Raw genomic sequence first — 54,078 nt, forward strand, 5'->3', positions numbered from 1 at the left:
CTGCGGTCTTCAGTGAAGGGATGCGGTACTTGGCGGAACTGGCGGCTTTCGCCGACCTTGCGGTACTGCAAGCGCAACTGCAACGACTCGATCGCCGCCCGGCACTTGTTGTCGGATCAGGAATGAACGGCCATTATGCGCCTGCCGTCGCAGGAAGGGCAACGGCATCCGCGCGCATGGAAGGCAAAGCGCCCGCCCGCGCCAATCGCGCATCGCCCTCGCTGCATCAGTGCCCCTCGAAACGGCACACCGTGAACAGCGGCAGGCCGCTGCCCAAGAGTTGGCGCGAGCCGCCCAGCTCCGGCAGATCGACGATCGCCGCGCCCTCCACCACGATGGCGCCAAGCCGCTCCAGCAGCCGGCGCCCGGCCATCATGGTGCCGCCCGTGGCGATCAGGTCGTCGATCAGCAGCACGCGATCGCCCGGCTTGCAGGCATCGGCATGGATTTCCACGGTGGCGCTGCCGTACTCGAGCTCGTACTCCTCGGCAACGGTCTGGAAGGGCAGCTTGCCCTTCTTGCGGATCGGCACGAAACCCAGGTTCAGCTCGTAGGCAACGATGGCGCCGAGGATGAAGCCGCGCGCGTCGATGCCGGCCACCAGGTCCAGCCCCGCGTCCATATAGCGGTGCACGAATACGTCGATCAGCACCCGCAGCGTCTTCGGGTCCTGCAACAGCGGCGTGATGTCGCGAAACATCACCCCTGCCTGCGGCCAGTCGGGTACGGTGCGGATACGGTCGCGCAGATAGGTGGTGACATCGCCAAGCGGCGGCGAGGAGATGGTGTGGTCTGCCATGATCGTGCGGAGGTAGCGAAGGGCTGCGGGGATGGATAGCGTGCCGGATCGGCGCCAGGCCTGCAACAGGCGATCACGACGCGGCGCCGGCCCGGACGAAGGGCGGCACGATAGCACGACGCGCCCGGCAGCGGCACCCGGACCTACCTGAGGGCCAGCACGGCCTGCGACGCCAGCCGCCTCAGCGCTCGGTGATGCGGCGCTCGGCCGCCTCCAGCGCCTCGGGCGTGCCGCGCAGCACCACGATGTCGCCCGGCTCGAACACGGTTTCCGGCTGGGGATCGAAGGCGCGGATGCCGCGTCGCCGCACGGCCGTCACCTCGACGCCGATATGCTCCAGGCCAAGCGATCCAAGCCGCTGCCCGACCGCACTGGCATCGAGCGGCAGCGACACCGAATGCAGCCGCACGGTGTCGTGCTCGATCATGTCCTCTTCGTCGTCGCGGCCATGGAAGTAGCCACGCAGCAGGCTGTAGCGCGCATCGCGGGCCTGTTGCACGCCCCGCACCACGCGCCGCAGCGGCACCCCGAGCAGCACCAGCGCATGCGAGGCCAGCATCAGGCTGCCTTCGACGATTTCGGGCACCACTTCGGTGGCGCCAGCGCGCTGCAGCACATCGAGGTCCGCATCGTCGACGGTCCGCACGATCACCGGCAGCCCGGGCTCCAGTTCATGGACGTGGTGCAGCACCTTCAATGCCGAAGGCGTGTTGGCATAGGTGATGATCAGCGCCGCGGCCCGGTGGATGCCTGCGGCGATCAGCGCCTCGCGCCGGCCGCCATCGCCATAGACCACCGTATCGCCTGCCGCCGCGGCCTCGCGGACGCGGTCCGGGTCCAGGTCCAGCGCCACATAGCTGATCCCTTCCCGCTCCAGCATCCGCGCCAGGTTCTGCCCGTTGCGTCCGTAGCCACAGATGATCGCGTGCTTCTCGGTCTGCAGGCTCTGCGCGGCGATGCGTGTCATGTTCAGCGACTGCATCAGCCACTCGTTGGAGGCAAAGCGCAGCGAGATCGCCTCGCTGTACTGGATCAGGAAGGGCGCGGCCAGCATCGACAGCAGCATGGACGCCAGGATCACCTGGATCAGCACCGGATCGACCAGGCCCAGCGCGCCGATCTGGTTCAGCAGCACGAAACCGAACTCGCCGCCCTGGGCAAGGCCCAGGCCGGTGCGGATCGCCACGCCGGGACGCGAGCCGAACAGCCGCGCCAGCCCTGCCACCAGCAACAGCTTGAACAGCACCGGGACCACCAGCAGCAACAGCACCAGCCAGATGTGGTCGAACACCACCTGCACGTCCAGCAGCATGCCGATGGTGACGAAGAACAGCCCCAGCAGTACGTCCCGGAACGGCTTGATGTCTTCCTCCACCTGATGCCGGTACGGTGTCTCCGCGATCAGCATGCCGGCCATGAAGGCGCCCAGCGCCATCGACAGCCCCAGCCGCTCGGTCAGCGCCGCCATGCCGAGCGTGACCAGCAGCAGGTTCAGCATGAACAGTTCCTGCGAGCGGCGCGCCGCCACCACATGGAACCAGCGGCTGACCACCCGTTGCGCCAGCACGAAGATCAGCGTCAGCGCCGCGGCGATCTTGATCATCGCCAGGCCCAGCGCGGCCGGCAGTTCCGCCGGGTCGCGCGACAGCGCCGGAATCACGATCAGCAGCGGCACCACCGCGAGGTCCTGGAACAGCAGCACGCTGAAGATGTTGCGTCCGTGCTCGGTGGCCAGTTCCATCCGCTCCGACAGCATCTTGGAGACGATGGCCGTCGACGACATGGCGAAGACGCCGCCGAGCGCCAGCGACGCTTGCCAGGACAGCTCGAAGGCCCATCCCAGCAGCCAGCCGAAGGGAAGCCAGGCCAGCATGGTCAGAACCACCTGGCTGCCGCCGAGTCCGAATACCAGCCGGCGCATCGACCGCAATTTCGCCAGACTGAACTCCAGGCCGATCGTGAACATCAAAAACACGATGCCGAACTCGGCCAGGTACTTGGTCTGCTGGCTGTCCGTTGCCAGCCCCAGCGCGTGCGGGCCGATCAGGATGCCCACGGCCAGGTAGCCGAGCATCGGCGGCAGTTGCAGCATCCGGAACATCACCACGCCAAGCACGGCAGCGGCCAGCAGGACAAGAGCCAGATCGAGCGGAGAATGCATCGTGCGGTGACGGGAAAGCGGGGTGAGGGCCGGCCGAAGGCGTGAACGGCCAAGAAAAGAGCGGACCAGGGGCGCCACGGGACTGGCGCGCGGCAAGTGGCGGTACGGCGAGCGCGCCGCGCCTGGCCGATTGTCACTGGAACGCCGACGGGCCATGCAGGGTCCCGGACGCCACGGTGAATGCCACGCGGACGCCACGGCGGACGCGGCAGCGGGCCGAGGCGTCATCGCATTCATTGGTATACTTCGTCGCCATGATAGCTAATTTCAATGCCGATAGAGCACTCCAGCTCGCACGCGACACGCTTCAGATCGAAGCGCAGGCCGTCGCGTCGCTGTCGGACCGCCTGACCCAGGACTTCGCACGTGCGGTGCAGATCGTGCTGCAGTGCCGGGGCCGCGTGGTCGTGTCCGGCATCGGCAAGTCCGGCCACATCGCCCGCAAGGTCGCCGCGACGCTCGCCTCGACCGGCACGCCGGCGTTCTTCGTCCATCCGGCCGAAGCCAGCCACGGCGACCTCGGCATGGTGACGCGGGAAGATGTGGTGATTGCCTTCTCCAACTCCGGAGAGACCTCCGAGCTGCTGTCCATCATCCCGATCGTCAAGCGCATCGGCGCGCAGCTGATCTCGGTGACCGGCAATGCCGCCTCGAACCTTGCGCAGCTGGCCGACGTCCATCTGGACGCCGCCGTGGAAAAGGAAGCCTGCCCGCTGAACCTGGCGCCGACCGCCAGCACCACCGCCGCGCTGGCGCTGGGCGATGCGCTGGCCGTCGCGGTGCTCGATGCGCGCGGCTTCGGCGAGGAGGATTTCGCCCGCTCCCACCCGGGCGGCGCGCTGGGCCGCAAGCTGCTGACCCATGTGCGCGACGTCATGCGCACCGGCAACGCCGTCCCCGAGGTGCGCGAAAGCACGCCGCTGGCACAGGCGCTGATGGAAATCACCCGCAAGGGCATGGCCATGACGGCGGTGGTCGACGACGATGGGCGCGCCGTGGGCGTGTTCACGGACGGCGACCTGCGCCGCCTGCTCGAAACGCCGCGCGACTGGAAGACCGTGCCGATCGGCGAGGTCATGCATCGCGGCCCGCTGACCGTGGGGCCGGACCAGCTCGCGGTCGAGGCCGTGCAGATCATGGAGACCAACCGGATCAACCAGCTGCTGGTGACCGACGGCGAGTCGCGCCTGGTCGGCGCGCTGCACATCCACGACCTGACCCGTGCCAAGGTGATCTGACCCGCCATGCGCGATCTGATGTCCTCCCTGTCCCGCCTGGCGATGCGCCTGATGCCGCTGTTGCTGATGGCGCTGGTCGCCGGCAGCACCTTCTGGCTGGTGCAGATCAACACCCCGCGCGAGGTGTCCGACGGCGAGCGGGTCAAGCGCCACGTGCCCGACTACTACATGGACAGCTTCACCGCGACCGAGCTTGCCGAAGACGGCAGCACCAAGCTGCGCTTCACCGGCGACCGCATGGTCCACTACGAGGACGACCAGACCTACGAGGTGACGCGCCCTGCAATGCGCTCGTACGAGCCGGACCGCCCGCCGGTGACCGGTCACGCGGACGTCGGCAAGATGAACGCCGACGCCTCGGTGGTCGAGCTGTTCGGCAACGCCCGCATCATGCGCGTGCCGGGCGCCGATCCCTCCAAGGACCCGCAGATGACCGCCACGTCCAGCTACTTCCAGCTGCTGGTCAACGACGACATCGTCAAGACGAACAAGCCTGTCACGCTGACCCGGGGCCCCTCGGTGATGCACGCCAACGGGCTGGTCTTCAACAATGTCACCCGTGAGGTGGACCTGCTTGGCAACGTGCGCGGCACCATCGTGACGACGCCCCGCAACGGCGGCAACCAGTGACACCGCAGGCTGCGCGGCTCGCCCTGCCCCGGCTCGGGGCCCCGGCGCCGTTGCGCACCCCCTACTCGACCCCAGGTATTCGAACCCAGACCGCCACCGTGGCAACCATGACCTCAACATCGACGCTTCACGCTCGCCGACTGTTCACCGCCCTGCTCGCCCTGGCCAGCGGCGCCCTCGTGCTGCTTGGCTCGGCGCCCGCCCTTGCCGAGCAGGCCGACCGCGACAAGCCGCTGGTGCTGGAAGCGGACAACGCCAGCTATGACGACGTCAAGCAGGTCTACACGCTCACCGGCAACGTGGTGCTGACCAAGGGCACCATGCTGCTGAAGTCCGATGCCGCGCAGGTCCGTACCGATCCCGAGGGCTACCAGTACGCCGTTGCCACCTCCAAGGGCGAGCGGCAGGCCTATATCCGCCAGAAGCGCGACAACGTCGACGAGTACATCGACGGCTGGGGTGACCGCATCGAGTACGACGGCAAGCAGGAGATCGCCAAGCTGATCGGCAACGCCCGCATGGCGCGGCTGGCCGGTGGCAAGCAGGTGGACGAGATCCGCGGCGCGGTGCTGACCTACGACGCCCGCCACGAGTTCTATACGGCCGCCGGCGACAGCCGCAATGCGGCGCCGGGCACGCCATCCGGCCGGGTGCGCGCCGTGCTGTCGCCGCGCCAGAGCCAGGGCGGCGATGGCAACGCCAATGCGACGGGCGGCGGCGTCCAGCTGCGGCCGTCGCCGGCCCCCGCGCGCCAGTAGCCGCGCCCGTTCCTTGCTACAGCAGCATCGGGCCGTCCCGGCCCGTTTCCGTTCGACACGCCCGGCATCGACGCCCGCTCATCAGGACCGCCCCCAATATGTCCGTCGCAGACACCGTTAACGACAACGCCGCCAGCGCCACCAGCGCCGCCGTCCGCCCCGACAGCGTCCGGACCGACTCCAGCAACCTGGTGGTCCGGCACCTGAAGAAGCGCTATGGCTCGCGCACCGTGGTGCAGGATGTTTCCCTGGACGTGCGCAGCGGGGAAGTGGTCGGCCTGCTCGGCCCCAACGGCGCCGGCAAGACGACCTCCTTCTACATGATCGTCGGCCTGGTCGCGCTGGACGAAGGCGACATCATCCTGGACGACACCCACATCAGCGGACTGCCGATCCACGAGCGCGCGCGCATGGGGCTGTCATACCTGCCGCAGGAAGCCTCGGTGTTCCGCAAGCTGAACGTCGAGCAGAACGTGCGCGCCGTGCTGGAGCTGCAACGGGACCAGAACGGCAAGCCGCTGGGCAATGACGAGATCAAGCGGCGCCTGGACGGCCTGCTGGACGATCTGCAGATCAGCCACCTGCGCAACAATCCCGCGCTGTCGCTGTCGGGCGGCGAGCGGCGCCGGGTCGAAATCGCGCGTGCGCTCGCTTCCTCGCCGCGGTTCATCCTGCTGGACGAGCCGTTCGCCGGGGTGGACCCGATCGCGGTGGGTGAAATCCAGCGCATCGTCAGTTTCCTGAAGGCGCGCAATATCGGCGTGCTGATCACCGACCACAACGTGCGCGAGACGCTCGGCATCTGCGACCACGCCTACATCATCAGCGAGGGCGCGGTGCTGGCCGCGGGCGAGCCGAGGGAGATCATCGCCAACGAGTCCGTGCGCCGGGTGTACCTGGGCGAGAACTTCCGGATGTAGGTGCCGCGGGGAGAGGGGTTGGTCTTCCTCCCACCTCGCCCCGCTCACAGCCGAGCGCCCCCACCGCCACTTCGGCGCGCGGCGTAGGAAACATCTGATAGCAAACTCGTAGCAACTTCCGTTCCATCGCGGCCAAAAGTGGGCATAAAATAGGCTGCATGAAACCGTCGCTACAGCTTCGCCTATCCCAGCATCTGGCGCTGACGCCGCAACTGCAACAGTCGATCCGGCTGCTGCAGTTGTCCACCCTCGAACTGCAGCAGGAAGTCGAACAGGCCCTGACCGAGAACCCGCTGCTCGAACGCGAAAACGACTGGATCGAAAGTCCCCTGCGTGTCGCCGCGGACGGATCGGTCAATCTGCAGACCAGCACGTCCGCGGCCCCCGCGGACGCCCCGCCGAACGGCGAGAACCGCGCCGAGAACGGCGCCGACGAAGCCTATCCCGACAGCAATGGCGAGGACTACGGCGGCGACTGGAGCCTGGAAGATTTCGCCCGCCGCCCACAGGGCGACGAGGACGACAAGACCCCGCTGCAGTTGCGCGAGGCCGAGCCGACGCTGCGCGAGTTCCTGATGGAACAGCTGACGCCGCTGAAGATTTCCGCCCGGGACAAGGGCCTGGCCATCTTCCTGATCGAGTCGCTTGGCGACGACGGTTACCTCGGCTCCTCTCTGGAAGAAATTCTTGAGGAACTGCCGGAAGAACTGGAGTTCGAACTGGAAGAGTTGCAGGCGATCCTGACGCTGCTGCAGAGCTTCGACCCCCCCGGAGTCGGGGCGCGCAATGCGGCGGAATGCCTTACCCTGCAGTTGCGCCGGCTGCAGCATCCGCAACGCGAATTGGCGCTGACCATCGTCAACCATCATCTGGAATTGCTGGCTGCCCGCGACTACACCCGTCTGAAGAAGGCCTTGCAGGTCGAGGATATCGCCCTGAAGGCCGCCCACGACCTGATCCGATCGCTGGCGCCCTACCCGGGCCATGCATACAGCCGCCCGGAAGCGGATTTCGTCGTGCCCGACGTGTTCGTGCGCAAGGGCTCCAGCGGCTGGACCGCGCAACTGAATCCGGATGTGATGCCGAGGCTGCGTATCAACGATATGTACGCGCAGATCTTGCGCGGTGCGAAAGGCGATGCCAGTGCCGCCGGGCTGCAACAGAAGCTGCAGGAAGCGCGTTGGCTCATCAAGAATATCCAGCAGCGCTTCGACACGATCTTGCGCGTTGCACAAGCCATCGTGGAGCGGCAACGCAACTTTTTCACCCACGGGGAAATCGCCATGCGCCCCTTGGTTTTGCGGGAGATAGCCGATACACTGGGTCTACACGAGTCGACCATTTCTCGCGTGACGACCAATAAATACATGGCCACCCCCATGGGGACCTTCGAGCTGAAGTACTTCTTCGGCAGCCATGTTTCCACCGAAACCGGTGGTGCGGCCTCCTCCACAGCCATACGCGCGCTCATCAAGCAGTTCATTGGAGCCGAAGACCCCAGAAATCCGCTATCGGACAGCCGCATTGCCGAACTACTGGGGGAACAAGGCTTTGTCGTGGCACGGCGTACCGTTGCCAAATACCGTGAAGCCTTGAAGATCCCGGCCATGAACCTTCGCAGGTCTTTGTAGCCGAACCGCGTCGCCTGCCTGGTGCGGTTCTTTCAGAAGGAGAAGTGCTATGAATCTGAAGATCAGTGGACACCACCTCGACATCACGCCCCCTCTGCGTGAGTACGTGGAAACGAAACTGGAGCGCATCGTCAGGCATTTCGATCAGGTCACTGGCGTTACCGTGCTGCTGTCCCTCGATAATCAAAAGGAAAAGGACCGTCGCCAGCGCGCGGAGGTCATCCTGAGCCTCAAGGGCAAGGATATCTTCGTCGAAACGCAGCATGAGGACCTTTATGCGGCGATCGACATGGTGGTGGACAAGCTCGATCGTCAGGTCATCCGATACAAGGACAAGGTCCAGGGCCATGACCGCGAAGCGGTCAAGTACCAGATGGCCGCCGCACAGATGCAGCAATAGTCGCTTTAGTGACCAGGTCGGCCGATGCGTTGCGTAGCGGTCGGCCGCGCGAGCCGGCGTGGAAAACACAAGCCGGTGACCTTGGAAAGCCGTGCCAGCGTGCACGGCTTTTTGCTGTAGGGTTCCGCAACGCACCAATCGGGGTTTCGTCTCATACCGTTCCCGGTGTATGCTCTCTAATACATCTATGAGAATGCAAGTCTCGCGCCCCGGATGCGGGCGGGGATGGCGCATCGGGCAGGCAGGTTCAAACCCTGCACTATAATCGCCGCACGCTCATCGTCGGGGAGCGGCGGCGCAAACGGGTATCGCGACAGAACGCGGCGGGTCGGCCTGTACAGGACTCCAAGCCGCGCAGCGATGCCAGCAAAGGAATTCCGCGCATCTAAATGAACCGTTTGGCTAAACTGCTGCCGCCGGGCAATATTTCCCTTGACGTCAGCGTGACCAGCAAGAAGCGTGTTTTCGAGCAGGCGGGCCTGCTGTTCGAGAACAACCACGGCGTTGCGCGCGCTACGGTCACCGACAACCTGTTCGCCCGCGAGTCGCTCGGATCGACAGGTCTTGGCGCCGGTGTGGCGATTCCTCACGGGCGCATCAAGGGACTGAAGCAGCCGCTTGCCGCCTTCATGCGGCTGGCCGAACCCATTCCATTCGAGTCGCCCGACGGCAAGCCCGTCGCGCTGCTGATCTTCCTGCTGGTTCCCGAGCAGGCGACGCAGCAGCACCTCGAAATCCTGTCGGAAATTGCACAGCTCTTGTCCGATCGCGAGATGCGCGATGGGCTCACGACGCTTCCGACCCCCGACGCCGTCCACCAGTTGCTGGTGCAGTGGCATCCTTGATTCTTCGCCAGCATTGGGGCAGTCGCGTGCGCGCGATGGGCCCTGCAGGCCCCCGTACCTGACAGCATGGAACTGACCGGCGTTACCTCCCAGTCGATCTTCGACGACAACGCAGCCGACCTCAAACTCTCCTGGGTAGCGGGCCTGGAAGGGGCGGATCGCGCGTTCGATCTGGACTTCGCCCGCGAGGCGACTTCGGCGGCCGATCTCGTCGGTCACCTGAACCTGATCCACCCGAACCGTATCCAGGTTCTGGGCAAGCCCGAGATCACCTATTACCAGCGGCTCGACGACGAAACCCGCAAGCGGCAAATGGGCGAGCTGATCCTGCTGGAGCCGCCCTTCCTGGTGATCGCGGACGGCATGGAGCCGCCGCCCGATCTCGAGCTGCGGTGTACCCGTTCCTCGACACCGCTGTTCACCACGCCGGTGTCCTCCGCCGCGGTGATCGACCACCTGCGGCTGTATCTGTCGCGGATTTCGGCGCCGCGCGTCACCATGCACGGCGTCTTTCTGGACATCCTCGGCATGGGCGTGCTGATCATGGGCGAGTCGGGCCTGGGCAAGAGCGAACTGGGCCTGGAACTGATTTCCCGCGGCCACGGCCTTGTCGCCGACGATGCGGTCGACTTCGTGCGCCTGGGGCCGGACTTCGTCGAGGGCCGCTGCCCGCCGCTGCTGCAGAACCTGCTCGAAGTGCGGGGCCTGGGCCTGCTCGACATCAAGACGATCTTCGGCGAGACCGCGGTACGCCGCAAGATGAAGCTGAAGCTGGTGGTGCAGCTGGTGCGGCGCAACGACGGGGAGTTCGAGCGGCTCCCGCTGGATTCCCAGTATCTCGATGTGCTCGGCCTGCCCATCCACATGGTCAAGATCCAGGTGGCGGCCGGCCGCAACCTTGCCGTGCTGGTCGAGGCCGCGGTGCGCAACACGATACTGCGTCTGCGCGGGATCGATACCCTGCGCGACTTCATGGACCGCCAGCGCGCGGCGATGCAGGCCGATGCGGTGGCCCGGGGGCAGGGCCGGCTGCTGTAGGAGAAGCGACGATTTGCGCGGGGCGGTTTCCATGCGGTAATGGCACGCATGCGCCCCGGCCTTCACCTTGGCAAGGCCGATCGGCATCCAGCCAGGAGAAAGCCATGAAGCACACCATCGCGACCAGCCTGCTGCTCGGTACGCTGCTCGCTGCCAATGCCTTCGCACAGGATTCCAGCGGGCGCGGCCCCGGGAACGATCCGGAGCAGCGTCGCAGGCACTGCGAGGTCGAAGCGAAGATGATGCCGGCGGACGAGCGCGAGGTCTACATCAAGCAGTGCGTGGGACGCCAGGTCCCGGCCGTCGAGAACCAGCGCCAGATCAAACTGAAGGAATGCAGCCGCCGCGCCGAAGGCCGCAAGGGCGACGAGCGCGAGGCGTTCATGAAGAAATGCCAGGCCACGTGATTCGTCGCGGTTCGCCGCGCGGCAGGGGCCGGCGTTGCCGGCCAGCACGTTTTCGGGCGATTCGTCCTCGTTCCTGTCATGACGTGGCAATCACGCAATGCTATGCTTGTCCGTTATGCGGATCGTTCTTATCACCGGCATCTCCGGTTCCGGAAAATCGGTTGCGCTGAACGTGCTGGAAGACGCGGGCTACTACTGCGTCGATAACCTGCCGGCACAGTTCATCCCTGAGCTGGCCAGTTACCTGGCGCAAGAGGGTTACACGCACCTTGGCATCGCCACCGACATTCGCAGCCGCGAGTCGCTGGCGCGGCTGCCCGAGACCCTGCGCAGCCTGTCTGCGCAACACGAGGTACGGGTCGTCTTCCTGACCGCCAGTACTGACTGCCTGGTCCAGCGCTACTCGGAAACCCGTCGCCGTCACCCCCTGTCCGTGCGCACCACTGCCGGCGACAAGGGTGTGGCGCCGGGGCTGAACGATACGCCGCTGATCGAGGCGATCGAGATGGAGCGCGAGCTGCTCAGTCCGCTGGCGGAAACCGCGCATCGCATCGACACCAGCAACGTCCGCACCAACACGCTGCGCGCGTGGATCAAGGACTTCATCCGCGATGACACGCTCGAACTGACGCTGCTGTTCACGTCATTCGGCTTCAAGCACGGCGTGCCCAGCGACGCCGACATGGTCTTCGACGTCCGCTCGCTGCCCAATCCCTACTACGACCTGCAGTTGCGCGCGCTGACGGGCCGCGACACGCCTGTCATCGACTTCCTGCAGAGCCAGCCGATGGTGCTGGCAATGGCCGAGGATATCCGGGCCTATGTGGAGAAGTGGCTTCCAAGTTTCGTTGCGGACAACCGCAGCTATCTGACAGTGGCAATCGGTTGCACAGGCGGTCAGCATCGTTCGGTTTACATCGCGGAAAGACTTGCCAACTACTTCCGGGCGCATGGTAATGTGCTGGTCAGACACCGCGAGCTGGCGCCCGTGAGCTGAGCCTCGCCGGCGGCGGCATCCGGTACGGTGGACCGCGTCCACCGGCAGCGTAATCCCCCCAAGGATCGCATGTCGCTCAACGCCAACTCGCCCCACAACTCGACGCCGGCGCTGCCACCGCTGGAAAACCTGCCGCTATTTCCGCTGCACACCGTGCTGTTCCCCGGTGGCCGCCTGCCGTTGCGGATCTTCGAGCCGCGCTACGTCGACATGGTGCGCAACTGCCTGCGCGATCAATCGCCATTCGGCGTTTGCCTGATCGAGAGCGGCAACGAAGTGGCACGGCCGGGAGCGCCGACCGTACCGGAGCCCATCGGGTGCCTCGCCACCATCGTCGATTGCAACATGGAGCAGCTGGGCCTGCTGCTGATCGAGGCGCGCGGCGGCCAGCGATTTCATATCCTCGAGCACCATACGATGGATGACGGCCTGATGGTCGCCACTGCGGAGTTGCTGCCCGAGGATATTCCCGACTGCAAGCTGGAGCTGCTGGCCGAGTGCGTGTCGGCGCTGAGGCGGATCGTCGCCACGCTGCAGAAGGACCAGCATCAGCTGCCGTTCGCCGAGCCGCTGCGCTGGGACGACTCGTCATGGGTCGGCTACCGGCTTTGCGAAATGCTGCCGCTCCCGTTGAAGGCGCGACAGATGCTGATGGCGCTGCCCGACGCCGGCATGCGCATCGAGATCCTGCATCGCTTCATGCGGCAGAACCACATCCTCTGAACGGAGGCCGCCGGCCTGCGCGAGGTCAGAACAGCGCGGGCCGCGCCTGCGTTTGCAGCAGCGCCCGTACCGGCGCGGGCATACCCACCGCGTCCAGCGCATCGAGCGAAATCCAGCGCCATGGGCCGCCGCCGAGCACCGCGGGTTCCCCGTCCTGCAGCGAGCGCGCCGCCATGTCGACGCGGATCACGCGGATATGCAGCCGAAAATGCGTGAAGACATGGGTCAGCTCCGCCAGCATGGTGGCGTGCCCCGTCACGCCGAACGCGGCGGCGTTGGCCATTGCGTCGTCCTGCGCCGCCTCGTCATCGAACGGGATGCCGGACACCGGCATCTCCGGCAGGCTCCACAGTCCGCCCCAGATGCCTTGCTCCGGACGCTGGCGCAGCAGCACGTTGCGTCCGTGCCGGATCAGCAGCATCACGGTGCTGCGCTCCGGCAAGGGCGCGCGGGTGCGCGGCGTGGGCAGCCGCGCGGTAAGCCCGTCGCGCAGCGCCACGCAGCGATCGGCGAGCGGGCAGCGCGATGGATCCACCAGGCAGGCCGGCTTGCCGCGCGTGCAGACCGTCGCGCCGAGGTCCATCAGGCCCTGCGTGTAGGCGACCATGTCGTCGGCCTGGGCGGGCCCAGGCGCGGGCAGCACCTGCGCGGCGATGTCCCACATCCGGTTCTCGACCGCCTTCTCGCCGGGGTAGCCTTCGATGCCGAAGCAGCGGGCGAATACCCGCTTGACGTTGCCATCGAGGATCGGTGCCCGTACCCCCGCGCTGAAGGCGGCAATGGCGGCGGCGGTGGACCTGCCGATGCCGGGCAGCGTCGCCAGCAGCGCCGGATCCGAGGGAAAGACGCCGCCGTGCTGCTCGACCACGATGCGAGCGCAACGATGCAGGTTGCGCGCACGCGAGTAGTAGCCGAGGCCCGCCCACAACGCCATCACCCGCTCCGCCGGGGCGGCGGCCAGCGCCGCCACGTCGGGAAACTCGGCAACGAAGCGCTGGTAATAACCGATCACGGCCGCCACCTGCGTCTGCTGCAACATGATCTCCGACAGCCAGATGCGATAGGCATCGCGGGTGTTTTGCCAGGGCAGGTCATGACGCCCATGCGCGCGCTGCCAGCGGACGATGCGCTCGCCGAAGTCGGCCGGCAGCGTCGGCGCCTGCGGCGTGGCGGCGGGAGCGGGTAGCGTGGGGGAAGAGCTGCGGCGGGGCATGATGGACGGCAGACGGTCAGCGGCGCGAGGCGACGGGGGGCGCCATGATACTCCCCCGGCGAGCCGGCCCCTGGCGCCGACCTATCTCTGGCATTGCGGACAGTAGAAGGTGGAGCGCTGCCCCTGCACGATCTGGCGGATCGGCGTACCGCAGCGGCGGCACGGCTTGCCGGCGCGGTCATAGACGAAGCAGTCGAGCTGGAAGTAGCCGCTGGCGCCATCGCTGCCCACGAAATCGCGCAGGGTACTGCCGCCGCGCGCGATCGCCTCGGCCAGCGTTTCGCGCACGGCTTGCGCAAGACGCTCGCAGCGCTGCGCGGACAGCCGTCCCGCCGGCGTGGTGGGCCGGATACCGGCGCGGAACAGGCTCTCGGAGCAGTAGATATTGCCCACGCCCACCACGATATCGCCGGCCAGCAGCACGGTCTTGATGGCGGCGCTGCGGCCCCGCGTCTGGCGGTACAGCAGCTGGCCATCGAAGGCCGGATCGAACGGTTCGACGCCGAGCCCGCGCAGCAGCGGATGCCCGGCCAGCTCCGCTTCGCTCAAGGTGCTCCACAGCACCGCGCCGAAGCGGCGTGGGTCGCGGTAGCGCAGCGTGAGACGGTCCCCCGATGGGGACTGAAGGAGCAGGTCGACATGGTCATGCAGGCCGTAGGCAGGCGCCTCGCCTGCCTGCGCCGCATGCGGGTGCACGCGCAGCGTGCCGGTCATGCCCAGATGCACGATCAACCAGCCGGCGTCCAGCGGTTGCCCGCCCCCCGCCTCCTGCGCGCACTCCAGCAAAAGATACTTGCCCCGGCGCTCGACCCGGCGGATGGTGCGGCCGGCCAGGCAGCTTTCCAGGTCATCCGGTACCGGCCAGCGCAGCCCGCGATGGCGCACCGCGACGCCAACGATTCGCGCGCCTGTCACGTGTGGCACCAACCCCCGCCGGGTGACTTCCACCTCCGGCAATTCCGGCATCGAACCTCTCCCTGCTCCACGACTCCAAAAGGCAAGCCTGCCGTCCGGCCGATGACCGAGGGCGGCAACGAGCAGGGCATTGTAGCGGCACGCTACAATGCCTGTACTAGTCACATGGCCGCCAGGGGCCGGAGTTCATTTCATGCCGGACCATTTGGACCGCTCCCATCGTTCCGATCGCATCACCGACTGCCCGAGCCGCGAGCCGGCCGAACGCGCGACGCTGGCGCGCCGACTGCTGCCGCTGACGCTCGCGGCATGCATGGCGGCCATCCCGCTGAGCGCCTGCGCGGCAAGCCGCCCTGCGCAGCTGGCCCAGGCGGCCCCGGCAGGAGAGGCCGCCCAGTCCGACGAAGGCGCCGACACGCCGTCGTTCGTCACTGGCGCCGACACGGAACTGGAGCCGACGCCCGCCAGCCCGCTGCCGCCCAAGATGCCGCTGCCCGCGATCGCGCTGACCTCGGACATCATGTACCAGGTGCTGGCCGCCGAGGTGTCGACGCAGCGCGGCCTGCCGGGCGCGGCCTATCGCACCTACCTGAACCTGGCGCGCTCGACGCGCGATCCGCGTTTCGCCCAGCGCGCCACCGAGATCGCCTTCAATGCGCGGATCGCCCAGCAGTCGCTCGACGCCGCGCGGCTGTGGAGCGAGCTGGCGCCGACCTCGCCGGCCGCGCGCCAGGTCCTCTCGACACTGCTCGTGCTCAACGCGCGCTGGGACGAAGCGGAACCGCTGCTGGCCCTGCAGCTGAACGGCGTGCCGCCGAGCCATCGCCCCGAGGCGATCCTGCAGATGCAGCAGCAGCTCTCGCGCACCAGCGATCCGGCCGGCGCCGCCGCGCTGCTGCAGCGGCTGGTGGCCAACGACATGAAGTCGGCGGAAACGCGCCTTGCGCTGGCGCGCGCGCGGGAAACCGCGGGCGACATCCCGGGCGCCCTGGCCGAGCTGGACCAGGCGCTGCGCATTCGCCAGGACTACGAAGCGGCCGCGCTGATGGCTGCCGAACTGCGCGCCGACTCGGACCCGGAGCAGGCGATCGCGGGCCTGAGCAAGTTCCTCGAGCAGGCGCCGGCCTCGGTCAACGGTCGCATCACGCTGGCGCGCCTCTACCTGCAGCGCAACCAGATGGACGCGGCACGCCGCGAGTTCGAGGCCCTGCGCCAGGTCGCGCCCAACGATCCGCGCGTGCCGCTCGCTCTCGGGCTGACCGGCCTGCAGGCGCGGCGGCTGGACGAGGCCGAGCAGTATCTGCGCGAGTATCTGCGCCTGGCCGAGCAATCGCCGACCTCGAACCCCGACGTCGCCTACCAGTACCTGGCGCAGATCGCCGAAGAGCGCAAGGACTATCCTGCCGCGATCGAATGGCTGGATCGGATCGAGGACCAGCGCCTGGCCGCCGCGGCTGCGGTGCGCCGTGCGCAGATCCTCGCCCGGATGGGGCGTCTTGACGATGCCCAGGCGGTGTTCGGCGACATGCTGGCCGACGCCGAGGCAATCGACGACGCGACGCTGCGCGGCCAGCGCACCACCGCGATCCGCCAGGCGGAGATCGGCATGCTGATCGAGGTGCGGGCCTACGACCGCGCCCGCAAGCTGCTGGATGAGCGCCTGAAGGCCGAGCCCGGCAACGCCGAATGGCTGTACGAGCTGGCCATGCTCGATGAGCGCGAGAAGCGCTACGACAGCATGGAGAAGCGGCTGCGCCAGTTCATCGCGCTCAAGCCCGATCAGAAGCAGGGCTACAACGCGCTGGGCTATTCGCTGGCCGATCGCAACGTGCGGCTGCCCGAGGCGCTGCAGCTGCTGGAGAAGGCGACCGAACTGGGCCCTGACGACCCATACATCATGGACAGCCTGGGCTGGGTCAAATTCCGCCTGGGCGACCTGCAGCCGGCCGCGCAGCTGCTGCGCAACGCCTGGGCCCGCGCGCCCGAGGCCGAGATCGGCGCCCATCTGGGCGAGGTGCTGTGGAACCTGGGCGAGCGCGACGCCGCGCGCCAGACCTGGACCGAGGCATGGCGGGCCGATCCCGAGAACGAAACGCTGATCGACACGCTCAAGCGCTACAACGTACAGCCCTCGCGCTGAACCGGGCGGCCGGCGCGCCCGGCCGCTCCTTCCTGCAGAACGCATGATTCGACTACGACGTACCACCGCCCTGCTTTGCTTCGCGGCGCCGCTATGGCTGGCCGCCTGCGCGAGCGTGACGCCGTCGCGCTCTTTTGAAGACACCGCCGCCGACGCCCGCGTCAGCGAATACAGCGGGCGCTTTGCCGCCAACTACGTGCGCTACGGCCGCGAGGAAGGCGTGCAGGGCAGCTTTCACTGGCGCGAGCAGGGGCGCAACGTGCGACTGGACCTGATTTCTCCGCTCGGGCAGACCCTGGCCGTGGTGACGGCCACACCGTCGGGCGCCACGCTGGACCTGCCCAACGAAGCCCCCCGCAATGCGCCCGAGGTCGATGCGCTGCTGGAGCAAAGCCTTGGGTTTGCCCTGCCGGTGGCCGGCATGCGCGACTGGTTGCAGGCGCGCCCGGCCCCCGGCCGCCCCGCCACCGCGACCCGCGATGCGCAGGGGCGCCTGGCGACCCTGGCGCAGGACGGCTGGACCGTGCAGTACGCCGCCTGGCAGCCGGCGGCCGATGGCCGGGGCTCCCTGCCCCGCCGCATCGACCTGGCACGCGAGGAAGGCGGCAGCGGCCCGATGTCGGTCAAGCTGGTGATCGACCCGCCGGGCGCAAGCCGGTGAGCGCACGATGTCCCTCGCGTCTTCACCGGCCATCCTGCGCGACTGCCCCGCGCCGGCCAAGCTCAACCTGTTCCTGCACGTCAACGGCCGCCGCGACGATGGCTATCACCTGCTGCAGACCGCGTTCCAGCTGATCGACTGGAGCGACACGCTGCACTTCGAACGGCGCGACGACGGCCGCATCGTCAGGGCCAATGCCATCGAGGGCGTGCCCGAAGCATCGGATCTGACGGTGCGGGCGGCGCGCGCGCTGCAGCAGGCCACCGGCTCGCGCTGGGGCGTGCGGATCGAGATCGACAAGGTGCTGCCCATGGGCGGCGGCATCGGCGGCGGCTCCTCGGATGCGGCCACCACCCTGCTTGCGCTGAACCGCCTGTGGGAGCTGCATCTGCCCAGGGAGACGCTGATGCAGATCGGCCTGTCGCTGGGCGCCGATGTACCCGTCTTCATCTTTGGCGACAATGCGTTTGCCGAGGGCGTGGGCGAGCGCCTGACCCGTGTGGAACTGCCGGAAAGCTGGTTCGTGGTCATTCATCCGCGCCAGCATGTTCCAACAGCAACAATTTTTGCTGACCAACGCTTGACAAGGAATACGCCCGTCTCTATAGTTACGGACTTCGCTGCTTGCACAAACAAATTCGCTTTCGGTCGCAACGATCTGGAAGCGGTAGCGACAGCGAAGTTCGGCGAGGTTGCCCGAGCCCTTGAATGGCTGAGACAATACAGTCCCCATGCAAGGATGACCGGTTCCGGTGCCTGTGTGTTTGCCCGTTATGAAGACGAGCAAGCTGCGCAACAGGTGTTGGAGCGGTTGCCACCCGAATGGGATGGCAGGTGTGCGAGAAGTCTGGCGCGCCACCCGCTCGCAGCGTTCGCATAGCAAGTTATTGTTCGGCGTCGTGCCAGATGGCATGACGAAGAACACCCGGTTGTGTAGGGGAGTCGCCAAGTCGGTTAAGGCACCGGATTTTGATTCCGGCATTCGAGGGTTCGAATCCTTCCTCCCCTGCCATTACATTCCTTGCATATCTGCAAACTCCGTCGCCGGCAACGCGCCGGCGACCTTCCCCCCGCAGCAAACAGGTGCCCCTCATGAGTAGCGACGGCTTGATGGTATTCACCGGCAATGCCAACCCCAAACTCGCGGAGGGTGTCGTACAGCACCTCGGCATTCCGCTCGGCAAGGCACTGGTTGGCCGTTTCTCGGACGGCGAAGTCCAGGTCGAAATCCAGGAAAACGTTCGCGGCAAGCACGTCATCGTGCTGCAGTCCACCTGCCAGCCGACCAACGACAACCTGATGGAGCTGATGGTGATGGTCGATGCGCTCAAGCGCGCCTCGGCACGCAGCATCACCGCCGCCATGCCGTACTTCGGCTATGCCCGCCAGGACCGCCGCCCCCGCTCGGCCCGTGTCGCGATCTCCGCCAAGGTGGTTGCCAACATGCTGGAAGTGGCCGGGGTGGACCGCGTGCTGACGATGGACCTGCACGCCGACCAGATCCAGGGTTTCTTCGATATCCCGGTCGACAACATCTACGCCTCGCCGGTGCTGCTGGGCGATCTGCGCGAAAAGCAATACGAAAACCTGCTGGTGGTGTCGCCCGACGTCGGTGGCGTGGTGCGCGCCCGCGCGCTGGCCAAGCAGCTCGATTGCGACCTGGCGATCATCGACAAGCGCCGCCCGAAGGCCAACGTCTCCGAGGTGATGAACATCATCGGTGAAGTCGACGGCCGCAACTGCGTCATCATGGACGACATGATCGACACCGGCGGTACGCTGTGCAAGGCTGCCACGGTGCTGAAGGAACGCGGCGCGAAGCAGGTCTTCGCCTACTGTACCCACCCGGTGCTGTCCGGCGGCGCGGCTGCCCGCATCGCCGACTCGGAACTGGACGAAGTTGTCGTCTGCGATACGATTCCGCTGCGTGACGATGCCCGCCAGTCCGGCAAGATCCGCCAGCTGTCGACGGCCGGCCTGCTGGCCGAGACCTTCACCCGTATCGTCAAGGGCGACTCCATCATGTCGCTGTTTGCCGATTCCTGATAGAATTCAAGGCTTTGCCGCGGCGGGATAGTCACTATCGGCGCCGCGCATCTCCGGCGGCGCGCCTTGCGCCCCGGCCAATCGGGCTGTCTGGTCGCGGACAGCCTTCTTACTTTTTGGAGTCATCATGAAAGTTGTCGCTTTCGAGCGTAGCGTACAGGGAACGGGTGCGAGCCGCCGCCTGCGCAATGCCGGCAAGACCCCCGGTATCATTTACGGCGGCGCCGCCGAGCCGAAGATGATCGAACTCGATCACAACGCGCTCTTCCACGCGCTGAAGAAGGAAGTCTTCCACTCGTCGATCCTGGACATCGAAGTGGGCGGCCAGACCGAGAAGGCCCTGCTGCGCGCCTTCCAGATGCACCCGTTCAAGCCGCTGGTCCTGCACGTGGACTTCCAGCGCGTGTCGGCCACCGAGAAGATCCACACCAAGGTGCCCCTGCACTTCATGAACCAGGAAACCGCTCCTGGCGTGAAGCTGGGCCACGGCGTGATCAACCACATCCTGAACGAACTGGAAGTGTCGTGCCTTCCCGGCGACCTGCCTGAGTACATCGAAGTGGACATGGGCGCTGTCGAGCTGAACCAGACCGTCCACCTGGCCGACCTGAAGCTGCCCAAGGGCGTGACCGCGATCACCCACGGCGACGACAATCCGGCAGTGGCCGCGATCTCGCTGCCGGCTGGTGCCCAGTCGGAAGCCGCTGCCGAAGGCGGCGAAGGCGAAACCCCGGCTGCCTGAGCGGGATGACGCCATGCGGGGCCCGCGCGGCTCCGCTGCAAGAAAACCGCCGGCATGCCGGCGGTTTTTTTTCGTCCCCTGGCCGTGCAGGTGCACGCGCCCGCGCAGGCATGATCGCCGGGTTTTCACGTATCCTTGGCGGTTCCGGCACGCCCGCTGCCGGCAACGCGCCCTCCCCCGTTCCGACTTCTATGCTCAAACTGATCGTTGGCCTCGGCAACCCCGGGGCGGAATACGAGGCCACGCGCCACAATGCCGGCTTCTGGCTGGTGGATCAGCTCGCCCGCATGGGCGGGGCGAACCTGCGCGTCGAATCGCGCTTCCATGGCCTGGCGGCAAGGGCGCGGCTGTGGGACCAGGAGATCTGGCTGCTCAAGCCCTCGACCTTCATGAACCGCTCGGGCATCGCGGTCGTGTCGCTCGCGCGTTTCTACAAGATCCTGCCCGACGAAATCCTGGTCGCGCATGACGAGATGGACCTGCCGGCCGGCTCGGTCAAGCTCAAGCGCGGCGGGGGCTCCGGCGGCCACAACGGCTTGAAGGACATCTCGGCCCACCTCTCGACGCCGGACTACTGGCGCCTGCGCATCGGCGTGGGGCATCCGCGCAATGCCGGCGGTGCAGGCCAGCGCGAGGACGTGATCAATTTCGTGCTGAAGCCGCCGCGGCGAGAAGAGCAGGAAGCGATCGACGAGGCGATGGACCGTACGCTGACGCCGCTTTCGCTGCTGGCCAGGGGCGAATCGGAGCGGGCCATGATGACCCTGCACACCGGAAAATGATTGGGACGGCGGCCTGAGGATGGCCGCCGGGCAGGGATGGCTGGCGACGCCTATGCCGCCCTTATGCGACGCGCTGGGGCGCCTGCTTCGCGGCCGTCAGCAGCCGATAGCGCTGCATCAGCACTTCGCGGGTCTCGACACGATTGGGGTCGTGCGGGATGCAGGCCACGGGGCAGACCTGCTGGCATTGCGGCTCATCGAAATGACCGACGCACTCGGTGCACTTGTTGGGGTCGATCTCGTAAATCTCGGGCCCCATCGAAATGGCTTCGTTCGGGCACTCGGGTTCACAAACGTCGCAGTTGATGCAATCGTCGGTGATCATCAGCGCCATGATGTCGTTTCCTTGCTGCGGATATGCCCGCGCCCGACTGGCCGCGTCACGACATATCCCGAACCCGTTATTCTAGGCGCTTTGGCGATTTTCGTCCGGATCCGGAAAAGCGGCCCGACCGGCACAGGCCCAACTGCCTGGCTCAACTGCCCTTGCCGATCTTGTCCTTGAGCCAGCGCTCGACCGACGGAAAGACGAACTTGCTGACGTCCCCGCCCAGCACGGCGATTTCGCGCACGAAGGTACCGGAGATGAACTGGTACTGGTCGGAGGGCGTCAGGAACATGGTCTCGACATCCGGCAGCAGATAGCGGTTCATGCCGGCCATCTGGAACTCGTACTCGAAGTCCGACACCGCGCGCAGGCCACGCACGATCACTCGCGCGTTGTTCTTGCGCACGAAGTCCTTCAGCAGGCCGGAGAAGCCCTCGACGCGCACGTTCGGATAGTGGCTCAGCACTTCACGGGCGATGCCGATCCGCTCATCCAGCGAGAAGAACGGACGCTTGTTGGGGCTGTGTGCCACGCCGACCACGAGCTCGTCGAAGATGTTCGATGCCCGGCGCACCAGATCCTCGTGTCCCCGGGTCATTGGATCGAACGTACCAGGGTAGACCGCGACGACCATGCTTCCTCCTTGTTCTGCCCGCTTGCCGATAGCCGGCGCGCCGTGCCGGCGCCCGCCATCCTGTGTGGAAGGGCTGCCACGGCGCCGGCTGGCGAGTGTTGGCGACAGCGGCGTAGTGTAACGCCAAACTTCCCGGGCTGGCGGTGCGCGATGCCGCAGACGGCGCCCCGTGCGTCCGATCACCGGCCAGTTCCCGGTCATCGGTCCCCGGGCAGGATCGTGGATGGCGCTGGCGCGGTTATTCCGGCTGCGCGCCGCGATGGCGCAGCAAATGGAAATGCACCGCCCCGGCGCGCGCATGGCGGACGATCTCCAGCGCGGACGGCACCGGCGCATCGGCGCCAGTCAGCGGCGATTCGCTCTCCACATAGATCGCCCCGTCAGGGCGCACCAGCCGTCGGGCGTGCTCGAGCGCCGGCCCGAGCCAGTCCTGACCGAACGGGGGATCGAGAAAGATCACATCGAAGCTGGCCGCCGGCATCTGCGCGGCCACGGCAAAGGCGTCGCCCTGAAGAATGCGAATCTGACGTGCGTCCAGCCGCTGCTGGTTGTCGCGCAACTGCCGGACAGCGCGCGGATTCGCTTCGACCAGCGTCACCTCCAGCGCGCCGCGCGAGGCCGCCTCGAATCCGAGCGCGCCGGAGCCGGCGAACAGGTCCAGGCAGGCCATGCCGGTCATATCCTGCCCCAGCCAGTTGAACAGCGTTTCGCGCACACGATCCGGTGTGGGCCGCAAGCCTTCGGCGTCCAGAACGGGGAGCGGCGTCCGCTTCCACCGTCCGCCGATGATGCGGACCTGAGCCGGCGCATGCCGGCCGGCGGAGCGGGGGGAAGGTCTCGGCGACGGGCGGGCGCCCTGCGCACGGGGAGCGGATGCAGCAGAGGAAGAACGGGAGTCCATTCCGTGATTGTAGAGCCTGTGAACGGCTTGGCCAGCGCTGACGGGGGTTGGCAAGCGCTGCCATGTCTGGCGGCGCACATGGCCCTCTCCCCCGGCCCCTCTCCCGCAAGGCGGGAGAGCGGAGAACACCGTCGGGAATCAAGCGCCGCCGGTTTGCTCCCCTCGCCCGCTTGCGGGAGAGGGGCTGGGGGAGAGGGCAACGAGCGCCACCCGCCCTACCGCCCTACCGCCCTACCGGCCTACCGCGGCCTGCTGCGGCGCTCCATTGTCCACCGATGGCCCACCGACGATCACCGTGGCCATCGCGTCCGGTTTCACATGCCGCTGGAAGGCCGCGCGCACCTGCTCGCGCGTGACCTTGCCGATCTGCGCCGTCCAGGTATCCAGATAGTCGAGCGGCAACCCATACCAGCCGATATTGGCCACATTGGTCAGCAGCTTGCGGTTGCTGTCGATCCGCAGCGGGAAGCCGTTGATCAGGTTGTCCTTGGCGGCCTTCAACTCCTGCGCGGTCGGCCCTTCGGCAACGAAGCGCGCCAGCACCTGCCGCACCAGCGTCAGCGCCTGCTCGCTCTGCTCCTTCTTGGTCTGCAGGCCGATGCCGAACGGCCCGGGCTGCTTGGCCGGCGCGAAGTAGCTGTCCACGCCATAGGTGAGCCCGCGCTTCTCGCGCACTTCCTCCGTCAGCCGGGAGCTGAAGCCGCCGCCGCCCAGCACGTAGTTGCCCACCAGCAGCGCGAAATAATCCGGGTCCCCGCGCGCAATCGCCGGCTGGCCGAGCGACACCGTCGCCTGCGCCGCCGGATGCGGGATGCGCTGCACGCTGGCTTCGATCGGGATGCGCACCTGCGGCATCTGCGGCGGCGTGGCACCGGCGGGCAGGCCGCGTGTCAGCTGCTCGGCAATCGCTTCGGCCTGGCGCCGGTCGATCGCGCCGATCAGCGTGACCACCGCACGCGAGGCCGCATAGTTGTCGCGCCAGAAGCGTTCGAGATCCTCGCGGGTAACCGATTGCACCGACTCGGGCGTGGCCGAGATGCCATACGGATGATTCGGGTAGATCGCCTGCGACAGCAGCTTGTCGGCGATCACCCCGGGCCGGGTATTGCCCTCGCGGATGGCGGCGATCAGCCGTTCCTTCTCGCGCTCCACCACCTGCTGCGGGTAGGTGGGCGCCTTGAGCAACTGCGCGGCCAGCGCGATCGACTGGCCAAGCTCGGGCTCGGAGGTCAACGTGCGCAGGCCAATGCCGCCGCGGTCCCCACCGGCGGCCGCGCCGAAGCTCGCGCCGGTATCGGCAAAGGCGTCGGCGATGCCGGCCTCGTCCCTCGCAGGCTGGCCTTCGATGGCGCCGGCGCCCTTGTCCAGCAGCGCCGCCGTCAACGTGGCCAGTCCCGACTTGCCGGCAGGGTCATAGCGGCTGCCAGCGTCGAAATCGACATTGATGTCGAGCATCGGAATCGACGGGCTCTTGACGAAGTAGACCCGGGCGCCCGTGGAGGCGGTCCAGTGCTCGATGGGGATGGCCGCCTGTGCGGCCGCCGGCAGCAGCGCGCAGACGACGGCCGCGGACAGCGCGGCGCGGCCGAACCAGGCGCGATTCACGGCAAACGTACGGACTGGCATCGTGGTTCCTCAGTGGCGCAGGCCTTCCGGGGCCTGCTGCTTGGGCTTGTTCGGGTCGATGGGCTGCGGCAGCAGCGTCGCGACGGTCAGGTTGTCCTCGCCGAAGTACTTCGCCGCGACCGCCTGCACCTGTTCCGGCGTGACGGCCTTGATGCGCTCCAGGATGCGGTCGATGTCGCGCCATGACAGCCCGGCGATTTCCGCCACGCCGATCTCCATGCCCTGGCCGAACACCGAGTCGCGCTTGTAGATCTGGCCGGCCACGACCTGTGCCTTGACGCGCTTGAGCTCTTCCTGCGATACGCCCTCGCGGGCGATGCGCTCGATCTGCTCGCGCAGCGCCTGCTCGATCTGCTCGGTGGTATTGCCGTTGGCCGGCGTGCCGTCCAGCACGAACAGCGACTCGCCGCGATTGATGCTGTCGTAGCCGACATTGACATCGTCCGCGAGCCGGCGCACGCGCACCAGCTCGCGCGTCAGGCGTGCGTTGTCATAGCCGTTGAGCACGGCCGCCAGCACCTCCAGCGCATAGGGATCGACGTCCTTCTCGACGTCGTGCAGGCGCGGCACCTTGTACGCCAGCACGATATAGGGATTCTCGGCGGGCGCCTTGACCCAGATCCGCTTGATGCCCTTCTGCGGCGGCTCGACCTGGGGCTTGCGCACCGGCAGCTCGCGCGGCTTCAGCTTGCCGTAGGTGCGCTCGGCCATGGCGCGGACCTCGTCGGCACGCACGTCGCCCGCGACCACCAGGATGGCGTTGTTGGGCACGTACCAGCTGCGGTACCAGTCGCGCACGTCCTCCAGGCGCATGTTGACCAGGTCGTTCATCCAGCCGATCACCGGATGCCGATAGCCGGCAGCGGTATAGACCGTCGCCAGCAGCTGCTCGTACACGGTGCCGCGCGCGGAGTCCTCGGTGCGCTGCCGGCGCTCTTCCATCACCACCCGCATCTCGCGCTCGAAATCCTCCTTGCGCAGGATGACGTTGGCCATGCGGTCGGCTTCCAGCTGCATCATGCGCTCCAGATGCTGCTTGCCGATCTGCTGGTAGTACATGGTGAAATCGCGATTGGTCATCGCGTTCTCGCGCCCGCCCAGCGCGGCGATCTGCCGCGAGAACTCACCCGGTCCCACCTTGGCCGTACCCTTGAACATCATGTGTTCGAGCATGTGGGCCACGCCCGTGGTGCCGCTCACTTCGTCGATGCCGCCGACGCGATACCAGACCTGATGGGCCACCGTGGGCGCGCGGTGATCTTCCTTGACGATCACGCGCATGCCGTTGCTCAGCCGGAATTCGCGCGTTCCCGCATCCTGCACGGTTCCCGTGACGGCGGCGCCCTGCGCGGGCGGCGCATCGACCGCCACGCCCTGCGCGTGCGCGTGCTGCATTGGGGCCAGCGTCAGCCATGCCGCGCCCGCCAGCAGGGCAACCGCAAGCGGATGAAAGGCGCTGCCTCTCCTGCCCTGACCTCGTGCGCCACGGTCCTGGGCCCGGCCCCCGAATGCCGTCGCGGGCGAGCCCGCGGCCAGCGTGTGGGCGGGCGCGCGGCCCGTCCCGGTCGTCACTGCGCGATGGTTCATGCGACCCCGTCTGCTAGAATTTTGGCGATCGATTCTACCGGGGTATGGACCCCTTTCCCAATGTTTAGTTTCTGGAAGAAACGCAAGGCAGAGCCGGCCAGCCCACCGGTGGAAACGCCGCCGGCCGAGGCGCCGGCCGCTCCCGCTCCCACGCCGGCTCCGCTCGCTCCTGCCGAGGAAAGCCGGCCGGGCCGCGCCGGAACCTGGGCGTCCTCTCCCGTTGCCGGCCTGTTCCGCGCGCCCGCTCCGGCGCCGGCGCCCGCGCCAGTCCCTGCCGCCGCACCCGCTGCCGCACCTGCTGCGGCACCCGCTCCTGCTGCCGTTCCTGCTGCCGTTCCTGCTGCCGTGCCGCTACCCGAGCCGGCCGCGCCGCCCGCCATCGTGCCGCCGACAGCCGTTGCTGCCATACCGGCGGCCGAGGACGAAGACCTGGTTCTCACGCCTGCCCCTGAGCAGACCGCCGAAGCAAAGCGCGGCTGGATGCAGCGCCTGCGCAGCGGTCTGTCCAAGACCAGCCGCGGTATCAGCACGCTGTTCGTCGGCGTCAAGGTCGACGAGGCACTGTTCGAGGAGCTGGAGACGGCGCTGCTGATGGCCGATGCCGGCGTCGAAGCGACCGAATATCTGCTGGAGGAACTGCGCCGCCGCGTGCGCAGCGAACGGATCGAGACCGCCGAAGGCGTACGGCTTGCGCTGCGCGATCTGCTGACCGAGCTGCTGCGCCCGCTGGAAAAGACCATGGCGCTGGGCCGCGAACAGCCGATGGTGATGATGATTGCCGGCGTCAACGGCGCGGGCAAGACCACCAGCATCGGCAAGCTGTGCAAGCACTTCCAGCACTACGGCCAGTCGGTGCTGCTGGCCGCGGGCGACACCTTCCGCGCCGCTGCACGAGAACAGCTGACGATCTGGGGCGAGCGCAACAACGTCACCGTCGTGGCGCAGGAAGGCGGCGACCCGGCGGCGGTGATCTTCGACGCGGTCAATGCCGCGCGTGCGCGCCGCATCGACATCGTGATGGCGGACACCGCCGGCCGTCTGCCGACACAGCTGCACTTGATGGAAGAACTGAAGAAGGTGCGGCGTGTCATCGGCAAGGCCATGGCCACCGCGCCGCACGAGGTGCTGCTGGTGATCGACGCCAACACCGGACAGAACGCGCTGGCACAGGTCAAGGCCTTCGACGATGCGCTGCAGCTGACCGGGCTGATCGTGACCAAGCTGGACGGCACCGCCAAGGGCGGCATCCTGGCCGCGATCGCGCGCCAGCGTCCGGTACCGGTCTACTTCATTGGCGTGGGGGAGAAGGTCGAGGATCTGCAGCCGTTCCGCGCGGACGAATTTGCGCGGGCGCTGTTGGGAGACTGATGGCGCGGTAGCGCGTGTTCGATGCGCGAGATGTGAAGACGCTGGGTCCCCGCGCAGGCGGGGACCTAGTGTCTTTCAGCGCTGGCGCTTACTCCGCATCCGGCTGCGCCTTCGGCGCAGCCTGCTGGAACGCCGGTTCCTCCATGCAGGCATCGAAGATGCGCGCGATGGTCGGATAGGCCTGCAGATCGACCTGGAAGCGCTGCGCGTTGAAGACCTGCGGCACCAGGCAGATGTCGGCCAGCGTCGGCGTATCGCCGAAGCAGAAGCGGCCGGCCTTGCCCCCGCGCGTCAGCGTGGTTTCCAGCGAAGCAAACCCCTGCTCGACCCAGTGCCGGTACCAGGCATCCTTGGCATCGTCGCTGACGCCCAGCTTGTGCTTCAGGTACTTCAGCACGCGCAGGTTGTTCAGCGGATGGATGTCGCACGCGATGGACTGCGCCAGCCCACGCACATGCGCCCGGTCCAGCGCGTTGCCGGGCAGCAGCGGCGGCTGCGGATGCGTCTCGTCCAGATACTCCACGATGGCCATCGACTGCACCAGCGCGTGGTCGCCGTCGAGCAACGTCGGCACCAGCGCATCCGGGTTCAGCGCGCGATAGTCGTCGCTGAACTGCTGCCCGCCGTCGCGCAGAAGATGCACCGGCACGGTTTCGTACGGCAGCCCCTTCAGCGCCAGTGCAATGCGCACCCGGAACGATGCCGAACTGCGGAAGTAGCTGTAGAGCTTGAACATGGTCAGACCACCTTGACGACCAGTTCGCCGACGCCCTCGATGCTGCAGTTCATCACGTCGCCCCTGGTCACCGGGCCAACGCCTTCGGGCGTGCCGCTATAGATCAGGTCGCCGGGCTGCAGCTCGAACAGCCGCGACAGGTAGGCCACCATTTCCGGCACCGACCAGATCAGGTCCGACAGATCGCCGCGCTGCTTCTCGGCACCGTTGACCGACAGCGTGATCGCGCCGCGCTCCGGATGGCCGATGTCTTCGACGCGAACGATCGGGCCGATCGGGGCCGAGCGGTCGAACGCCTTGCCGGTCTCCCAGGGGCGGCCGGTCTTCTTCGACTCGTTCTGCAGGTCGCGCCGGGTCATGTCCAGGCCGATTGCATAACCGTAGACGTGCGAGGCCGCCTGTTCGACGGGAATGTCGCGACCACCCTTGCCGATCGCCACCACCAGTTCGACTTCATAGTGGACGTTGTTCGAGCCCGGCGGATAGGGGAAGGCGCCTTCGCTGCCGTCGGCGACATAGCTGACCGCATCGGACGGCTTGCAAAAGAAGAACGGCGGTTCGCGGTCCGGATCGGCGCCCATCTCGCGCGCGTGGGCGGCGTAGTTGCGTCCGACACAGTAGACGCGCCGCACGGGGAAACTCGCGCTGCTGCCACGAATCGGCACGCCGGTCGGCGCGGGCCGGTTGAAGACGAACTCGGTCATGCATCTCTCCTGATTATTCTGTGTAGGCATGCCGGCGCAGCCAGGGTGCGAGCGGCGACAGGCATCTGCTTGCCGCGGCGCGCGAGGTCCGCCGCGGCAGGGCATCAGCATACACCCGTCCGCTGCCATCGGGCAGCAGCGGGCCGCCGCCTGCCTGCTACTTGCCTCCCGTCTTGCCCCGCAGCGGGGCAGGCAACGCCGGCTTGAATCTTGCGTCGATGCGGTAAAGTGCGACCGACCATGCCACGCCGCCCCACAGCGCCCACAGCGCCCCCTTCCCCCGCTTTCGAGCACGCCTCCAGCGCCGCGCCCGCGGCGGCTGGCGGCGGCAGGCCGCTGCGCATCCTGCTGGTGCGCGATCCGCTCGACGCCGATCCGCTCAATGTCGATACCATCCGCGCCGGGCTGGCGACCGCCGGCTTCACGGACGTGGAGACGGCCGATGCCGGGATGCGGCTGCCGGACGCCATCGCGGCGCGCCAACCGGACCTGATCATCATTGCGTCCGAATCGGCCGCGCGCGATACCGTCGAGCACGTCTGCGTCTCGACCCAGCATGCGCCCCGGCCCATCGTGCTGTTCACCGACAACGACGACGCGGAGCGCATCAAGGCCGCGTTGTCGGCCGGCATCACCGCCTATATCGTCGACGGCCTGCGCGCCGAGCGGGTGAAGACCGTGCTGGACGTGGCCTACGCCCGCTTCCAGCTCGACCAGGCACTGCGCGCGGAACTGGACGCGACACGGCTCAAGCTCGCCGAACGCAAGGTGGTCGAGCGCGCCAAGGGCCTGCTGATGAAGGAGCGCGGCTTCAGCGAGGACGACGCCTACAAGCGCCTGCGCAGCATGGCGATGGAGCGCGGCATCAAGCTGGTGGAAGCGGCGCAGCGCGTCATCGACGTGATGGCCTGAGGGTCGGGGGCGGCCACCGATCAACCGCCCCGTCCCGATGCACGCACCCGGTGCAGTGCACCAGGCCGAGGCGCGCAGTCGAGCCGCTCGCACAACACCTGTTCATTTCCCGTCTTTCGCTTCGCGTGGCATACCGATTGCGTAGCAATGGCGACCGGCCAACGCTGGCCGGCAACGATGACGATGCGCCCGATCAACGGCGATCCGCGCGATCCGGGACAACGGCGTCCCGGTCCTGTCGCCTCTCCTTGGGGCGACGGGCCGGGGCGCTTTTTCCTTTCTGGAGCCTTGCATGCCCTCTCGCCTGAAGACTGCCAAGCCGGTGCGGCCGGCGGTCGAATCTTCCGCCGCCACTGACGGCGCCGACCTCGCCCCGGCCAGCCAGCGCCGCCGCCGGGCATCGACCGGCATCGCTGGCGCCAGCGTGATGACGCTGGTCGATCCGATGGTGCGCGCCGGGGCGTGGGCCGCGGGATCCGATGCGCCGGAAAAGCGCGAGGTGAGGATCGGCTTCATCCCGCTGACCGACTGCGCCTCGGTGGTGATGGCTTCCACGCTGGGCCTGGACCGCAAGTACGGCATCCGCATTACGCCGACAAAGGAAGCCTCGTGGGCGGGCGTGCGCGACAAGCTGGTCAATGGCGAGCTCGACGCCGCGCACGTGCTGTACGGGCTCGTCTATGGCGTGCAGCTGGGCATCGGTGGCTCCAAGAAAGACATGGCGGTGCTGATGAGCCTGAACCACAACGGCCAGGCGATCTCGCTATCGTCCAGGCTTGCCGAGAAGGGCGTGCGCGACGGCCCCGGCCTGCGCGCGCTGATGGCCCGGGAAAAGCGCGAATACACCTTCGCCCAGACCTTCCCGACGGGCACGCATGCGATGTGGCTCTACTACTGGCTGGCCGCCCACGGCATCCACCCGATGCAGGAAGCGCGCGCCATCACCGTGCCGCCGCCGCAGATGGTGGCCAACATGCGGGTGGGCAACATGGATGGCTTCTGCGCGGGCGAGCCCTGGAACGCGCGGGCCATCGCCGATCGCATCGGCTTTACCGCGGAGACCACGCAGTCGATCTGGAAGGACCATCCGGAGAAGTCGCTGGGCACCACCGCCGAATTCGTACGGACGCACCCCAACACCGCGCGCGCAATGGTCGCCGCCATACTGGAAGCGTCGAAGTTCATCGACGGCTCGGTGTCGAACCGGCGCAAGACCGCGGAAACCATCGCCGCCGAGTCGTACGTCAACACGGACATGGACATCATCCTGGACCGCATGCTGGGCCGCTACACCAATGGTCTGGGCAAGACCTGGGATGATCCCAGCGCGATGACGTTCTATCAGGACGGCAACGCCAACTACCCCTTCCTGTCGGACGGCATGTGGTTCCTGACCCAGCACAAGCGCTGGGGACTGCTGAAGGAACATCCGGACTATCTGGCGGTGGCCAGGAAGGTCAATCAAGTCGACATCTACCGGCAGGCGGCCACCGCCGCGCAGGTTCCGCTGCCCGCCAGCGACTTCCGTTCGGCGACGCTGATCGATGGCGTGGTCTGGGACGCCACCCGCGATCCCAAGGCGTATGCCGATGGCTTCCGCATCAAGGCCTGAACACCGCCTTCCCTATCGATCCGGCCAATTGGGCCCATGCGATCGCCTCGTCCGGGCCGCAGCGGCGGTTAAGCTGTGGCGCCGAGTTGCAACGAGCGATCCGCTATCATGGGACCGATCATCGAACACTGGTGAACCGTATGCCCGCTACCGACTCCCCTTCCGACGACCGCGGTTCGCGCCACCCCAGGACGCACGCGCCGGGGCCGGCGCAATCGGTCGCGCCGCCGGCCGGCCACGCCGCACCGCCCGGGCAGGACCGCTTCCCGACCGCACGCTTCATCAAGGAAATCGGCCGTGGCGTGCAGGGTGCCCGCGCGTTGCCGCGCGACGACGCCCGCACGCTGTTCGACGCCATGCTCGCCGGGCGCGTGCCCGATCTGGAACTGGGCGCGGTGCTGATGGCCTATCGCATCAAGGGCGAGGCGCCGCACGAACTCGCCGGCATGCTGGAGGCCGCCTACCTGCACTGCGCGAAAATCGATGCGCCTGCCGAGCGCCAGGCGGTGGTGATCCCCAGCTACAACGGGGCACGCAAGCAGCCGAACCTGGTGCCGCTGCTGGCGCTGCTGCTGGCGCGCGAAGGGGTGCCCGTGCTGGTGCACGGCACGCGCGTCTTCAACGACCGCGTCACCAGCCTGATGCTGTTCGAAGCCCTCGGAATCGCCGCCTGCGGCAGCGCCGCCGAGGCGTCGCAACGCCTGGCGCAGCCGGCGCACTTCGAGGCGCGGCCGGGACTGCGCAGCGGTCCGCTTGCCGTGCTGCCGATCGACGTGCTCTCTCCCGCGCTCACGGCGCTGCTGGACAAGCGCACCATGATCGGGCTGCGCAATTCCTCGCACACCATCGTCAAGCTGCTGCAGCCGATCGGCAATCACACCCCGGCCGAGGCGCTGCGGCTATACAGCTATACCCATCCGGAATACCGGGAAACGCTGACCGACTTCTTCTCGCACGAGCCCGCCAATGTGCTGCTGGCGCGAGGCACCGAGGGCGAGGTCGTGGCCGACGCCCGCCGTGGCAGCCGCATCGACTGGCTGCATGACGGGCATCAACGCACGCTGGTCGATCCGACCAGCGGCTCCATCGGCGAGCCGCCGGCGCTGCCGCCAGGGACCGACGTCCGGCAATGCGCGGACTGGATTGCCGGCGTACTGTCGGGCGACATCCCGGTGCCGGCACCCATCGCCGCACAGGTCGATGCGATCCACACTTGCCTCGCCAATGGCGCACGGGTGACCTGGGCCAGCCCACTGTAACCGCCGCATTGGCAAGTGTTCGATGACAGACAAGGGTGGCGGCGCGCCGCGTGGGATACTGGAAGATTCCCTGGGGCGAGGCCTGGAGGATGGCGCCCGTGTGCAGCCGGCGGTGGCCGACTGAACCGGGGCCGCCGCCATGGCTCTAAGATGTTCCGCGCTTGTGACGCGGAGCCGCTATCAGTAGCTCGCATCTCATTGCCGGGAACTATGAAGGGGTGCAGGACTCCAATTAGCACTCATCCGGCGGGAGTGCTAATATGAGCGGCATCAGTGTCATGGTTGACACAGGGCCGGACACCCCGGATGCGAAAGGAGCTATTAGTGAACGCAGTCCTGTCTGCCGATCCGATTGAAATGAACACCAACCTTCCGATGGTGCCCTCGCGCGCCGGCGGCATGGCGTTGACGCTGCCGACCGGACTGGGCAACCTCGACGCCTATATCCAGGCGGTGCATCGCATTCCGATGCTGACCGCGGACGAAGAGCAACGGCTGGCGCGCGAGCTGCGCGACCACGACTCGGTCGATGCCGCCCGTCGTCTGGTGATGTCGCATCTGCGTCTGGTGGTCTCGATCGCCCGTCAGTACCTGGGATATGGACTGCCGCATGCCGACCTGATCCAGGAAGGCAATATCGGCCTGATGAAGGCCGTGCGGCGCTTCGACCCGGACCAGGGCGTTCGCCTCGTCTCGTACGCGATGCACTGGATCAAGGCAGAGATCCACGAATATGTGCTGCGCAACTGGCGGATGGTCAAGGTGGCGACCACCAAGGCCCAGCGCAAGCTGTTCTTCAATCTGCGCTCGCACAAGCAGGGGAACCATACGTTCTCCCCGGGCGAGGTCGATGCGGTCGCGCGCGAGCTCAACGTGAAGCCCGAGGAAGTGATGGAGATGGAAACCCGGCTGTCGGGTGGCGATCTCGCGCTCGAAGGGCAAGTGGACGACGGTGAAGAGGAATTCGCACCGATCGCCTACCTCGCGGACAACCACAACGAGCCGACCCGCGTGATCGAGTCCAAGCGCCAGGACCGCATGCAGGTCGAGGGCCTGGAGGAAGCGCTGGGCAAGCTGGACCCGCGCAGCCGCCGTATCATCGAGGCCCGCTGGCTGCAGGTCAACGACGACGGCTCGGGCGGCGCCACGCTGCACGAACTGGCTGACGAGTTCGGCGTGTCGGCAGAGCGGATCCGCCAGATCGAGGTCGCGGCAATGAAGAAGATGAAGGGCGCGCTGCAGGCATTTGCCTGAGCCGCGCGATCCTGCAGACAGAAAAGGCCGGTTGCATCAGCAACCGGCCTTTTTCATTGGCGGCGATGGCGGCCGGGGCTGGCCCGCTGCTACGACAGCAGTTGCTTCAGGTCGTGCACGATCGGCTCCGTGCCCTGCCCGTGCCGGATGAAGAGACGCAGCCGCCCCTCCGGATCGAATACATAGCTGCCGGCGGAGTGGTCCATCGTGTAGTTGCCAGGGGCAGTGCCCGGCACCTTCGCGTAGTACACCTTGAAGTCGCGCGCCACCTTCTGCAAGGCCGCCTGGTTCTCGGGCCGCATGCCGAGGAAGCGCGGATCGAAGGCCGGCACGTACTGGGCCAGCAGCGACTGGGTATCCCGCTCCGGGTCCACGGTGACCAACATCACCTGGACGCGGTCGGCATCCTCGCCCAGCTGGTCCATTACCGCCTTCCATTCCAGCATGGTGGTCGGGCAGACGTCCGGGCAGTGGGTATAGCCGAAGAACAGCACCACGGCCTTGCCCTTGAAGTCGGCCAGCGTGCGCACCTTGCCGGTGTGGTCGGTCAGCGCGAAGTCCTTGCCGAAGTCGCCACCACCGGTGATGTCGATATTGCGGAAGGACTGCTGCTGCCCGCAGGCAGCGAGCACGGTCACCAGCAGTGCCGCCAGCATGACCTTGCCGATGCCGCCGGCGGCAAGGCGGGCGAAGTCGCGACGGGACAGAAAACGCATATTCAGGACCAGTTGGAGAAGTGAGTGGGCCGCAGCGCCCGAGCGGCAGTATCGCCCATCGCGGGGGCGAGCGCGCAAGGGGCGACAACGTGTCGCACTGCCGGCGGACGACCGGCAGGACAGCCGGCTCAGACCTGCGGCACGAACTTGAAGTAGTGGTCGATCAGCAGGGCGGCGAACAGCAGCGACAGATACAGGATCGAGAACTTGAAGGTCCGCCTGGCCAGGTCGTCGGAGTACTGCCGGTAGAGCCGCCACGAGTACGCCAGGAACCAGCCGCCCAGCACCAGCGCGGCGACGAGATAGATGTAGCCGCTCATGCCGTAGACGAAGGGCAGCAGCGTGGCGGCGATCATCACCAGCGTGTAGAGCAGGATATGCAGCAGCGTATAGCGCTCGCCATGGGTGATCGGCAGCATCGGCAGCCCGGTCTTCTCGTAATCCGCGCGGCGGTACAGCGCGAGCGCCCAGAAGTGCGGCGGCGTCCAGGTGAAGATGATCAGCACCAGGAACCACGCTTCCGCGGGAACGTCGTTGGCGACCGCGGCCCAGCCCAGCGCCGGCGGCATCGCCCCCGACAGCCCGCCGATGACGATGTTCTGCGGGGTGGCCGGCTTGAGCAGGATGGTGTAGACCACCGCGTAACCGACGAAAGTGGCGAAGGTCAGCCACATGGTCAGGTCATTGGCGAACACATGCAGCAGCCACATGCCGGCACCGCCCAGAATCAGCGAGAACACCAGCGTCTGCCCGGTAGTGATCTCACCGGTGGCCGACGGCCGCCAGGCGGTCCGGCGCATCATCGCGTCGATCTTCTGCTCGACCAGGCAGTTGATGGCGAACGCCGCCCCCGCCAGCAGCCAGATTCCGGCCGCGCCGCCCAGCAGCACATCCCAGGGCACCATGCCGGGAGTGGCGAGGAACATGCCGATGATCGCGCAGAACACGGCAAGCTGCGTCACACGGGGCTTGGTCAGGGCCGCATACTGGCGCGCCGTGTGTCGCAGCCGGCTCAGCGGTTGGGTTTGGGTAGCGGTAGCCACGGAAGGAGGTCTGTCTTTCATTCAGGCGCGCAGCGCGCCGGCGGGCTGCCCGGATTTCCCGGCGACGGTGTCGGGAGCATGGGCGGCAAACCCTATATTGTAGAGGAGCCGGACGATCAGCATCAGAAGCACCGCGGCCCCGCCGTTATGTGCTACAGCCGCCACCAGTGGCCAGTCGAACACGATATTCGACAGGCCGGTAGCCAGCTGCAGGACCAGAAACACCAGCATCAGCCGAGCCGCGCGCTGCAGGCGCTCGAAGCGCCGGGCGCGCAAGGCGAACCAGGCGAGATAGCCGAGCACCACCGCGGCGAAGCAGCGGTGCACCCAATGGATGGCGACCAGCGCGCTATGGGGAATGTAGTCGCCGTCCGCCGTCATGCCCAGGGGGCGCCACAGCGTGAAGCCGTGGCGAAAATCCATCTCGGGCACCAGTTGGCCATTGCAAAGCGGGAAATCGGTACAGGCCAGCACCGCGTAGTTGGTGCTGACCCAGCCGCCCAGGAAAATCTGCACTGTCAGCAGGGCCAGCGCCACCCGCGCGGGCCAAAGCAGGCTGGCGGCGCCACGATCCACCGGCCGCACCGGGTCGTTGCGCGACCCCAGCCAGATCAGCGTGGCCAACAGCAGCATGCCAAGCATCAGGTGTGTGACCACGATGATCGGCTGCAGTTTCAGCGTGACGGTGAAGGCACCGAAGGCGCCCTGCACGCAGACCAGCACCAGCACCCCCGTGGCGAACCAGGGCGATTGTTCCAGCTCGCGGCGGCGTGACCAGGCCAGTGCCGTCAGCGCGATGATCAGCACCCCCACCGCCATGGCGAAGTAGCGGTGGATCATTTCGATCCAGGCCTTGACGACGGTAACCGGCCCTGACGGCATGGCGGTTTCGGCCGCGCGGATATGCTCGTGCGCCGACAGCGGGTTGGAATGGCCGTAGCAGCCTGGCCAGTCCGGGCAGCCCAGCCCGGAATCGGTCAGCCGGGTGAAACTGCCGAACATGATCAGGTCCAGCGTCAGGAAGGCCGTGATCCAGACCAGCTTGCGATATTTGTCCCGGCTGCCGCGCACCAGGACGTAGCCCAACGGCAGCAGCGCGATCAGCAGCCCGATCAGGGCGAGTTGTACCAGCATGCGTTCTCCGTCAACCGATGCGCGAGTACTTCAGCAGACGGTTCAGGTCCGAATGCACCTTCCTTGGGTCGGGATCGGCGGGGAAGCGCATCATCAGGTTCCCCAGCGGATCGACCAGATACAGCCCCGCCTCGATGGGCTGCCCCTCGCCGGCGGGCAGCCAGCCGCGCAGGACGTCGCGATCGGCGCGCAGGAAGCGCACGCCGGCATACGGCTCGTTGTAGGCGGCGGTCAGCCGGGGATCGACCGCGCCGTCGCCGCTGACCAGCCATACCGGCACGATGCGCTCTCGCTCGCGGCCCTGCCCGGCGCGAATCTGGCGCATGGTGAACAGCTTGCGTGCACAGGCTTCGTCGCAACTGGCGCGGTCAGTGGAAATCAGCAGCCACTTGCCACGGAAGTCGGCGAGCGGCACGGTCCGGCCCTGCTCGTCCCGCACCGAGGCGGCGGGAAGCGGGCGCTGCGGCTCGATCAGCGTGCCGTAGTTGGCCGTGCCGCCGGCAGGCCGGAACACGTAGAAGGTCAGGTAGGAAGCAATCACCGGGGAGGCGCAGACCAGCAGCAGCAACAGCATCTGGATGCGGCCGCGCCGGGTGCGGGCGTCGATGCGCCCGTCCTGGGGCGCCTTGCGCTGGGTCGATTGCGCGCCGCTGCCGGTGGGCTCGGGCGTGGGCGGAGTTGCCATGGCGGTGTCGGTGGGCATGGGCATCTGGGATTGGAATTCGTTGACCGGCTGTCGCCTGGCCGTCATTGCCGCACGCTGGCGGGATCGGGGCTTGCTGCGCCCCGCCGGGCACGGCGCCAGGTATGCAGCACCAGCAGGACCAGCGTCAGGCCGGCCAGGCTGAACCACTGGAATGCGTAGCCATAGTGCCGGTCCGCGCCGCTGTCGGCGGCCGGCCAGTCGCGCGCCAGGCCGTCCCCGGTATCGGATGTCTGGCGGATCACGATGGTGTGCAAGGGGCGGCCCAGTTCCGCGGCGAAGGCGGCAAGTTCGATATTCTGCCGGATACGCTGCCCCCTGTCCGCGCCGGCGCTGCCCAGCGCATAGACGCGCGGTACCGTGGCCAGCGCGGTGCCCTCGACGGTTACCGTGCCTGTCGGCGTGGCGAAGGGCGCCACCCGCGTGCGCTCATAGGGGTCGCGCGGCAGCCAGCCCCGTACCACCAGCACCGCCGCGCCCGGCGTGCCGGTATCCTGCAACAGCAGGGGCGTGACCACCAGGAAGCCGGCACGGGTGTCCTCGCCATGGCCATGGGGCCGATTGTCCAGCAGCACCGTCCTGTCCGCATCGAATCGCCCGACGGCCACCACACGGCGCTCGGCGTATCCGATGGCGTCGGCCTGCAGCGGGATCTCCCCCAACGGCACCGCGGGCTGCGCCGCGTGGAGGCGCAAACGGGCCTCGCGCTGCTGCTTCTGCTGGCCCCGGTCGAGTTGCCAGACGCCGAGCGCGCAGGTCAGCACGATGACGGCCAGTGCCGCGATGGCGGGGACGGGCGCCAACGCCCGCCACCACTTCACCGCGCCGACTCCGGTTGGCCGGTGCGATAATGGAAAAACACTTCGGGCCGACCCTTCATGCGCATCGTCATCATCGTCGCCTTCATCCTGATTCTTGCCAGCCTTGCCTCCGCGCTGTTCTTCATGATGCGGGATGGCAGCAAGACACCCAATATGGTGCGCTCCCTGACCGTCCGCGTCGGCCTGTCGATCGCCCTGTTCGTGTTCATCCTGATCGCGTTCCGGATGGGCTGGATCCAGAGCACGGGCATCCCGGCCTCGCCCTGAACCGGCCCCCAACGGGCGGCAATCCGTCTGGGACCGGCAGCAGAAGAAAAACGCCGCAGGACGAGCACGGCTCCTGCGGCGCTTTTCATCGCAGCGCCGCTTCGCGCGGCGCGGCTTTATCGGTCACAGCCAGTACACCACCACGTACAGGAACAGCCAGACCACGTCGACGAAGTGCCAGTACCAGGCGGCGCCTTCGAAGGCGAAATGGTTGTCCGGGGTGAAATGCCCTTTCAGTACGCGGCCCAGCACCACCGCCAGCATGATCGCGCCCATGGTGACGTGGAAGCCGTGGAATCCCGTCAGCATGAAGAAGGTGGAGCCGTAGATGCCCGAGCTGAGTTTCAGGTTCAGGTCCGCGTAGGCGTGGATGTACTCGTATGCCTGGAAGCCCATGAAGACCGCACCCAGCAGGATGGTCAGGACCAGGCCCTGGATGACCTGCGAGCGCTTGTTGGCCAGCAGCGCGTGATGCGCCCAGGTCAGCGTGACGCCGGACATCAGCAGCAGCGCCGTGTTGATGGTCGGGATCGGCCATGGGCCCATCACCTGATAGGGCTCGACAATGCCTGCCGGGCCGGTATTGGGCCAGACGGCGGCAAAATCGGGCCACAGGATGCGGTTGTTCAGGTCGCCCAGCCACGGCATGGTGACCACGCGGGCGTAGAACAATGCGCCGAAGAAGGCGCCGAAGAACATCACCTCGGAGAAGATGAACCAGCCCATCGACCAGCGGTAAGAAATGTCGATGCGGCGGCCGTACAGCCCGCCCTCCGATTCCCCGATGGCATCCGCGAACCAGCTGCGCAGCACGAACAGGAACCACAGGATGCCCGCCAGGCAGACATAGGGACCCCAGGGCTGGCCGTTGACCCAGCCGGCAGCGCCTGCCGCGGTCAGCAGCAGGCCGAAACTTGCAGTGACCGGATGGCGCGACGGGCCCGGTACGAAGTAGTACGGGGCGTTTGCGCGATTCGCACTCATGCTTTATCTCCAGCTCGTTTCTCGAGTTTTCCGTTGTTATTCGCCGGCAGCATCGCCGCCGCCTCAACCGACGACCAGCTGCACGATTCCGATCAGCACCGCGACGAACACCGCCAGCGCCAGCAGCGCGGCGATGATCACATGCACCGGGTTCAGGCTCGCCATGTCGCGCTCATGCTCGGCGCCCTTGCGCAGCCCGATGAACGACCACAGCACCGCCCGTACGGTCTGGCCGAACGACATCTTGCGCCGGCTGGCCTCTTTCAGGTCTTCCATGCCGGCGTCCTTCAGCTGCCGCCCGCCGGCGCCGCGGCCCCGGCACCCGGATTCTGCGCAACCGGCGCGGCGATCTCGAAGAACGTGTAGGACAAGGTGATGGCCTTCACGTCCCTGGGCAGATCCGGGTCGATCATGAACACCACCGGCATCTCCCGCGCTTCCTTCGCCTTCAGGGTCTGCTGCTGAAAACAGAAGCACTCGACCTTCTTGAAGTACTGCGTCGCCTGCTTGGGCGCGTAGCTCGGGATCGCCTGCGCGGCGATATCGCGCGCCTGGCCGTTGGCCACCTCGTAGACGATGGTCGCCATTTCGCCGGGATGCACCTGCATGCTGCTCTTGACCGGGCGGAACGCGAACGGCCCGCGCGCGTTGGAATCGAACTCGACCGTGATGGTGCGGCTCTTGTCCACCTGGGTATTGCGCAGATCCCTGGCGCCGTACAGCTCGCGCGTCGTCACGACGTTGATGCCGGTGACCTCGCAGATCTTCTTGTACAGCGGCACCAGCGCGTAGCCGAAAGCGAACATCACGCCGACGATCACCAGCAGCCGCAGCATCATGCCGCGGTTGTAGCGCTTGTCGGTCGCCGCATCGTCGTGCGGCGGCTGGTGCGGGTTCATCTCACTCCCCTTGCGCGGATCGGCCAGGCCGTCAGCCGAACCACGTCATCTTGGCAAAGAATCCCAGAAAGAAGACCAGGACGATCGACAACAGGATCCAGCCGAGCCGCTGGTTGGCGGCCCGTTGCGCATCGCCGCCGCGCGCCGAACCCTTATCCGGATGTTGCATGCGCCAACCTGTGTTGAGCCGGTCCGGCGGGAACCCGCGCCGGACCCGGACGATTAACGGACCTCGGGCGGCACCTCGAAGGTATGGAAGGGCGCCGGCGAGGGCACGGTCCACTCCAGCCCTTCCGCGCCGTCCCACGGCTTGTCCGCCGCCTTCTCTCCTCCACGATAGGCCGGCAGCACCACGAAGAAGAAGAAATACACCTGCATCAGCCCGAAGCCGAGCGCGCCGAGCGAGGCGATCGCGTTGAAGTCCGCGAACTGCACCGCATAGTCGGCGTAGCGGCGGGGCATGCCGGCCAGGCCGAGGAAGTGCATCGGGAAGAAGGTGATGTTGAAGAAGATCAGCGAGCCCCAGAAGTGGATCTGCCCGCGCGTCTCGTTGTACATGAAGCCGCTCCACTTGGGGCCCCAGTAATAGAAGCCCGCAAACAGCGCGAACAGCGAGCCCGCCACCAGCACATAGTGGAAGTGCGCGACGATGAAGTACGTGTCCTGGATCTGGATGTCGATCGGCGCAACCGCGGGAATCAGGCCGGTAAAGCCGCCGATGGTGAACACGAAGATGAAGCCGATCGCGAACAGCATCGGCGTCTCGAAGGTCATCGAGCCGCGCCACATCGTGGCGATCCAGTTGAAGATCTTCACGGCCGTGGGCACCGCGATCAGCATCGTCGCGTACATGAAGAACAGCTGGCCGGTCACCGGCATGCCCGTGGTGAACATGTGGTGCGCCCAGACGATGAACGACAGGATGGCGATCGACGCGGTCGCATACACCATCGAGCTGTAGCCGAACAGGCGCTTGCGCGAGAACGCCGGCACCACGTGCGAGATGATCCCGAACGCGGGCAGGATCATGATGTAGACCTCGGGGTGGCCGAAGAACCAGAAGATGTGCTGGTACATCACCGGGTCGCCGCCGCCGGCCGCGGAGAAGAAGCTGGTGCCGAAGTGGCGGTCGGTCAGCACCATGGTGATGGCGCCGGCCAGCACCGGCATCACGGCGATCAGCAGGTAGGCGGTGATCAGCCAGGTCCAGCAGAACATCGGCATGCGCATCAGCGTCATGCCGGGCGCCCGCATGTTCAGGATGGTGACGATGATGTTGATCGCGCCCATGATCGACGAGGCGCCCATGATGTGCATGGCGAAGATCGCCATGTCCATGCCCGGACCCATCTGCACCGACAGCGGCGCATACAGCGTCCAGCCGGCGGCGGTGGCACCGCCGGGCGCAAGGAACGACAGCGCCAGCAGCAGCGCCGCCGGCGGCAGCAGCCAGAAGCTGAAGTTGTTCATCCGTGCGAACGCCATGTCGGAGGCGCCGATCTGCAGCGGGATCATCCAGTTCGCGAAGCCGACGAAGGCCGGCATGATCGCGCCGAACACCATCACCAGGCCGTGCATGGTGGTGAACTGGTTGAACAGCTCCGGGCGGAAGAACTGCAGGCCCGGCTCGAACAGTTCGAGGCGGATCAGCAGCGCCAGCACGCCGCCGGAGAGCAGCATGATGAAGGAGAACAGCAGGTACAGCGTGCCGATGTCCTTGTGGTTGGTCGCGAACAGCCAGCGGCGCCAGCCGTGCGGGTGATCGTGCGCATGGTCATGGTCGTGACCATGGGCCGGATCGTGCGGCTGGGCGATTGCGTCCGGGTGGGCAGTACTCATCGCGATGGCTCCTCAAATCCTGTTCTTTGGTCCGCCGTTCAGCTCGCGGCGCGTTCGCCGCTGGCCCCGGTCTGCGCGGCCTGCGCCGCCTCGCCCTTGCCGTCTTCCGGCTTGCCGGCATCCGCCGACGGCTTGCCGCCGCCTTCCGGAAACTTGCCGGCGCGGGCATTGACGAACTCGGCCGGCTGGATCACCTCGCCGGTCTTGTTGCCCCAGGCATTGCGGGTATAGGTCATCACCGCCGCCAGTTCGGTATCGGACAGCTGCTTCCACGACGGCATGGCGTTCTTGCCCTCGAGCAGGATGTGCATCTGGTCCGCCTTGGCGCCCAGCACCACCTTGGAGCCGTCCAGTGCCGGGAAAGCACCGGCGCCCTTGCCGTTGGCCTGGTGGCAGACCGCGCAGTTGGAGGCGTAGACCTTCTCGCCGCGCGTGCGCAGCTCGTCCATGGTCCAGGTCTTGTTGGGGTCATCGGCCGCGGCCGCCATGGCCTTCTTCTTCTCGTTGACCCACTGCGTATATTCGGTATCGGTGACGACGCGCACCACGATCGGCATGAACGCGTGTTCCTTGCCGCAGAGCTCGGCGCACTGGCCGCGGTACACCCCGGTACGCTCGGCGCGGAACCAGGTATCGCGCACGAAGCCGGGAATCGCGTCCTGCTTGACGCCGAAGGCCGGGATCATCCACGCATGGATCACGTCGTTGGCGGTGGTGACGATGCGGATCTTCTTGTTGACCGGCACCACCATCTCGTTGTCCACCTCCATCAGGTAGGTGTCCGACTTGGGCGCCTGGTTGTTGATCTGCTCGCGCGGCGTGGTCAGGTTGGAGACGAAGGAGATGCCCTCGCCCTCCCCCTTCAGGTAGTCATAGCCCCATTTCCACTGGTAGCCGGTGGCCTTGATGGTGATATCGGAGTTGGTGGTGTCCTTCATCGCCACCACGGTCTTGGTGGCGGGCAGCGCCATGCCGATGACGATCAGGAAGGGAATCACCGTCCAGACCACTTCGACGGTAATGCTCTCGTGGAAGGCGGCGGGCTTGGCGCCCTTCGATTTGCGGTGCTTGAACACCGAGTAGAACATCACGCCGAACACGGCGACGAAGATCACCGTGCAGATGATCAGCATCATCCAGTTCAGCCAGTGGATCTGTTCGGCGATCTTGGTGACCGGTTCGGTCAGGTTCAGCTGCCGTACCGCCGGGCCACCGGGCATGTCGCCGACAGCCAGGGCGGCCTGGCTGGCGAGCAGGGACGTGCCTGCCAGACACGCTGCGGATGCCTTCTTCCACATTTTCATTTGTTATCTACCCAGTTTTACAGATGCAAATCTGCCCGCGGCTGCCGCGGCCCTGCGGGCCGCGCAATGCCTGCGCGAGTTCCTGTGCGAACCGGCGCCGCGCGCACAGGTCCAGATGAGACCCCACCTGTACCGCGCGACCGCCCGAGCGCACCGTCACCAGGGCATGGGGCGACTGGCTAAGCCCCACGCTGGCCCAGTACGGATTGAATTGCTGCCGTGTTACCTGGCCTGCACTGCATGTCTCCACCACCAGCATGCCGTCGCAGAGCGTGACCCGCTCGTAGTCCGCGGCATGCCTGGCATACACCAGCAGCGCCGCACCCAGCCCGAGACCCTCCAGACCTGCGAAGGGAAGCACGAACCAGGCCCCCAGCCAGGCGAAGCCTGCGCCAATGGCAAGGGAAAGACTGACGATGGAGAGGTAGGACCAGACGGCCTGGCGCGGAGACAGCGAACAGTTTCGCTTCATCAGCCAGTCGTGGCCAGACATGGGAAGGACCCGGTCGCAAGGACTGTCGGACCCGCCATGCGCGGTCTGGAATGCGATACCCAAGTCTTGCATCGCCAACCACTCTGCATCGGATGCACACCCGGGACGTTTGCGTCGACGAAATTGCACCAGGCCGGTGCCATGCGGTGCGATTTCGACCGTCGTATGCGCCTGGGGACCACTGCGACAAACTGGCGCATTATAGGGCGCTTCCCATGGCCGAACAAGGCCGCGCCGGGGCAGGGTAAGCCCCCGTAGACCGCGGGCGGACATGCACGCATGGGATGTCGCCCGACGCACCGGAAGGGGCCCTCCAGGGGCGTCGCGGCGATCCTCAGGAACGCGGCCGGCTGCGCCGCAGGCTGTCCAGCGGGACCATTGCCCGGCCCTGCTCGTCGACCTGCTGGCGGGTCCGCGGCGCCAGCTTCCAGGCGTGGCCGTAGACCACTTCGAAGGTCAACGGGATCACGCCATCGCGGTTACGGCTGCCCTCCAGCGCGGCCAGCACATCCCGATACCAGCGCCGCGCACGCAGGCCGTCGCGCACGCCCGGCGGCCGCCGGAAGCCGCCCATCGCGTGCACCTCGCGCAACAGCCGCTCCGGCGTCTCGTAGGTGACGGTCAGGGTTTCCATGTCCATCACGGGCGTGGACCAGCCGCTGTTGACTAGCATGTCGCCGATGTCGTGCATGTCGACGAAGCGCAGCGTATGCGCGTCCGTGTCGACGCCGGCCAGCGCCTCGCGCAGTTCCCGCAGCGTGTCGGGGCCGAACAGGGTAAAGAGGACGAGGCCCTCGTTGCGCGTCACCCGGTGCCACTCGGGGAACACCCGGTGGGGCTGCGGATGCCAGTGCAGCGCAAGATTGGACCAGAGCAGGTCGAAGCTGTCCGGGGCAAAAGGCAGTGTGGCAAGATCGCCCTGGACGAGGTCGAAGGTCGGCCGCTTGCCCAGCATGCGCCCTAGCCAGCCCGGCTGGCGCTGCGGATCGCGGCGCGCCGCCTCGGTGAGCATCGCGCCGGAGATGTCCAGGCCGGCGATCTGCGCATCCGGATACTGCGCGCGCAGCGCCGCCAGTCCGTGCCCATGGCCGCAGCCGATATCGAGCGCGCGCGCCGGCTGGATGCGGATCAGCGGCATCCGCTCCTGCATGCGCCGGCCGATCTCGCCAAGCAGGAAGTCCAGCTGCGGAAATCCCGCGCTGCGGCGGTCGAAGGCCAGCCGAGTCAGGCGCACCGGCGGCACGTAGGCGTCAGCGGCAGCGCCCGCCTGGGCCGGCGCACCGGCGGGAAACTCTTCGGAGGAATCGGCGTGGAACTGGGACACGGGACGAGCGGAGAACGGAGTGGTGCCGGCATTGCGCGCCCCGAAGGGCGAGCCGAGGCAAACGGCGTCAATGACGCGGTGCCCGGCCACGCCGGGGCCGGCGACAAGGACGGCCCGCCAGTATACGCAAGGCCGATCGATCCCGCTGGCAAGGACGGCTGGCGCCGCCACGCTCCAATGCTGCTGCGCGCCCGGCCATTGCTGGCGCGCGCGGTCGAAGCGCTTCTGCCCTGCGCCTGCGAACTGTGCGGCGCGGTCCAGGGTCGGCCGGTATGCGCCGGCTGCGAACGGGACCTGCTGCCCGACCTGCCCCGCTGCCGTGGCTGCGCGCTGCGCCTGCCGCGGCATGGCCCGGAGCAGGACCCCGGCCGGCATCGATGCGCCGGCTGCCGGGCCGCTCCCGCCGATTTCGATGCGGCCGTGGCGCTGGGCGACTACGTGGCCCCGGCCGACACCCTGGTGCTCGGACTCAAGTATGGCGGCCGGCTGGCACTGGCCGACTGGATGGCATCGCGGCTGGCGGCGTCGCTACGGCAGCGGCCGGAACACCGGGTCCCCGGTGCCCCGCAACTGGTGGCGGCGGTGCCGCTGGGCAGCGCGCGGCTTGCCGAGCGCGGCTTCAACCAATCGTGGGAGATCGCCCGCCGGCTGGCGCGGCGGCTGCGCCTGCCCGCCCATGCCACCGTGCTGACGCGAGCGCGCGAAACCCGCAGCCAGACGGCGCTGGCCCCCGCCGGGCGCGAGCGCAATGTCGCCGGGGCCTTCGCCGTTGCGCCCTGGGCGAACCTGGACGGCGCGCACGTGCTGCTGGTCGACGACGTGATGACGACCGGTGCAACCCTGTCGGCCGCCGCTCTTGCGCTCAAGCGCGCAGGCGCGGCGCGGGTGACGGCGCTGGTGGCGCTGCGTACCCCGGCGCCATGGCAACGGCCAGGGCCGTGACAGCGGTGGCCGCGACGCGCTAAGCTGCGGGCCGCTCGCACTTCCGCGCCCATCATGTTCCACGTCGTCCTGGTCGAACCCGAAATCCCGCCCAATACGGGCAACGTCATCCGCCTGTGCGCCAATACCGGCGCGCAGCTGCATCTGGTCAAGCCGCTGGGCTTTCCGCTGGATGATGCGCGCATGCGCCGCGCCGGCCTGGACTACCACGAGTACGCCAATATGCGGGTGCACGAGAGCTGGGACGCGTTCCTGGCGCAGGAGCAGCCGGACCGAGGCCGCATGTTCGCGCTGACCACGCATGGCTCGACGCCCTTCGGCCAGGTCGCCTTCCAGCCCGGGGACTGGTTCGTGTTCGGCTCGGAAACGCGGGGCCTGGCGCCGCAGCGGCGCGAGTCGTTCCCGCCCGCGCAACGCATCCGCCTGCCCATGCGCCCCGGCAACCGCAGCCTGAACCTGTCCAATACCGTGGCGGTGGTGGTGTTCGAGGCCTGGCGGCAACACGGCTTCGCCGGCGGGGCCTGAGCGTCCGCGGCGGAAAGCCGGCGCGCTCCCCTACTCGGGCTGCACGCCGGCGTCGCGGATGACCTTGTCCCAGCGCGCCTTCTCGGCCACCATGGTGCGCCGCAGGGAATCGGGCGCGGTCCCTGCCGGGATGAAGTACTGGCTGCGCATGGCCTCGCGCACCGCCGGGCTGCCGATGATCGACACCAGCTCCCGGTACAGGCGCTCGACGATGGGCGCCGGTGTGCCGGCCGGCACCAGCACCGCCTGCCACGAGATCGCTTCGAAGCCGGGGTAGCCCGCTTCCGCGACCGTCGGCACATCGGGCAGCAGTGCGGTGCGGCCCGGCGTGGTGGTCGCCAGCACGCGCAGCCGTCCCGCCTGCACCTGCGGCATGGCGATGGCCGGCACCATGAAGGCGGCCTGCACCTGGCCGCCAATCATCGCCGTGGTGATCTGCGGGAAACCGCTGTAGGGGATATGCGCGAGCTCGATGCCGGCGCGCGCCTTCAGCAGTTCCATCGCCAGGTGCGCGGCGCTGCCGTTGCCGACCGAGCCGTAGTTCAGCGCGCCCGGCCTCGCACGCGCCAGTGCCACGAATTCCGCCACGGTGCGCACGTTCAGCCGCGGATCGACCACCAGCACGTTGGGCGACGTGGCCACCAGCGTGACGGGCGCCAGCTGCCGCATCGGGTCGTAGTTCAGGCTGCGCCAGAGCGTGGGAGCGGTCACCAGCGGCCCATTGATGGTGAACAGCAGCGTGTAGCCATCGGGCGCCGCCCGCGCCACCATGCCGGTGCCGATATTGCCGCCGGCGCCCGGCCGGTTCTCGATCACCACCGGTTGCGCGAGCGCCTGGCCCAGCCGCTCGGTCAGCATCCGGGCGATCAGGTCGGGCGACGAGCCAGCGGGAAACGGCACCACCATCTTCAGCGGACGCACCGGCCAGCCGCTGGCGCCAGGTGTGGCGGCCAGCGCCGTCGCGGGCGCGGCGGCGCCGACCGCCAGCGCCGCGCAGATCCGGCGCCGTTGCAGGCTGACTTCGTCCTGATTCACCGGCAAACCCATCATTCGTCCCGCGCGTCGCGCTGCAGCAGCCGGGACACCGCCTCGGCGACCGGCAGATTGTCGAAGAGCACGGCACAGACGGCGCGGGTGATCGGCATGTCGACGCCGTGACGGTCCGCCAGAGCGGCCACGGCCTGCGCGCAACGCACGCCCTCGGCGACATGGCCGAGCGAGGCCAGCACCTGATCGAGCGACTTGCCGGTGGCAAGCTGCTGCCCGACCTTGCGGTTGCGCGACAGATCCCCCGTGGCGGTCAGGATCAGGTCGCCGACGCCGGCCAGGCCCATCAGCGTTTCCGCGCGCGCGCCGAGGGCCAGCCCCAGCCGGCTCATCTCGGCCAGGCCCCGGGTGACCAGTGCCGCCCGGGCGTTCAGCCCCAGGCCCAGCCCGTCGCTGGCGCCGGTGGCGATCGCCAGCACGTTCTTCACGGCGCCGCCCACCTCCACGCCGACCAGGTCGTCGCTACGGTAGATGCGCATCGCATGATGATGGAAGGCCTGCTGCGCGAGATCGGCCACCGCTGGGGCGCTGGCCGCCACCGTCAGCGCGCACGGCAGGGCCAGCGCCACCTCGCGGGCGAAGCTGGGGCCGGACAGCACGCCGTAGTCCAGCGTGCCGGCGGGCAGGCCCCCCAGCTCCTCGGCGACCATCTGGTGCGGCATCCGGTGGGTCGCCGCTTCGAAGCCCTTGCACAGCCACAGCATGCGCCGCGGCGCGAGGCCCGAGGCCGACAGCGCGGCCAGCTGGCGCGTCATCTCGCGCAGGCCGGAGACCGGCGTCGCGACGATCGCCATGCCGTCCGGGTCGGCGGCGGCATGGCGCACCGCTGCCTCGAAATCGGACTCGAAGCGCAGGCGGCTGGACAAGGCGATGCCCGGCAGATAGATGTCGTTGCAGTTGCAGGCGGCCATCGCCGCCAGCCGCTCGCGGTCGCGGCCCCACAGCACCACGTCGTGGTCCGCCGCGGCATGGCTGGCGAGGGCAGTACCCCAGGCGCCGGCGCCAAGAAAGGTCAGGTTCATGGCCAGGGACTCTTGCGAAGGAAAAACGGCAGGGCCGCAGAAAGACGAAACGGGGCCGCAGCCCCGTTCCATCCGCCTGTTCTACCCGGGATCAGTGACGCGCCTGGGTGCCGTCGGGCATCACGATGCCGGCGTTGCCGGCGCCTTCGGCTTGCGCCTGCTCCATCGCGGCCTGCAGGCGCTGCTCGTAGAGCGCCTGGAAGTTGATTTCCGACAGATGGATGGCCTGGAAGCCCGCACGGGTGATGACGTCGGCGATATTGCTGCGCAGGTACGGGTACAGGATGGTCGGGCAGGCAATGCCCAGCAGCGGATCGAGCTGTTCGACCGGCACGTTGCGGATATCGAAGATACCGGCCTGATGCGCCTCGACCAGGAACGCGACCTTGTCCTGCACCTTGGTGGTCACGGTGCCGGTGACGACGACCTCGAAGATGCCGTCCTGCAGCTGCGACGCGCCGACGTTGACCTGCACCTCGACCGACGGGGCCTCGCTTTCCAGGAAGATCTGCGGCGAATTGGGCTGCTCCAGCGACATGTCCTTCAGATAGACGCGCTGGATATTGAAGTACGGTTGATCGTCCTGCTGGCTGGTTTGCTGATCGCTCATGTGAGGCTTCCGGAGAGGCGGTGAAAGGGCGTGCCCGAGACCGGCGCGCTGGCGCGCGGGCGGCAAGCCCCGGTTGAAAAGTGCGTATGGTACATGACCATGACGGCGGAATCATTTCGGTCAGCTACCATGTCCGCCCGCCCGGTGCACCCCGGCGGTCCCGGGGGACCGCCGCACGCCGGGCCCTGGTCAGGGCGCCAGCAGCGGCTCCAGTCCCCCCTGGCGATCGAGGGCGGACAGGTCGTCGAAGCCGCCGACATGGCGGTCGTCGATGTAGATCTGCGGAACCGTGCGCCGGCCGGTGCGGGTCATCATCTCCTCGCGCTTGCCGGGTTCGCGGTCGATCAGGATCTTCTCGATCGTCTCGACGCCGCGCGAGCGCAGCAGCCGCTCGGCCATATTGCAGTACGGGCATACCATCGTGCTGTACATGACGACACGGGCCATCAGATTCTCCTTTCGCTTCAATCCAATACAGATGCGATCGACGGGCGCGGCCATTGTTCCCCGGGGTGCCGGCAAGCCGCATGGCGGCCGGCAGGCGCGCCGCAACGATTACTTGACCAGCGGCAGGCCGGCCTGCTGCCAGCTCGCCACGCCGCCTTCGAGCGCGTAGACCTCACTGTAACCGGCCTGCTTCAGGGCCGCTTGCGCCTTGCTGGCGCGCTGGCCGGTCTGGCACACCACGATCACCGGCACCGCCTTGTCCTTGGACAACGTGCCGGCCTTCGCGCCGAGTTCGGCCAGCGGGGCGCTCCTGGCCTGCGGCAGGTGGCCGCGCGCATATTCGGCGGCGTCGCGGATATCGACGACGATGGCCCCGCGCCGGTTGATCAGTTGCGTGGCGGCGGTCGCATTGAGCACCTTGCCGCCCGCGCCGCGTGAAAGGGTCGGCCACGCCAGCAGGGCGCCGGACACCACCGCGAGGGCGATCAGGGCAAGGTTGTTGTAGTCGGTGAAGAAATTCACGTTGGGATTCCGGTGGGTTGAGTCGGCGGCATTATAAAATAGCCCGTTTCGCGCGACGGCATTGCTGCTGGCATGCCGGTCGGCGCCGCAGGTTTCTCACTCTCTGGAAGCAGCATGCACAAGCTCGTCCTGATTCGCCACGGCGAATCCACCTGGAATCTCGAAAACCGCTTTACCGGCTGGGTCGACGTCGACCTGACCGAAACCGGCGCCGAGCAGGCCCGGCACGCCGGCAAGCTGCTGAAGGAAGCCGGCTACAGCTTCGACATCGCCTATACGTCCGTGCTCAAGCGCGCCATCCGCACCCTGTGGCATGTGCAGGACGAAATGGACCAGATGTGGATTCCCGTACGCACGGAGTGGCGCCTCAACGAACGCCACTATGGCGCGCTGGCCGGGCTGAACAAGGCCGAGACCGCAGCCAAGTTCGGTGACGAGCAGGTGCTGGTCTGGCGCCGCAGCTACGACACGCCGCCGCCCGCGCTTGAGCCGACCGATCCGCGCGCTTCGTTCGAGGACCCGCGCTACGCCAACGTGCCGCGCGAGCAGATCCCGCTGACCGAGTGCCTGAAGGACACGGTCGCCCGGGTGCTGCCGCTCTGGAACGAATCGATCGCACCCGACATCAAAGCCGGGAAGCGCGTGGTGATCGCAGCCCACGGCAACAGCATCCGCGCGCTGGTGAAGTACCTCGACCAGATCTCCGATGACGATATCGTCGGCCTCAACATTCCGAACGGCACCCCGCTCGTCTACGAGCTGGACGCCGATCTGCGGCCGATCCGCCATTACTATCTGGGCGACCAGGAAGCCATCGCGGCGTCGCTGGCGGCCGTCGCCAGCCAGGGCAAGGCGGCCCGCTGAAGCGGCAAGGCCGCCGGTGCGCCAGCGATGGCGCCGCGCAGCCGCGCGGCCTTTTTTTTCGCCCGCTCTTATACTGTCGGTCAGACCGGACTGGCAGTGCCCTTGTCGCCACGCCCAGACCGGCGCATTTCAATTCGTTCAGGCAAGCCCACATGCGTAAGACGCTCAAGAACATCAGCCTCGTCTCGGCAGGACTCGTGGCAGGCGTGCTCGCCACGTTGCAGTTTTCCGCGACGGCACAAAACAGCCCGGGGCCGCTGCCCCTGGAGCAGCTGCGGTTGATGGCGGATATTTTCGGGCAGATCAAGCGCGAATATGTCGAACCGGTCGACGACAAGAAGCTGCTGACCGAAGCCATCAAGGGCATGGTCGCCAGCCTCGATCCGCATTCGTCCTACCTCGACGCCAAGGATTTCAAGGAACTGCAGGAAGGCACGCGCGGACGCTTCGCCGGACTGGGCATCGAAATCTCGCAGGAAGAGGGCCTGGTCAAGGTCATCAACCCGATCGAGGACACCCCCGCCTTCCGCGCCGGCATCCAGCCCGGCGACCTGATTACACGGATCGACGACAAGCCGGTGCGCGGCCTGCCGCTGGAACAGGCGGTCAAGCGCATGCGCGGCGAGCCGGGCACCAAGGTCACGCTGACGATCTACCGCAAGAGCGAGGAGCGCACCTTCCCGGTGTCGATCACGCGCGCCGAGATCCGCGTGCAGTCGGTCAAGGCCAAGATGGTCGATCCCGCGGTGGGCTGGGTCCGCCTGACCAGCTTCCAGGAGCGCACCGTCTCCGACCTCGGGCGCCGCCTGAAGGAGATGGCCGAGAAGAACCCGAACATGAAGGGGCTGGTGCTGGACCTGCGCAACAACGGCGGCGGCGTGCTGCAGGGGGCGGTCGGCGTGTCGGCGGCCTTCCTGCCGGAAGACTCGACCGTGGTGTCGACCAACGGCCAGGTACCGGATGCCAAGCGGGTCTACAAGACCAACTTCAACAACTACCGGCTGTCGTCCGTCGAGGACGATCCGCTCAAGGACCTGCCGCCGCTGTTCAAGAAGATCCCGATGGTGGTGCTGACCAATGCCTACTCGGCATCGGCCTCGGAGATCGTCGCCGGCGCGCTGCAGGACCACAAGCGCGCGCTGATCATGGGCAAGACCACGTTCGGCAAGGGCTCGGTGCAGACGGTGCGCCCGCTGACCAACGATACCGGCATCAAGCTGACGATCGCGTACTACTACACGCCGTCGGGCAAGTCGATCCAGGCCAAGGGTATCCGTCCTGACATCCCGGTCGACCAGAATCCGGAGGGCGATCCGGACGATGCGCTGATCACCCGCGAGATCGATACCGAACGGCACCTGCACAACAAGCAGGAGTCGGAGGAAGCGGAGATGACCGAGCGCGAGCAGCGCCGCGTCGAGGAACTGCGCCGGCTGGAGGAAGAGAACGCGAAGAAGACGCCCGAGGAGCGCGAGAAGGATCGGCGCAAGAAGCCGGTCGAGTTCGGCTCCGCCGAGGACTTCATGCTGCAGCAGGCGATCGCCCAGCTCAAGGGCGAGCCGGTCAAGCGTTCGCGCTCCAAGCTCGAAGCGGCGCCGGTTGCCGACAAGACGCCCAAGGGGCCGGTCAAGAGCGACAGCCAGCGCAAGCCGCCGGCGCCGTCCGAGACCAAGCCCGGAACGCAGCCGCCGGCCAGCGCCCCGATGGGCAAGCCGCTGGGCACGCCGACCGGCAAGGCGCCCTGAACCGGCGGCCCGGACCTGCGCCGGGCAGAACGGTCCATCGACACGGCCATGGCGCGATGCCATGGCCGTTTTTGTTCCAAGTCCTCACGCACGGCGCCCCGGCGCCCCTTGCACCATGAACGACGACCAGTTGCTGCGCTACTCCCGCCATATCCTGCTGGACGAGCTTGGCATCGAAGGCCAGAGCCGGCTGCTGGCCAGCCGCGCGCTGGTGATTGGCGCCGGCGGCCTCGGTTGTGCGGCCCTGCCCTTCCTGGCGTCCGCCGGGATCGGCAGCATCGTGGTGGTCGATCACGACACCGTCGACCTGACCAACCTGCAACGGCAGATCCTGCATGGCACCGCCAGTATCGGCCGCCCCAAGGTCGAGTCGGCGCGCGAGAGCCTGCTGCGGATCAATCCGGAAATCGCCATCCGCACCGTCGGCGAACGCGCCGGCGATGCCGAGCTGGACGCGCTGGTGCGCGACGCCGACGTGGTGCTCGATTGCTGCGACAACTTCGCGACCCGGCATGCGGTGAACCGCGCCTGCGTCGCGCACCGGGTGCCGCTGGTGTCCGGTGCGGCATTGCGCTTCGACGGCCAGATCAGCGTGTTCGACACGCGCCAGCCCGGGCATCCGTGCTACGCCTGCCTGTTCCCGCCTTCCGAGCAGGCCCCGGAGGCCGCGTGCGCGACCATGGGTGTGCTGGCGCCGCTGGTCGGCATGGTCGGTACCGTGCAGGCGACCGAAGCGCTGAAGCTGCTGACGGGTGTCGGCCAGACCCTGGCCGGGCGGCTGTTGATGGTCGATGCGCTGCGGATGGAATGGACCTCGATGCGGCTGGCGCGGGCCCCGCATTGCGAGGTGTGCGCCGGGC

Annotated in this window: 58 protein-coding genes and 1 tRNA gene (1 of these 59 cut by a window edge); 29 read left to right on the forward strand and 30 right to left on the reverse strand. The window is 67.4% G+C overall.

Going from position 1 to position 54,078, the window contains the following annotated elements:
• Nucleotides 1–226: 226 nt before the first annotated feature.
• The 3 genes from K6V06_RS05860 to K6V06_RS20645 all read right to left on the reverse strand — a co-directional run bounded on the left by K6V06_RS05860 (nt 227) and on the right by K6V06_RS20645 (nt 3,216).
• On the reverse strand, nt 227–799 hold the full coding sequence (locus tag K6V06_RS05860; RefSeq protein WP_222240956.1) for an adenine phosphoribosyltransferase: 573 nt from the start codon (nt 797–799) through the stop codon (nt 227–229).
• A 181-nt stretch (nt 800–980) separates the two neighbouring features.
• Nucleotides 981–2,960, reverse strand: a complete 1,980-nt coding sequence (locus tag K6V06_RS05865) for a monovalent cation:proton antiporter family protein (RefSeq protein ID WP_222240958.1) — start codon at nt 2,958–2,960, stop codon at nt 981–983.
• 133 nt (nt 2,961–3,093) lie between these two features.
• On the reverse strand, nt 3,094–3,216 hold the full coding sequence (locus tag K6V06_RS20645) for a hypothetical protein (protein ID WP_255581627.1): 123 nt from the start codon (nt 3,214–3,216) through the stop codon (nt 3,094–3,096).
• On the opposite strand from K6V06_RS20645, the gene K6V06_RS05870 reads away from it, so the two are divergent.
• From K6V06_RS05870 to K6V06_RS05920, 11 genes are all read left to right on the forward strand, one after another.
• Nucleotides 3,215–4,198: an SIS domain-containing protein gene (locus K6V06_RS05870; protein ID WP_222240960.1), complete on the forward strand. Its 984-nt coding sequence runs from the start codon at nt 3,215–3,217 to the stop codon at nt 4,196–4,198. The two genes, K6V06_RS20645 and K6V06_RS05870, sit on opposite strands and share 2 nt — an antisense overlap.
• A 6-nt stretch (nt 4,199–4,204) precedes the next feature.
• Complete coding sequence (gene lptC, locus K6V06_RS05875) at nt 4,205–4,828, forward strand: LPS export ABC transporter periplasmic protein LptC (RefSeq protein ID WP_222240961.1); 624 nt, start codon at nt 4,205–4,207, stop codon at nt 4,826–4,828.
• Nucleotides 4,829–4,935: 107 nt separating this feature from the next.
• Nucleotides 4,936–5,586 carry a lipopolysaccharide transport periplasmic protein LptA gene (gene lptA, locus K6V06_RS05880; protein WP_222240962.1) on the forward strand — a complete coding sequence of 217 codons (651 nt, stop codon included), beginning with the start codon at nt 4,936–4,938 and terminating at the stop codon, nt 5,584–5,586.
• 98 nt (nt 5,587–5,684) lie between these two features.
• Entirely contained in the window at nt 5,685–6,506 is an 822-nt protein-coding gene (lptB, locus tag K6V06_RS05885; protein WP_255581628.1) for an LPS export ABC transporter ATP-binding protein, read from the forward strand.
• 158 nt (nt 6,507–6,664) lie between these two features.
• Nucleotides 6,665–8,137, forward strand: coding sequence for an RNA polymerase factor sigma-54 (locus K6V06_RS05890; protein WP_222240963.1), 1,473 nt, complete (start codon nt 6,665–6,667; stop codon nt 8,135–8,137).
• Between the two features lie 49 nt (nt 8,138–8,186).
• Nucleotides 8,187–8,537, forward strand: a complete 351-nt coding sequence (gene hpf, locus K6V06_RS05895) for a ribosome hibernation-promoting factor, HPF/YfiA family (protein WP_222240964.1) — start codon at nt 8,187–8,189, stop codon at nt 8,535–8,537.
• A 389-nt stretch (nt 8,538–8,926) separates the two neighbouring features.
• On the forward strand, nt 8,927–9,382 hold the full coding sequence (gene ptsN, locus K6V06_RS05900; protein WP_222240965.1) for a PTS IIA-like nitrogen regulatory protein PtsN: 456 nt from the start codon (nt 8,927–8,929) through the stop codon (nt 9,380–9,382).
• 66 nt (nt 9,383–9,448) lie between these two features.
• Complete coding sequence (gene hprK / locus K6V06_RS05905; protein WP_222240966.1) at nt 9,449–10,420, forward strand: HPr(Ser) kinase/phosphatase; 972 nt, start codon at nt 9,449–9,451, stop codon at nt 10,418–10,420.
• Nucleotides 10,421–10,524: 104 nt separating this feature from the next.
• Entirely contained in the window at nt 10,525–10,827 is a 303-nt protein-coding gene (locus K6V06_RS05910; RefSeq protein WP_222240967.1) for a PsiF family protein, read from the forward strand.
• 115 nt (nt 10,828–10,942) lie between these two features.
• Nucleotides 10,943–11,824 carry an RNase adapter RapZ gene (rapZ, locus tag K6V06_RS05915; protein ID WP_222240968.1) on the forward strand — a complete coding sequence of 294 codons (882 nt, stop codon included), beginning with the start codon at nt 10,943–10,945 and terminating at the stop codon, nt 11,822–11,824.
• 69 nt (nt 11,825–11,893) lie between these two features.
• Complete coding sequence (locus K6V06_RS05920) at nt 11,894–12,547, forward strand: LON peptidase substrate-binding domain-containing protein (protein ID WP_222240969.1); 654 nt, start codon at nt 11,894–11,896, stop codon at nt 12,545–12,547.
• A gap of 25 nt (nt 12,548–12,572) precedes the next feature.
• On the opposite strand, the gene mutY is transcribed toward K6V06_RS05920, so the two are convergent.
• A complete protein-coding gene (mutY, locus tag K6V06_RS05925; RefSeq protein WP_222240970.1) occupies nt 12,573–13,760 on the reverse strand; it encodes an A/G-specific adenine glycosylase in 1,188 nt (395 codons plus the stop codon).
• An 81-nt stretch (nt 13,761–13,841) separates the two neighbouring features.
• Nucleotides 13,842–14,726 carry a bifunctional DNA-formamidopyrimidine glycosylase/DNA-(apurinic or apyrimidinic site) lyase gene (gene mutM / locus K6V06_RS05930; RefSeq protein WP_222240971.1) on the reverse strand — a complete coding sequence of 295 codons (885 nt, stop codon included), beginning with the start codon at nt 14,724–14,726 and terminating at the stop codon, nt 13,842–13,844.
• Between the two features lie 142 nt (nt 14,727–14,868).
• On the opposite strand from mutM, the gene K6V06_RS05935 reads away from it, so the two are divergent.
• The 7 genes from K6V06_RS05935 to pth all read left to right on the forward strand — a co-directional run bounded on the left by K6V06_RS05935 (nt 14,869) and on the right by pth (nt 21,046).
• The gene (locus K6V06_RS05935) at nt 14,869–16,815 is read left to right on the forward strand and encodes a tetratricopeptide repeat protein (protein WP_255581631.1); all 1,947 of its coding nucleotides are present in this window, start codon (nt 14,869–14,871) and stop codon (nt 16,813–16,815) included.
• A 43-nt stretch (nt 16,816–16,858) separates the two neighbouring features.
• Nucleotides 16,859–17,476: a lipoprotein insertase outer membrane protein LolB gene (gene lolB / locus K6V06_RS05940; RefSeq protein WP_222240972.1), complete on the forward strand. Its 618-nt coding sequence runs from the start codon at nt 16,859–16,861 to the stop codon at nt 17,474–17,476.
• Between the two features lie 7 nt (nt 17,477–17,483).
• On the forward strand, nt 17,484–18,356 hold the full coding sequence (gene ispE, locus K6V06_RS05945; protein ID WP_222240973.1) for a 4-(cytidine 5'-diphospho)-2-C-methyl-D-erythritol kinase: 873 nt from the start codon (nt 17,484–17,486) through the stop codon (nt 18,354–18,356).
• Between the two features lie 55 nt (nt 18,357–18,411).
• Nucleotides 18,412–18,488 (forward strand) — tRNA-Gln (locus K6V06_RS05950).
• A gap of 80 nt (nt 18,489–18,568) precedes the next feature.
• Nucleotides 18,569–19,522, forward strand: coding sequence for a ribose-phosphate pyrophosphokinase (locus tag K6V06_RS05955; RefSeq protein WP_222240974.1), 954 nt, complete (start codon nt 18,569–18,571; stop codon nt 19,520–19,522).
• Nucleotides 19,523–19,649: 127 nt separating this feature from the next.
• Nucleotides 19,650–20,264, forward strand: a complete 615-nt coding sequence (locus tag K6V06_RS05960) for a 50S ribosomal protein L25/general stress protein Ctc (protein ID WP_222240975.1) — start codon at nt 19,650–19,652, stop codon at nt 20,262–20,264.
• A 191-nt stretch (nt 20,265–20,455) separates the two neighbouring features.
• Nucleotides 20,456–21,046, forward strand: coding sequence for an aminoacyl-tRNA hydrolase (gene pth, locus K6V06_RS05965; RefSeq protein WP_222240976.1), 591 nt, complete (start codon nt 20,456–20,458; stop codon nt 21,044–21,046).
• Between the two features lie 61 nt (nt 21,047–21,107).
• On the opposite strand, the gene K6V06_RS05970 is transcribed toward pth, so the two are convergent.
• The 5 genes from K6V06_RS05970 to K6V06_RS05990 form a co-directional block, all read right to left on the reverse strand.
• Nucleotides 21,108–21,380: a YfhL family 4Fe-4S dicluster ferredoxin gene (locus K6V06_RS05970; protein WP_222240977.1), complete on the reverse strand. Its 273-nt coding sequence runs from the start codon at nt 21,378–21,380 to the stop codon at nt 21,108–21,110.
• 142 nt (nt 21,381–21,522) lie between these two features.
• The gene (gene coaD, locus K6V06_RS05975; protein ID WP_222240979.1) at nt 21,523–22,008 is read right to left on the reverse strand and encodes a pantetheine-phosphate adenylyltransferase; all 486 of its coding nucleotides are present in this window, start codon (nt 22,006–22,008) and stop codon (nt 21,523–21,525) included.
• Nucleotides 22,009–22,246: 238 nt separating this feature from the next.
• Nucleotides 22,247–22,909 carry a 16S rRNA (guanine(966)-N(2))-methyltransferase RsmD gene (gene rsmD, locus K6V06_RS05980; protein WP_222240982.1) on the reverse strand — a complete coding sequence of 221 codons (663 nt, stop codon included), beginning with the start codon at nt 22,907–22,909 and terminating at the stop codon, nt 22,247–22,249.
• Nucleotides 22,910–23,140: 231 nt separating this feature from the next.
• The gene (locus K6V06_RS05985; protein WP_222240984.1) at nt 23,141–24,535 is read right to left on the reverse strand and encodes a pitrilysin family protein; all 1,395 of its coding nucleotides are present in this window, start codon (nt 24,533–24,535) and stop codon (nt 23,141–23,143) included.
• Between the two features lie 9 nt (nt 24,536–24,544).
• Complete coding sequence (locus K6V06_RS05990; RefSeq protein ID WP_222241502.1) at nt 24,545–25,930, reverse strand: pitrilysin family protein; 1,386 nt, start codon at nt 25,928–25,930, stop codon at nt 24,545–24,547.
• Nucleotides 25,931–26,182: 252 nt separating this feature from the next.
• On the opposite strand from K6V06_RS05990, the gene ftsY reads away from it, so the two are divergent.
• Nucleotides 26,183–27,490, forward strand: coding sequence for a signal recognition particle-docking protein FtsY (gene ftsY / locus K6V06_RS05995; protein ID WP_222240986.1), 1,308 nt, complete (start codon nt 26,183–26,185; stop codon nt 27,488–27,490).
• Between the two features lie 88 nt (nt 27,491–27,578).
• Here ftsY and maiA read toward each other — a convergent pair whose 3' ends face one another.
• A complete protein-coding gene (maiA, locus tag K6V06_RS06000; RefSeq protein ID WP_222240988.1) occupies nt 27,579–28,226 on the reverse strand; it encodes a maleylacetoacetate isomerase in 648 nt (215 codons plus the stop codon).
• 2 nt (nt 28,227–28,228) lie between these two features.
• Entirely contained in the window at nt 28,229–28,930 is a 702-nt protein-coding gene (locus tag K6V06_RS06005) for a fumarylacetoacetate hydrolase family protein (protein WP_222240990.1), read from the reverse strand.
• Nucleotides 28,931–29,170: 240 nt separating this feature from the next.
• Between K6V06_RS06005 and K6V06_RS06010 the strand changes: the two genes are divergently transcribed.
• The 4 genes from K6V06_RS06010 (at nt 29,171) to rpoH (ending at nt 33,967) form a co-directional block, all read left to right on the forward strand.
• Nucleotides 29,171–29,842 carry an ANTAR domain-containing response regulator gene (locus K6V06_RS06010; protein WP_222240992.1) on the forward strand — a complete coding sequence of 224 codons (672 nt, stop codon included), beginning with the start codon at nt 29,171–29,173 and terminating at the stop codon, nt 29,840–29,842.
• Nucleotides 29,843–30,134: 292 nt separating this feature from the next.
• On the forward strand, nt 30,135–31,454 hold the full coding sequence (locus K6V06_RS06015) for a CmpA/NrtA family ABC transporter substrate-binding protein (RefSeq protein WP_222240994.1): 1,320 nt from the start codon (nt 30,135–30,137) through the stop codon (nt 31,452–31,454).
• 140 nt (nt 31,455–31,594) lie between these two features.
• Nucleotides 31,595–32,713 carry a DNA-binding protein YbiB gene (gene ybiB / locus K6V06_RS06020; protein WP_222240996.1) on the forward strand — a complete coding sequence of 373 codons (1,119 nt, stop codon included), beginning with the start codon at nt 31,595–31,597 and terminating at the stop codon, nt 32,711–32,713.
• A 357-nt stretch (nt 32,714–33,070) separates the two neighbouring features.
• Nucleotides 33,071–33,967, forward strand: a complete 897-nt coding sequence (gene rpoH / locus K6V06_RS06025) for an RNA polymerase sigma factor RpoH (protein WP_370637397.1) — start codon at nt 33,071–33,073, stop codon at nt 33,965–33,967.
• A gap of 89 nt (nt 33,968–34,056) precedes the next feature.
• On the opposite strand, the gene K6V06_RS06030 is transcribed toward rpoH, so the two are convergent.
• The 5 genes from K6V06_RS06030 to K6V06_RS06050 all read right to left on the reverse strand — a co-directional run bounded on the left by K6V06_RS06030 (nt 34,057) and on the right by K6V06_RS06050 (nt 38,384).
• Nucleotides 34,057–34,623, reverse strand: a complete 567-nt coding sequence (locus K6V06_RS06030) for an SCO family protein (protein ID WP_222241503.1) — start codon at nt 34,621–34,623, stop codon at nt 34,057–34,059.
• 188 nt (nt 34,624–34,811) lie between these two features.
• Nucleotides 34,812–35,747: a heme o synthase gene (cyoE, locus tag K6V06_RS06035; RefSeq protein WP_222241000.1), complete on the reverse strand. Its 936-nt coding sequence runs from the start codon at nt 35,745–35,747 to the stop codon at nt 34,812–34,814.
• Nucleotides 35,748–36,860 carry a heme A synthase gene (locus K6V06_RS06040; protein WP_222241002.1) on the reverse strand — a complete coding sequence of 371 codons (1,113 nt, stop codon included), beginning with the start codon at nt 36,858–36,860 and terminating at the stop codon, nt 35,748–35,750. It lies immediately after the preceding gene.
• A 10-nt stretch (nt 36,861–36,870) separates the two neighbouring features.
• Nucleotides 36,871–37,545, reverse strand: a complete 675-nt coding sequence (locus tag K6V06_RS06045; RefSeq protein WP_255581633.1) for a cytochrome C oxidase subunit I — start codon at nt 37,543–37,545, stop codon at nt 36,871–36,873.
• Between the two features lie 62 nt (nt 37,546–37,607).
• A complete protein-coding gene (locus K6V06_RS06050; protein ID WP_222241006.1) occupies nt 37,608–38,384 on the reverse strand; it encodes an SURF1 family protein in 777 nt (258 codons plus the stop codon).
• A 57-nt stretch (nt 38,385–38,441) separates the two neighbouring features.
• Between K6V06_RS06050 and K6V06_RS06055 the strand changes: the two genes are divergently transcribed.
• Complete coding sequence (locus K6V06_RS06055) at nt 38,442–38,651, forward strand: twin transmembrane helix small protein (RefSeq protein ID WP_222241008.1); 210 nt, start codon at nt 38,442–38,444, stop codon at nt 38,649–38,651.
• A gap of 123 nt (nt 38,652–38,774) precedes the next feature.
• Here the strand turns inward: K6V06_RS06055 and K6V06_RS06060 are convergent, their stop codons facing one another.
• The 8 genes from K6V06_RS06060 to K6V06_RS06095 all read right to left on the reverse strand — a co-directional run bounded on the left by K6V06_RS06060 (nt 38,775) and on the right by K6V06_RS06095 (nt 45,413).
• A complete protein-coding gene (locus K6V06_RS06060; protein WP_222241010.1) occupies nt 38,775–39,635 on the reverse strand; it encodes a cytochrome c oxidase subunit 3 in 861 nt (286 codons plus the stop codon).
• Between the two features lie 63 nt (nt 39,636–39,698).
• A complete protein-coding gene (locus K6V06_RS06065; RefSeq protein ID WP_222241012.1) occupies nt 39,699–39,911 on the reverse strand; it encodes a DUF2970 domain-containing protein in 213 nt (70 codons plus the stop codon).
• Between the two features lie 11 nt (nt 39,912–39,922).
• Nucleotides 39,923–40,534 (reverse strand): cytochrome c oxidase assembly protein, encoded by a 612-nt coding sequence (locus K6V06_RS06070; protein ID WP_222241015.1) that lies wholly within the window; start codon nt 40,532–40,534, stop codon nt 39,923–39,925.
• Nucleotides 40,535–40,565: 31 nt separating this feature from the next.
• On the reverse strand, nt 40,566–40,703 hold the full coding sequence (locus tag K6V06_RS06075; RefSeq protein WP_222241017.1) for a cytochrome oxidase small assembly protein: 138 nt from the start codon (nt 40,701–40,703) through the stop codon (nt 40,566–40,568).
• A gap of 53 nt (nt 40,704–40,756) precedes the next feature.
• The gene (gene ctaD / locus K6V06_RS06080; protein ID WP_222241019.1) at nt 40,757–42,373 is read right to left on the reverse strand and encodes a cytochrome c oxidase subunit I; all 1,617 of its coding nucleotides are present in this window, start codon (nt 42,371–42,373) and stop codon (nt 40,757–40,759) included.
• Nucleotides 42,374–42,411: 38 nt separating this feature from the next.
• Nucleotides 42,412–43,677: a cytochrome c oxidase subunit II gene (gene coxB, locus K6V06_RS06085; protein ID WP_222241021.1), complete on the reverse strand. Its 1,266-nt coding sequence runs from the start codon at nt 43,675–43,677 to the stop codon at nt 42,412–42,414.
• 7 nt (nt 43,678–43,684) lie between these two features.
• On the reverse strand, nt 43,685–44,242 hold the full coding sequence (locus K6V06_RS06090) for a DUF2244 domain-containing protein (protein WP_222241505.1): 558 nt from the start codon (nt 44,240–44,242) through the stop codon (nt 43,685–43,687).
• Between the two features lie 262 nt (nt 44,243–44,504).
• A complete protein-coding gene (locus K6V06_RS06095; RefSeq protein ID WP_370637409.1) occupies nt 44,505–45,413 on the reverse strand; it encodes a methyltransferase domain-containing protein in 909 nt (302 codons plus the stop codon).
• A gap of 258 nt (nt 45,414–45,671) precedes the next feature.
• Between K6V06_RS06095 and K6V06_RS06100 the strand changes: the two genes are divergently transcribed.
• Both K6V06_RS06100 and trmL read left to right on the forward strand, forming a co-directional pair.
• On the forward strand, nt 45,672–46,436 hold the full coding sequence (locus K6V06_RS06100) for a ComF family protein (RefSeq protein ID WP_222241507.1): 765 nt from the start codon (nt 45,672–45,674) through the stop codon (nt 46,434–46,436).
• A 54-nt stretch (nt 46,437–46,490) separates the two neighbouring features.
• Entirely contained in the window at nt 46,491–46,961 is a 471-nt protein-coding gene (gene trmL, locus K6V06_RS06105; protein WP_222241025.1) for a tRNA (uridine(34)/cytosine(34)/5-carboxymethylaminomethyluridine(34)-2'-O)-methyltransferase TrmL, read from the forward strand.
• Nucleotides 46,962–46,991: 30 nt separating this feature from the next.
• On the opposite strand, the gene K6V06_RS06110 is transcribed toward trmL, so the two are convergent.
• The 5 genes from K6V06_RS06110 to K6V06_RS06130 form a co-directional block, all read right to left on the reverse strand.
• On the reverse strand, nt 46,992–47,996 hold the full coding sequence (locus K6V06_RS06110; protein ID WP_370637398.1) for a Bug family tripartite tricarboxylate transporter substrate binding protein: 1,005 nt from the start codon (nt 47,994–47,996) through the stop codon (nt 46,992–46,994).
• Nucleotides 47,997–48,007: 11 nt separating this feature from the next.
• On the reverse strand, nt 48,008–49,030 hold the full coding sequence (locus tag K6V06_RS06115; RefSeq protein ID WP_222241027.1) for an NAD(P)H-dependent glycerol-3-phosphate dehydrogenase: 1,023 nt from the start codon (nt 49,028–49,030) through the stop codon (nt 48,008–48,010).
• A gap of 91 nt (nt 49,031–49,121) precedes the next feature.
• Nucleotides 49,122–49,640, reverse strand: a complete 519-nt coding sequence (secB, locus tag K6V06_RS06120; RefSeq protein ID WP_222241029.1) for a protein-export chaperone SecB — start codon at nt 49,638–49,640, stop codon at nt 49,122–49,124.
• A gap of 189 nt (nt 49,641–49,829) precedes the next feature.
• Nucleotides 49,830–50,087 (reverse strand): glutaredoxin 3, encoded by a 258-nt coding sequence (grxC, locus tag K6V06_RS06125; protein WP_222241031.1) that lies wholly within the window; start codon nt 50,085–50,087, stop codon nt 49,830–49,832.
• A 108-nt stretch (nt 50,088–50,195) separates the two neighbouring features.
• Entirely contained in the window at nt 50,196–50,609 is a 414-nt protein-coding gene (locus K6V06_RS06130) for a rhodanese-like domain-containing protein (protein ID WP_222241034.1), read from the reverse strand.
• Between the two features lie 114 nt (nt 50,610–50,723).
• Here K6V06_RS06130 and gpmA point away from each other — a divergent pair, with 114 nt between their 5' ends.
• The 3 genes from gpmA to K6V06_RS06145 all read left to right on the forward strand — a co-directional run.
• Nucleotides 50,724–51,473, forward strand: coding sequence for a 2,3-diphosphoglycerate-dependent phosphoglycerate mutase (gene gpmA / locus K6V06_RS06135; RefSeq protein ID WP_222241036.1), 750 nt, complete (start codon nt 50,724–50,726; stop codon nt 51,471–51,473).
• A 152-nt stretch (nt 51,474–51,625) separates the two neighbouring features.
• Entirely contained in the window at nt 51,626–53,218 is a 1,593-nt protein-coding gene (locus K6V06_RS06140; RefSeq protein ID WP_222241038.1) for a S41 family peptidase, read from the forward strand.
• 115 nt (nt 53,219–53,333) lie between these two features.
• Nucleotides 53,334–54,078, forward strand: the 5' portion of a protein-coding gene (locus K6V06_RS06145; protein ID WP_222241040.1) for a molybdopterin-synthase adenylyltransferase MoeB. It continues 5 nt past the right edge of the window; the window shows 745 of its 750 coding nt (coding positions 1–745); the start codon lies at nt 53,334–53,336; its stop codon lies beyond the right edge, outside the window.

The sequence above is a fragment of the Cupriavidus sp. AU9028 genome (assembly GCF_019795295.1).
Taxonomy (GTDB): domain Bacteria; phylum Pseudomonadota; class Gammaproteobacteria; order Burkholderiales; family Burkholderiaceae; genus Cupriavidus.

Excerpts from the sequence above, each read along its gene's own strand:
- K6V06_RS05860 (WP_222240956.1), bottom strand. The coding sequence starts at position 799 with ATGGCAGACCACACCATCTCCTCGCCGCCGCTTGGCGATGTCACCACC.
- K6V06_RS05865 (WP_222240958.1), bottom strand. The coding sequence starts at position 2,960 with ATGCATTCTCCGCTCGATCTGGCTCTTGTCCTGCTGGCCGCTGCCGTG.
- K6V06_RS05870 (WP_222240960.1), top strand. The coding sequence starts at position 3,215 with ATGATAGCTAATTTCAATGCCGATAGAGCACTCCAGCTCGCACGCGAC.
- K6V06_RS20645 (WP_255581627.1), bottom strand. The coding sequence starts at position 3,216 with ATGGCGACGAAGTATACCAATGAATGCGATGACGCCTCGGCCCGCTGC.
- lptC (WP_222240961.1), top strand. The coding sequence starts at position 4,205 with ATGCGCGATCTGATGTCCTCCCTGTCCCGCCTGGCGATGCGCCTGATG.
- lptA (WP_222240962.1), top strand. The coding sequence starts at position 4,936 with ATGACCTCAACATCGACGCTTCACGCTCGCCGACTGTTCACCGCCCTG.
- lptB (WP_255581628.1), top strand. The coding sequence starts at position 5,685 with ATGTCCGTCGCAGACACCGTTAACGACAACGCCGCCAGCGCCACCAGC.
- K6V06_RS05890 (WP_222240963.1), top strand. The coding sequence starts at position 6,665 with ATGAAACCGTCGCTACAGCTTCGCCTATCCCAGCATCTGGCGCTGACG.
- hpf (WP_222240964.1), top strand. The coding sequence starts at position 8,187 with ATGAATCTGAAGATCAGTGGACACCACCTCGACATCACGCCCCCTCTG.
- ptsN (WP_222240965.1), top strand. The coding sequence starts at position 8,927 with ATGAACCGTTTGGCTAAACTGCTGCCGCCGGGCAATATTTCCCTTGAC.
- hprK (WP_222240966.1), top strand. The coding sequence starts at position 9,449 with ATGGAACTGACCGGCGTTACCTCCCAGTCGATCTTCGACGACAACGCA.
- K6V06_RS05910 (WP_222240967.1), top strand. The coding sequence starts at position 10,525 with ATGAAGCACACCATCGCGACCAGCCTGCTGCTCGGTACGCTGCTCGCT.
- rapZ (WP_222240968.1), top strand. The coding sequence starts at position 10,943 with ATGCGGATCGTTCTTATCACCGGCATCTCCGGTTCCGGAAAATCGGTT.
- K6V06_RS05920 (WP_222240969.1), top strand. The coding sequence starts at position 11,894 with ATGTCGCTCAACGCCAACTCGCCCCACAACTCGACGCCGGCGCTGCCA.
- mutY (WP_222240970.1), bottom strand. The coding sequence starts at position 13,760 with ATGCCCCGCCGCAGCTCTTCCCCCACGCTACCCGCTCCCGCCGCCACG.
- mutM (WP_222240971.1), bottom strand. The coding sequence starts at position 14,726 with ATGCCGGAATTGCCGGAGGTGGAAGTCACCCGGCGGGGGTTGGTGCCA.
- K6V06_RS05935 (WP_255581631.1), top strand. The coding sequence starts at position 14,869 with ATGCCGGACCATTTGGACCGCTCCCATCGTTCCGATCGCATCACCGAC.
- lolB (WP_222240972.1), top strand. The coding sequence starts at position 16,859 with ATGATTCGACTACGACGTACCACCGCCCTGCTTTGCTTCGCGGCGCCG.
- ispE (WP_222240973.1), top strand. The coding sequence starts at position 17,484 with ATGTCCCTCGCGTCTTCACCGGCCATCCTGCGCGACTGCCCCGCGCCG.
- K6V06_RS05955 (WP_222240974.1), top strand. The coding sequence starts at position 18,569 with ATGAGTAGCGACGGCTTGATGGTATTCACCGGCAATGCCAACCCCAAA.
- K6V06_RS05960 (WP_222240975.1), top strand. The coding sequence starts at position 19,650 with ATGAAAGTTGTCGCTTTCGAGCGTAGCGTACAGGGAACGGGTGCGAGC.
- pth (WP_222240976.1), top strand. The coding sequence starts at position 20,456 with ATGCTCAAACTGATCGTTGGCCTCGGCAACCCCGGGGCGGAATACGAG.
- K6V06_RS05970 (WP_222240977.1), bottom strand. The coding sequence starts at position 21,380 with ATGGCGCTGATGATCACCGACGATTGCATCAACTGCGACGTTTGTGAA.
- coaD (WP_222240979.1), bottom strand. The coding sequence starts at position 22,008 with ATGGTCGTCGCGGTCTACCCTGGTACGTTCGATCCAATGACCCGGGGA.
- rsmD (WP_222240982.1), bottom strand. The coding sequence starts at position 22,909 with ATGGACTCCCGTTCTTCCTCTGCTGCATCCGCTCCCCGTGCGCAGGGC.
- K6V06_RS05985 (WP_222240984.1), bottom strand. The coding sequence starts at position 24,535 with ATGCCAGTCCGTACGTTTGCCGTGAATCGCGCCTGGTTCGGCCGCGCC.
- K6V06_RS05990 (WP_222241502.1), bottom strand. The coding sequence starts at position 25,930 with ATGCAGCACGCGCACGCGCAGGGCGTGGCGGTCGATGCGCCGCCCGCG.
- ftsY (WP_222240986.1), top strand. The coding sequence starts at position 26,183 with ATGTTTAGTTTCTGGAAGAAACGCAAGGCAGAGCCGGCCAGCCCACCG.
- maiA (WP_222240988.1), bottom strand. The coding sequence starts at position 28,226 with ATGTTCAAGCTCTACAGCTACTTCCGCAGTTCGGCATCGTTCCGGGTG.
- K6V06_RS06005 (WP_222240990.1), bottom strand. The coding sequence starts at position 28,930 with ATGACCGAGTTCGTCTTCAACCGGCCCGCGCCGACCGGCGTGCCGATT.
- K6V06_RS06010 (WP_222240992.1), top strand. The coding sequence starts at position 29,171 with ATGCCACGCCGCCCCACAGCGCCCACAGCGCCCCCTTCCCCCGCTTTC.
- K6V06_RS06015 (WP_222240994.1), top strand. The coding sequence starts at position 30,135 with ATGCCCTCTCGCCTGAAGACTGCCAAGCCGGTGCGGCCGGCGGTCGAA.
- ybiB (WP_222240996.1), top strand. The coding sequence starts at position 31,595 with ATGCCCGCTACCGACTCCCCTTCCGACGACCGCGGTTCGCGCCACCCC.
- rpoH (WP_370637397.1), top strand. The coding sequence starts at position 33,071 with ATGAACACCAACCTTCCGATGGTGCCCTCGCGCGCCGGCGGCATGGCG.
- K6V06_RS06030 (WP_222241503.1), bottom strand. The coding sequence starts at position 34,623 with ATGCTGGCGGCACTGCTGGTGACCGTGCTCGCTGCCTGCGGGCAGCAG.
- cyoE (WP_222241000.1), bottom strand. The coding sequence starts at position 35,747 with ATGAAAGACAGACCTCCTTCCGTGGCTACCGCTACCCAAACCCAACCG.
- K6V06_RS06040 (WP_222241002.1), bottom strand. The coding sequence starts at position 36,860 with ATGCTGGTACAACTCGCCCTGATCGGGCTGCTGATCGCGCTGCTGCCG.
- K6V06_RS06045 (WP_255581633.1), bottom strand. The coding sequence starts at position 37,545 with ATGGCAACTCCGCCCACGCCCGAGCCCACCGGCAGCGGCGCGCAATCG.
- K6V06_RS06055 (WP_222241008.1), top strand. The coding sequence starts at position 38,442 with ATGCGCATCGTCATCATCGTCGCCTTCATCCTGATTCTTGCCAGCCTT.
- K6V06_RS06060 (WP_222241010.1), bottom strand. The coding sequence starts at position 39,635 with ATGAGTGCGAATCGCGCAAACGCCCCGTACTACTTCGTACCGGGCCCG.
- K6V06_RS06065 (WP_222241012.1), bottom strand. The coding sequence starts at position 39,911 with ATGGAAGACCTGAAAGAGGCCAGCCGGCGCAAGATGTCGTTCGGCCAG.
- K6V06_RS06070 (WP_222241015.1), bottom strand. The coding sequence starts at position 40,534 with ATGAACCCGCACCAGCCGCCGCACGACGATGCGGCGACCGACAAGCGC.
- K6V06_RS06075 (WP_222241017.1), bottom strand. The coding sequence starts at position 40,703 with ATGCAACATCCGGATAAGGGTTCGGCGCGCGGCGGCGATGCGCAACGG.
- ctaD (WP_222241019.1), bottom strand. The coding sequence starts at position 42,373 with ATGAGTACTGCCCACCCGGACGCAATCGCCCAGCCGCACGATCCGGCC.
- coxB (WP_222241021.1), bottom strand. The coding sequence starts at position 43,677 with ATGAAAATGTGGAAGAAGGCATCCGCAGCGTGTCTGGCAGGCACGTCC.
- K6V06_RS06090 (WP_222241505.1), bottom strand. The coding sequence starts at position 44,242 with ATGCAAGACTTGGGTATCGCATTCCAGACCGCGCATGGCGGGTCCGAC.
- K6V06_RS06100 (WP_222241507.1), top strand. The coding sequence starts at position 45,672 with ATGCTGCTGCGCGCCCGGCCATTGCTGGCGCGCGCGGTCGAAGCGCTT.
- trmL (WP_222241025.1), top strand. The coding sequence starts at position 46,491 with ATGTTCCACGTCGTCCTGGTCGAACCCGAAATCCCGCCCAATACGGGC.
- K6V06_RS06115 (WP_222241027.1), bottom strand. The coding sequence starts at position 49,030 with ATGAACCTGACCTTTCTTGGCGCCGGCGCCTGGGGTACTGCCCTCGCC.
- secB (WP_222241029.1), bottom strand. The coding sequence starts at position 49,640 with ATGAGCGATCAGCAAACCAGCCAGCAGGACGATCAACCGTACTTCAAT.
- grxC (WP_222241031.1), bottom strand. The coding sequence starts at position 50,087 with ATGGCCCGTGTCGTCATGTACAGCACGATGGTATGCCCGTACTGCAAT.
- gpmA (WP_222241036.1), top strand. The coding sequence starts at position 50,724 with ATGCACAAGCTCGTCCTGATTCGCCACGGCGAATCCACCTGGAATCTC.
- K6V06_RS06140 (WP_222241038.1), top strand. The coding sequence starts at position 51,626 with ATGCGTAAGACGCTCAAGAACATCAGCCTCGTCTCGGCAGGACTCGTG.